Genomic DNA, 56,776 nt, shown 5'->3' on the forward strand with positions numbered 1-56,776 from the left:
CTCATATCGGTGCGCATATCAATGCCTTCGAATTTTGCCCACATCATCCCGATGGCCTAATCGCGCGATACCGCGTCCTCTGCAACTGCCGCAAGCCGCAACCTGGCATGATAAAAGCATTACTCGAGCGGTATCCGGTCGACGTTGGCGCTAGCTTCATGATCGGCGACAAGCAGAGCGATCTTGCTGCGGCGCAAGCAGCCGGCATCGCAGCTTATTTGTTTGATGGATCGAACCTCCATTCGTTCATCACTCCCCTTCTTGACGCAGGGATCTCGACATAGCCCCGCTTCGACATCAGTCGGATTCCGGTCGTCCGCGACCAAGGACTGATATCGCGGCGCTAATCTTTACTCAACTAGCCAAAGCAAGGAGGCGCATTGGCGTCAAACCGACAAATCGAAGCCAATCGGGCAAACGCAGCGAAGAGTACCGGCCCGCATACAAGTGCTGGCAAAGCTGCATCGAGCCGCAACGCTTATCGGCATGGTTTGTCTCGTAGGGACGAAACGGCTGGTTCTGGTCGCGATGAGTTCGACGAAGCCCTTGCGGCGGTACTGAATGGTGCGTCTATGGAAATGGCATTCCAAGACCTTGCCCGAGCGAGGAATAGACAGGATCGCCTCCGTGAACTTAGACTACATCTAATCATGGCTGTAATTCAGGGTGCTGAAGGGGGCCAAATAAGAGATTTGTCGGCGCTGGAGCGATACGAGAAGGCAGCCCTTTCGCGGCAGCGCCGCGGCCTCAAGCGCGTGAGGCGGTGCAACGGATGAGGACTAAGCCGGTTGGGAGGGACCGCGGTGGCTTTCAAACATTGCGCGGGCTAAATAGCTCGGTCCTGTGGCAGCATCGCTCAAATCTTCGAAGCCGTGGAGGTTACATGAACTACATCTTCCCGCTGCTGGTTTTGGCCATCAGCCGCCTGGTATTGCGTCGAATCTCGCTGGTCGTCCGTCGACAGCGTACATATTGGGCGGCACGCCCTGTTCTTGTCGGCGACAAAACATCAGACCGAGGACGAACGATCAGTGCATTGGCCACGGTTTGCCTCCGCGACGACATTTGCGTTCCGATTTTATAACCAAGCAAACCGCGACGAGATATGCTTGCCGACCCAATTTAGCAAAATTGAGCAGATAACCGGTGTCAGGCCGACCCAAAGCAAGGATCGCCCCTGCGCTGCGCTGATAGATCTCAGATACAGAAGGGCGCCGAGGAAAATGCCGTAATTTCGTCTGAAGTCGCCATTGAGCCGGGCGATCTTCGACAGCTCGCTAGTAGACGCTTGGACTTCCTCTGCCATAGGGCTGCTCCTTCAGCTTCGCAGGACCAGCACCCTATAAACTTCTGTTTTGCCCGACGGCACAAGTGGAATTTCGGCAAATCAAAAGGATCTAGGCTGACATAAGCAATTGTCGGATGTAACCTTGTTGGAAGTGGCCGTTTTCCGGTTCGAGGTAAAGATGGAACGAGCGCTTGCTATTGTGGTGATTCTACTTCTGCCGATAACGTGCCTGAATGCTGGATCAACGATCGTTGGCGCTGGCTCGCAATCTTGTACCAGCTGGTTGAATAGGAAGAAGAACCCGGTCGTAAAGGCAGCGTTTGAATCCTGGGTTGTGGGCTTCGTCAGCGGGCTGAATGTCAGTGCCGAGAGGGAAATTGTCGGCGGGGGCGATTTCACCGCGATTGTCGCGTGGATGGACCGGCGCTGCGTATCTCGTCCGACAGATCAAATTGGAATTGCGACTTTGGACCTGGCGATGGAATTAGCTGGCCAAGCTGCAAATCGCTAAGGTTGCAGGTTGCCAGTTTACGCTGTTGAGCAGCTAGCTCAAGTAGCCTGTTCTTCGGGGCACTGAAGGTTCAATCTCGCGCAAGCGAGCGCATTTTGTTTTCCTTCTTACCTGGATGATATCTGGTCGGATGCTCAAGGCAAAACGTCCGCGCCCTGCGCGGAGTTCTCTTGGGAAGACCACGACGATAATGACCCCGGCCGCGATCCACGATTCAGCCTTCGTTTGTGAACGCGGCTGAGTTTCTTCAACAGGCTGCTAGGCATAAGGCCAACGATTTAGACTAGAAATTCGCCTGTATTGTGATAGGTGTTGATGTATGCCGTCAGAAAGGCATCGTTCGTTGCGAATTTCCCAATCAAGTCTGGATGTGCTTGTTGGTAGGCCGCGACATTGAAGCCAGCGTCGCTTCGACCTTCGCGCTCTCCATACGTGATGTAGTGAACCGCACCAGCTTCATTATTTGCGCCGTACGCGTTCATGAGATCGGTGTACTGCGCGGTGTAGGCTAATCCATCGAACGTTGTTGTTCGGCCTTCCGCTGACCCAAAATTTATGAAATGAGCTGCCCCAGCCTGTTCGTTGGCTCCATAGGCCTGGATGAGATCGCTATAGCTCGCAATGTAGTCGTAGCCGTCGAACGTCGTAGTACGCCCTTCTTGATTTCCATACTCGATGAAATGAAATGCGCCGGCGTCGCTATTCGCGCCAAAAGCTTTGATCAGGTTGCGCCGTACTGAAGCCCAGCGAGCAGCAAGAGAGCCGTTGCATACGAGCGGAAATACTGGAACGCGCCCGCTAGCGGCCAAGCCGAAACTGCCTACAACAAGGCAACGGCGAACATGACGATGGGGACAACTTTGAAGGTACGCATCCGACGAGCGCCGTCTTGTCTGACGCGCTGTAATTCGCCAAGCCTGTGACCTTAAGTCTAGCTTTAAGGTCATCGGGCGATGCGAGTCGAGGTTTTGGGCGGGTTGGAGCGGCGGCGGCGCTGGTCGCAGGATGACAAGGCGCGAATTGTCGAGGAGACGCTGGCGCGGGGCGCAAAGGTGACTGCGGTCGCGCGTCGCAACGGAGTAGCAGCCAGCCTGGTGTTTACCTGGCGTCGACAAGCCCGGACATCCGAACAGGTCGTACCATCTTTTGCGCCGGTGCACATCGCCGCCACGGAAGCGGAAGAAACTTCGAAGCTTTTACCTGCGGGTGATAGCCGAGGGCGATCTGTGGTGGCCGCGCGTATTGGGTTGATCGAGATCGACCTTGGCAACCGGCGACGTATCCGAGTGGATGCGCACGTCGATCGAGAAGCGCTGGCGCGGGTCCTCGATGTGCTTGAGCGCCGATGATTGCCATACCGGGTAATGTGCGGGTGTGGCTTGCGACCGGCCACACCGATATGCGCCGCGGCTTTCCAAGCCTTGCGCGGTTGGTCCAGGAGACCTTGAAGCGTGATCCGCACGCTGGTGATCTCTACGTTTTTAGGGGTCGCCGCGGCGACCTGATCAAAATCATTTGGCAAGGGCGCGTGTCTGTTCACCAAGCGGCTGGAACGCGGCCGCTTTGTGTGGCCATCACTGGCGGACGGCGTTGTAACGGTCAGCGTTGCGCAGCTCTCCTATCTGCTGTCCGGCATCGACTGGCGGATGCCGCAGGCAACCTGGCGTCCACAGGCTTCCGGTTAAATCGAGCGAGATTTTTTGCGACGAATATGGTTGATTCGTCTTCGTGACGACGCACGCCGATCCGCTTCCCACCGACCTTGCCGCTGCGCATGCGATGATCATTGCGCAGCGCGAACAGCTGACGCTGGCGAAGAGCGAAGTGACCGTCGGCCGGCTGGAAATCGAGCGGCTGAAGCTGATGCTGGCCAAGGCACGGCGAGAACAGTTCGGGCAATCTTCTGAACGTGGCAAGCTGCTGGTCGAGCAGCTCGAACTTGCCATCGAGGATCTTGAAGAGACTCAGGCGGAGCAGGAAACCAAAGCCGAGTTCGCAGCACCAGAAGCCGCCAAACAGAAGCACGGGCAGAATCCACGGCCGTCGCGACGCTCCTTAGCGGATAACCTGCCGGTCGAACGTATCGTCGAACCCGCGCCTTGCGCGTGTGGTAAGTGCGGCAGCGAGCGGCTGCACAAGCTTGGCGAGGTGATATCAAAGACGCTGGAATGCGAGCCGCGGCGCTGGAAGATTATCGAGCACGTCCGCGAAAAGTTCTCCTGCAGGGATTGCGAGGCGATCACAGAGGCGCCGGCGCCCTCCCATCCGATCCCGCGAGGCTTTGCCGGACCGAACCTGGTGGCGATGGTGCTGGTCAACAAGTTCCTGCTGCATCAGCCGTTGAACCTGCAGAGCAAGACTTATGCTCGTGAGGGGATCGAGATCGACGTCTCGACCCTCGCGGATCGGGTCGGCACCTGCGTGGTAGCACTCGATCCCATTATTGAGGCCATCCGGATCCACGTCATGAGCGCGGAACGCATCCACGCCGACGATACGACGGTGCCGGTACTGGCCAAGCTGAAGACGGTGACCGGCCGGATCTGGACCTATGTTCGCGATGACCGGCCGTTTGGCGGCACGGATCCGCCGGCGGCCCTGTTCTACTACTCGCGCAACCGGGCTGGAGAGCACCCGCGAAGCCATCTTGCCGGCTATGTGGGCCTGATGCAGGCCGATGCCCTTGATGGATATAACCAGCTCTACAAGGCCCAAAGGAAGCCGGCTCCAATCCTTGAAGCGGCCTGCTGGAGCCATGGCCGAAGAAAGTTCTTTGATCTGGCGAAGTCTGGAGAGGCGCCGATTGCCAGCGACGCCGTGCGGCGCATCGATATCCTGTTCGAGATCGAGCGCACCATCAACGGCAAAACGCCGGAACAGCGACTTGCGGTGCGTCGTGAGAAGTCCGCGCCGATCGTTGCTGATCTCGAGATCTGGATGCGCAAGCAGCGGACCTTGCTCTCCTCAGGCAACGATACTGCAAAGGCGATCAACTACCTGCTCAACGGCTGGGCGGCGTTTACCCGCTTCCTGGACGACGGACGCGTCTGCCTCTCGAACAACGCTGCCGAACGAGCGCTACGCGGCGTGGCTATCGGAAGACGAAATTGGACCTTCGCCGGTTCAGATGCTGGCGGCAATCGTGCCGCCGCCGTCTATACCCTGATCGAAACCTGCAAGATGAACGACGTTGATCCGCAAGCCTGGCTCGCTGACGTGCTGGCCAGGCTTCCGGATTACCCCATCAACAGAGTCGCCGACCTGCTCCCGTGGATTTGGAAGGCGGACCGAAGGTCCAAAGCGGCTGCCGCCTGAGCGCTACGGCAGACCGGCGCGCCTGGCCGGGGTGCTGGCCGGATGCGTACCTTTGAAGCTAATTCGACTACGATAGATGGTTGCCACACATGCGCCTGCAAGGATTTCGTCCACGCGAAGGTGTGTCTGTACAGCGAGATATGCCCCCGCGTTAATGCGTAGCAGCGTGATCAACAGGCACGCGGGCCACACGATCCACAGACCTTTGCGTCCTGCAGCCAACACTACGAGCGCGATCGCCAAATAGAATTGTGCTTCAACGCACAGCGACCAGAAATGCTCGGTCCAGCCATTGGCCAGATTTTGCGTCAGATAATTGACCACAAAGGGATTGGTCCAAATCAATGCTTTTGGATCAAAACTGAAAAACAGGAAAACTACGAATGTGTACGCGAACGCCAGCGGCAGAATTCGCTCTAGTCGCAGGCGCCCAGCCGGCACCTGCGAGAGCAAAAATCACCAGAAACTTGGTCGGGGGCCACGGCCGAGAGCCCATTCATAAGCAGCGATCGTCTTCCGGGCCTTGGCATCCCAGCTGTAGAGCTTCATGGCGTGTTGACGTGCCGTCTCGCATGGACGCACAAATGTCTCAAACGCTTGTCCGCCAAAAATCGGTTTGCTGAGGCGACCCGGGCATTCGGAATTGATTTCAATACGTTAGCAAATTTGACTGATCTGGCCAAACAGCCAAGAAAAAGCCTTAGGTGGGCATTAACCATACTTTAGGCGGGCGAACTATGGGGGCCGCTGTTTCGGGGCCGGGGGGCCTCGGTGGGGATTTCGTGAAAAGTACGAGAAAGCGAGGTCGGTAGGCTTCGCTTGCTGTCGGACGGCCCGCGTCGCGGACGGGGGTCTCTTCACATGCGTTCGCGCGCGCGGCTTAGTGTTCTCAAGCCCGATTAAATCCGGTGGATTTAAATGCTGTAGATATGGGGCTTGCTGAACAGACACATGACTAATTCACTGTTGAAATACAGCAATGGTTGGGACCTCGGGGTGACCAAGGTCAACCCGCTCACATCGAGTGGGTTGGCCTCCGCACCAAGGATTTTACAGTGTTTCCACCAATTTTTAGCTGCTTACGGAATAACTTTTTCAAACAATGTCCCTACCGTCGGCCTCCAACTGCAGGCGCTCGCATTTGCGCCAGCAGACGGCAAATTCGAATCCAATCGATGAGGCCATCGTGCTGAAAGCTCCATTTCGCAGTTTCTTCCAGCGGCGGGCTGATCAGGCCCTTGACGACAGGACTACCGACTTCGATGCACTGGCATCGCTCGAGGAAATCGCTGGCAGCCCTTTGAATTTTCTCGATGGCGCTTCGCCGTTCGGCTCGACTCCGGCGCCTCCAGGCGCGGCTCCCAGCTTCAGCGCGACGGCCCTGTCGGGCGAAGCAGGCTTCGCATCGACGCCGTTTAGTGTTGAAACCGCGCCGGCGGTTGCGATCGCTGAAGGTGCCAGCGTCGAAATCTCCGGTGACAGCGCGCAGTCCGTGACCTTCACCGGCACGACCGGCACTCTCAAGCTCGACCACTCGCTCGCTTTCACAGGCCATGTCGCGGGATTGACGGGATCCGATGCGATCGACCTTGTCGATGTGAACTATGGAATCCAAACCCAAGTAACGTTTTTGGGCAATGCAAGCGGCGGCACGCTTACCGTCACGGATGGAATAAACACGGCCAATATCGTGCTGCAGGGCGACTACCTGTCGTCGACCTGGCATCTTTCCAGCGACGGGAACGGCGGCACTATCGTCGTCGATCCGGTCGCTGCGAACAATTGGCAAACCCTCCCAATCGGTGCCGGAGGCTACCTCTCCGGCATTGATGTCGCCCCCGATGGTACGATGGTTGTCCGTACCGACACCTATGGGGCGTATCTCTGGACTGGGACGCAGTGGCAGCAACTCGTGACTTCAACGAGTATGCCGGCTGCTTTTGTGGCTGCAAACACTGACGCCGGGATACTTAAGCAGGGCGTCTATGAGATTCAGATTGCGCCGAGCAATTCAAGCATCATGTATATGATGTATGACGGCTATGTCTTCAAAAGCATCAATAAAGGGACAAGTTGGACGCAAACGTCGTTCGCTCAGGTTTCCGAAACTCCGAACGACAGCTATCGCGGCTTCGGCCAAAAGATGGCTATCGACCCCAACAATCCCAATGTGATCTATGTTGGGACGCCGCAGAACGGTCTTTTCGTCACGACGGACGGAGGCGTCACCTGGCAAAATGTGGGCGCTATGCCGGTGCCGTTGTCGGATGGTCAGGGCGGATATCCGGGTATCACCGGCATCGAATTTGATCCGGCCCTCGGCGCGACTGGAGGAAAAACCAACACCATCTTCGCTGCAAGCTCCGGCAACGGCGTCTATGAAAGCACAAACGGGGGGACCACGTGGACGAAGCTAAGTGGCGGCCCGAGCAACGTATCGTACGCCGCGGTTTCAAGCACCGGCGCCTACTATGCAGCTAATGACGACGGCACCACTTCCTCACTCTGGAGGTATGGGAACGGCAGCTGGACTCAACTGTTGTCGACTTATAGCGGCGACATTCACTCGGTGGCGGTCAATCCCTCCAATGCGTCCGAAATAGTTGTCCAAGGCTGGGATGGCAGCATCAATATCAGTTACAACGGCGGCACTACGTGGAGCGGCTTTAATCAAAGCAGAACTCTGAATGCAACGGATATTCCGTGGCTGGCCAATTCCGGAAGCTGGATGACAATCGGCGGGACAGTCTTTAATCCGCTGATTCCGAATCAGCTGATTTCGTCCGCCGGCGTTGGCGTCTGGACCACGACCCTGCCAACGTCAAACTTTAGTACAAGCGCGCCCGTTGTTTGGAATTCCCAGAGCATCGGCATCAACCAATTGGTTGCTGTTGAAATCATTGTGCCACCAGGTGGTAAGCCGGTTGCCGCTTCCTGGGATCGTCCATTCTTCTATGTAAACAGTCTCACTCAATACACCTCAACCTATAGCCCTAATACTGGTGGCAACTTAGCTCAGGGCTGGTCGCTTGATTATGCGTCGTCGAGCCCAAACTTCGTTGTGGGGCTTGCCGATTGGTATGGCATTGAGGAGTCTGGCTTCTCGACTGACGGCGGCCAGACTTGGACTCCGTTCGCAAGCTTTCCGGCGATTGATGGCGCATATGTAAACGGTACGTTGACCGGTCAACAACAGGTTGGCGGAACGATCGCGGCAAGCACGCCGCAAAACATTGTATGGGCGCCTTCAGGCGGTGTTGCTCCCTATTACACGCTCAACGGAGGCGTAACCTGGAACACCATCACTCTCCCGGGTGTCTCTAGCTGGAGCGGGTTTGACTGGGCCTACTATCTCAACGAGAGAACGGTTACCGCCGACCGCGTACTGACGAATACGTTTTATCTCTATTACCCCGGTCAAGGTGTATTCGAAACCACGAATGGCGGGACGACGTGGACGAAGGTATTTAGCGGAGAAATTTCAGGCAATTCTTCGTTTAACAGCGAACTGATGTCTGTTCCGGGCCAAGCCGGCAATATCTTCTTTACCGGAGGACCTCAGAGCGGCTCTCAACCAAACAATGAGGGCTTTTATCGATCGACCGATGGGGGAGCCACTTGGACGGCTGTTCCCAATGTGCTTGAAGTCAATACGTTTGGTTTCGGCGCGCCGGCACCGGGACAGACCTATCCATCGATCTACGTTGTTGGATGGGTCAACAACGTCTATGGCATCTGGGAATCAGATAACAACGCCCAATCTTGGACCCAGATCGGGACCTATCCGCAAGGCAGTCTTGATCAGATCACGACCATTTCGGGCGATCCGAATACTTACGGTCAAGTGTACATCGGTTTCAGCGGCTCAGGATTCGCCTATTTGCCAGCCGCCACTGCCGGCACCAGCCCGACGGCGACGTCTATCGTGGAGTCACCCTCAAGCGGCGATCTAAACGCCGGAAACACGGTCACGCTGACGCTCAACCTGAGCTCGGCGGTGACGGTTGCGGGCGGCACCCCGACGTTAACGCTCAACGACGGCGGCACCGCGACCTACACTGGCGGCTCAGGCACCACCGCGCTGACCTTCAGCTACACGGTGGGGCCCGGACAGAGCACAGCATCACTGGCGGCGACCGCGGTCAACCTCAACGGCGCGACGATGCAGGACAGCGGCGGGCATACTGCCAGCCTGTCGCTGGCTGGCGTCAGCCAGACCGGGCCGCAGATCGATACCACGGCGCCGGTGATCAGCTCGATTACGGAGACCCCCTCGAGCGGTGACCTCAACGCCGGCAAAACCGTCGTCTACACTCTCACTATGAGCGAAGTGGTTACGGTAAACACGACCGGCGGCACCCCGACACTGACGCTCAACGACGGCGGCATCGCGACCTACACCGGCGGCTCGGGCAGCACTGCGCTGACCTTCAGCTACACGGTTGCGGCCGGGCAGAACACGTCGGACCTGACGGTGACGGCGGTCAACCTCAACTCCGCCACGGTCAAGGACGGTGCGGGCAATGCCGCCAACCTGGCCGGCGCGGTAGCGAACCCGTCCGGGACGCTGCAGATCGACACCACGGCGCCGACAGTGTCATCGGTGGCAGCCACTGGCACCGGCATCACGTCGGGCAGCGGCAATCTTGCGGCAGGCAACGTGGTGACGCTGACGCTGAACCTGAGCGAGGCGGTGACGGTTGCCGGTGGCACGCCGACGCTGACGCTGAACGACGGTGGCGTTGCGACCTATACCGGCGGCTCGGGCACCGGTGCGCTGACCTTCAGCTACACGGTGGCGGCCGGCCAGAACACGTCCGACCTGGCGGTGACGGCGGTCAACCTCAACTCCGCCACGGTCAAGGACGGTGCGGGCAATGCTGCCAACCTGATCGGTGCGGTAACGAACCCGTCCGGCACGCTGCAGATCGACACCACGGCACCGACGGTGTCGTCGGTGGCAGCCTCTGGCACCGGCATCACGTCGGGCAGTGGCAGTCTAAATGCCGGCGATGTGGTGACGCTGACGCTGAACCTGAGTTCTGTGGTGACGGTTGCGGGCGGGACGCCGACGCTGACGCTGAACGACGGTGGCGTTGCGACCTATACCGGCGGCTCTGGCACTGGTGCGCTGACCTTCAGCTACACGGTTGCGGCCGGGCAGAACACGTCCGACCTGGCGGTGACGGCGGTCAACCTCAACTCCGCTACGGTCAAGGACGGTGCGGGCAATGCCGCCAACCTGACCGGTGCGGTAACGAACCCGTCCGGCACGCTGCAGATCGACACCACGGCACCGACGGTGTCGTCAGTGGCGGCTTCGCCGAACAATGGAGTCGAATTTCCCGGCGACAACGTTATTCTGACTTTGACCTTCGGTGAGGCGGTCACAGTTACCGGTACACCGACGCTGACGCTGAACGATGGTGGCACGGCTATCTATTCTGGAGGTTCGGGTACCGGCACGCTGACTTTCAAGTATGTTGTTGCCTCGAGCGACAGCACAGTCTCAGCGCTCGCAATTACGCAGGCTAATCTTCCGAATGGTGCGGCGATCAAGGACACTGCGGGCAATGCAGCTAACTTGGCTGGTGCTCTAGTAACCTTCCCGAATCTTTCGATCGATCCGCCGGCACCTGGCCCGACGATCAGCTCAATCGCGGAGTCGCCGTCTACAGGAAATCTGAACGCTGGAAACACTGTCACGCTGACGCTCACTTTGAGCTCGGCTGTGACGGTAGCCGGCGGCACGCCGACGCTGACGCTGAACGACGGCGGTGTTGCGACATACACGAGTGGCTCGGGCACTGGAACGCTGATCTTCAGCTACACGGTGGCGGCTGGGCAGAATACCTCTTCGCTGTCGGCGACGGCCGTAAATCTTAACGGAGCGACAGTTGTAGACGGCAGCGGTAATGACGCAAACCTTTCGTTGAACGGGGCCACTCAGCTAGGTCCCCAGATCGACACGACGGCGCCGACGGTATCGTCGGTTGCGGCGTCGGGCACCGGCATCACGTCGGGCAGCGGCAATCTCAATGCTGGCAACTTGGTGACGCTGACGCTGAACCTGAGCGAGGCGGTGACGGTTGCGGGCGGGACGCCGACGCTGACGCTGAACGATGGCGGCGTTGCGACCTATACCGGTGGCTCGGGCACGGGAGCGCTGACCTTCAGCTACACGGTTGCGGCCGGCCAGAACACGTCGGACCTGACGGTGACGGCGGTCAACCTCAACTCTGCCACGGTCAAGGACAGTGCGGGCAATGCGGCGAACCTGACCGGTGCGGTGACGAATCCGTCCGGGACGCTGCAGATCGACACCACGGCACCGACAGTGTCGTCGGTCGCAGCCTCGGGGACTGGCATTACGTCTGGCAGTGGCAACCTTGCCACGGGCAGCGTGGTGACGCTGACGCTGAGCCTGAGCGAGGCGGTGACGGTTGCGGGCGGGACGCCGACGCTGACGCTGAACGACGGTGGCGTTGCGACCTATAGCGGCGGCTCTGGCACTGGTGCGCTGACCTTCAGCTACACGGTGGCGGCCGGCCAGAACACGTCCGACCTGGCGGTGACGGCGGTCAACCTCAACTCCGCCACGGTCAAGGACGGTGCGGGCAATGCTGCCAACCTGACCGGCGCGGTGACGAATCCGTCCGGCACGCTGCAGATCGACACCACGGCACCGACGGTGTCGTCGGTGGCAGCCTCTGGCACCGGCATCACGTCTGGCAGCGGCAATCTTGCGGCAGGCAACGTGGTGACGCTGACGCTGAGCCTGAGCGAAGCGGTGACGGTTGCGGGTGGCACGCCGACGCTGACGCTGAACGACGGTGGCGTTGCGACCTATACCGGCGGCTCCGGCAGCAATGCGCTGACCTTCAGCTACACGGTGGCGGCAGGGCAGAACACGTCCGACCTGACGGTGACGGCGGTCAACCTCAACTCCGCCACGGTCAAGGACGGTGCAGGCAATGCCGCCAACCTGACCGGTGTGGTGACGAATCCGTCCGGCACGCTGCAGATCGACACCACGGCGCCGACGGTGTCGTCGGTCGCAGCCTCGGGGACTGGCATTACGTCTGGCAGTGGCAACCTTGCCACGGGCAGCGTGGTGACGCTGACGCTGAGCCTGAGCGAGGCGGTGACGGTTGCCGGCGGGACGCCGACGCTGACGCTGAACGACGGTGGCGTTGCGAGCTATACCGGCGGCTCGGGTACCGGTGCGCTGACCTTCAGCTACACGGTTGCGGCCGGCCAGAACACGTCGGACCTGACGGTGACGGCGGTCAACCTCAACTCCGCCACGGTCAAGGACAGTGCGGGCAATGCGGCGAACCTGACCGGTGCGGTGACGAACCCGTCCGGCACGCTGCAGATCGACACCACGGCACCGACGGTGTCGTCGGTGGCAGCCTCTGGCACCGGCATCACGTCGGGCAGTGGCAGTCTAAATGCCGGCGATGTGGTGACGCTGACGCTGAACCTGAGTTCTGTGGTGACGGTTGCGGGCGGGACGCCGACACTGACGCTGAACGACGGTGGCGTTGCGACCTATACCGGCGGCTCGGGCACCGGTGCGCTGACCTTCAGCTACACGGTGGCGGCAGGGCAGAACACGTCCGATTTGGCGGTGACGGCGGTCAACCTCAACTCCGCGACAGTCAAGGATGGAGCGGGCAATGCGGCGAACCTGGCCGGCGCGGTGACGAACCCCTCCGGCACGCTGCAGATCGACACCACGGCCCCCGTGGTCAGCACGATTTCAGAAACGCCCTCAACGGGTGCACTCAATGCGGGCAGGATCGTCGCCTACACCATCACGATGAGCGAAGTGGTGGCGGTCAACACCACCGGCGGCACTCCGACACTGTCGTTGAACGATGGCGGCACTGCTACCTATGTTGGTGGTTCGGGCACCAACGCGCTGACGTTCAGCTATACTGTATTGGCGGGTCAGAATACCCCCGACCTTATGGTGTCGGCCTTCAACTTGAACGGTGCCGGCATCGCTGACGGCGCGGGCAATTCGGCTAATTTGTCGCTGACAGGCATCGCTCAGGGCAGCCCCTCAATCGACACCATGGCGCCAACGGTGTCGTCGGTGGCGGCCTCGGGCACGGGGATCACCTCGGGCAGCGGTACGGTCGGAGTAGGCAGCGTGGTAACGCTGACGCTGAACATGAGCGAGGCGGTGACGGTTGCGAGCGGGACGCCGAGGCTGATGCTGAACGACGGCGGCGTTGCGACCTATACCGGCGGCTCGGGCACCGGTGCGCTGACCTTCAGCTATACTGTCGGATCAAGCGATAGCACTGTCTCAGCGCTCGCAATAATCCAAATGGTCGCAAACGGCGCGACGATCAGGGACACGGCGGGAAACTCAGCCAATCTATCAGGCGCATTGACAAGTCTTCCGAACCTCGCCGTCGGTGTTCCGGTTGGAGGCACCGTGATCGAGTCCTACGGCTCGACCAGCCTGGTTCAAGTTGGTTCAAACTACTATCTCAACAGCAACAGCACGGGCACCGGCCCGATGTTGAAATTCGGCGCTTCGGCAGTGACGGTCGGCTTTTTCGGATCGTCCTGGTCGCCGATCGGGGCGGAGCAGGTCTCCGGCGGCGGCTACGACGTCGCCTGGAAGAACTCGTCGACCGGGATGTTCTCGTTCTGGAACGTGGACAGCAACGGCAACTATGTTTCGAACCTGCAACAGGATGCGACCGGCGGCAGCACGATGGTGACCTCGCTGGAGACGACCTTCCATCAGGACCTCAACGGCGACGGCGTGATCGGCACTGGTCCCGTCACCACGAGCACCATCGAGTCGGCGGGTTCGACCAGCCTGGTCCTGGCCGGTTCGAACTACTATCTCAACAGCATCAGCACCGGCACCGGCCCGATGTTGAAATTCGGCGCTTTGGCAGTGACGGTCGGCTTTTTCGGATCGTCCTGGTCGCTGATCGGGGCGGAGCAGGTCTCCGGCGGCGGCTACGACGTCGCCTGGAAGAATTCGTCGAGCGGAATGTTCTCGTTCTGGAACGTGGACAGCAACGGCAACTATGTTTCGAACCTGCAACAGGATGCGACCGGCGGCAGCACGATGGTGACCTCGCTGGAGACGACCTTCCATCAGGACCTCAACGGCGACGGCGTGATCGGCACTGGTCCCGTCACCACGAGCACCATCGAGTCGGCGGGTTCGACCAGCCTGGTCCTGGCCGGTTCGAACTACTATCTCAACAGCATCAGCACCGGCACCGGCCCGATGTTGAAATTCGGCGCTTCGGCAGTGACGGTCGGCTTCTTCGGATCGTCCTGGTCGCTGCTCGGGGCGGAGCAGGTCTCCAGCGGCGGCTACGACGTCGCCTGGAAGAATTCGTCGAGCGGAATGTTCTCGTTCTGGAACGTGGACAGCAACGGCAACTATGTTTCGAACCTGGGGCCCGATGCGACAGGCAGCAGCGCGACCGTGATGTCGCTGGAGGCGACCTTCCATCAGGACCTCAACGGCGACGGCGTGATCGGCACTGGTCCCGTCACCACGAGCACCATCGAGTCGGCGGGTTCGACCAGCCTGGTCCTGGCCGGTTCGAACTACTATCTCAACAGCATCAGCACCGGCACCGGCCCGATGTTGAAATTCGGCGCTTCGGCAGTGACGGTCGGCTTTTTCGGATCGTCCTGGTCGCTGATCGGGGCGGAGCAGGTCTCCGGCGGCGGCTACGACGTCGCCTGGAAGAATTCGTCGAGCGGAATGTTCTCGTTCTGGAACGTGGACAGCAACGGCAACTATGTTTCGAACCTGCAACAGGATGCGACCGGCGGCAGCACGATGGTGACCTCGCTGGAGACGACCTTCCATCAGGACCTCAACGGCGACGGCGTGATCGGCACTGGTCCCGTCACCACGAGCACCATCGAGTCGGCGGGTTCGACCAGCCTGGTCCTGGCCGGTTCGAACTACTATCTCAACAGCATCAGCACCGGCACCGGCCCGATGTTGAAATTCGGCGCTTCGGCAGTGACGGTCGGCTTCTTCGGATCGTCCTGGTCGCTGCTCGGGGCGGAGCAGGTCTCCAGCGGCGGCTACGACGTCGCCTGGAAGAATTCGTCGAGCGGAATGTTCTCGTTCTGGAACGTGGACAGCAACGGCAACTATGTTTCGAACCTGCAACAGGATGCGACCGGCGGCAGCACGATGGTGACCTCGCTGGAGACGACCTTCCATCAGGACCTCAACGGCGACGGCGTGATCGGCACTGGTCCCGTCACCACGAGCACCATCGAGTCGGCGGGTTCGACCAGCCTGGTCCTGGCCGGTTCGAACTACTATCTCAACAGCATCAGCACCGGCACCGGCCCGATGTTGAAATTCGGCGCTTCGGCAGTGACGGTCGGCTTCTTCGGATCGTCCTGGTCGCTGCTCGGGGCGGAGCAGGTCTCCGGCGGCGGCTACGACGTCGCCTGGAAGAATTCGTCGAGCGGAATGTTCTCGTTCTGGAACGTGGACAGCAACGGCAACTATGTTTCGAACCTGGGGCCCGATGCGACAGGCAGGAGCGCGACCGTGATGTCGCTGGAGGCGACCTTCCATCAGGATCTCAATGGTGATGGAGTGATCGCCCTATCCGGTAGTGGGACAATCATCGGAACGAAATCGTTGGCTATCGGCAATTGGGCAAGCGTGGAACTCGCCGGGGCCTATTCCGGCACCATTGGCTTCGCAGGAGCAACCGGTACGCTTGTGATCGACCAATCGACGAAATTTAGTGGCACTCTGAGCGGTCAGCTGACCACGACCGATTTCATTGATCTGCGCGACATTACTGCCGGTGCCAGCGCGACCGTCAGTTATACCGGGAACAATTCACCTGGGACGCTCAGCGTGAGCGACGGAACCAATACGGCGACTATTGCTCTTAGTGGCAACTATTCGCTGGGTAACTTCATCGTATCAAGCGATGGTAAGGGCGGCACAATGCTTGTCGATCCGCCGTTTTCCACAAATCAGGGGAGCGAAGCCCTGGCGAGTAGTTCGGATCCAGCGTCGGCTTGGCTCGACTCGATCGACGCTAAACTCGCTTTGTGGTCGCAACACAACGCATCGGCATTCCCATCTTCGCCGTTCGATGCCGGCTTGTCGGGGACGACTGGGATTTCTGAGATTGGTGGTGTCAATCCGGCCTTCCAGCTCGCGACGTCGGCAACTACGCAGCAGCATTATCAAAGCGCTTTGTCATAAAGTGCTGTACGTCATCGGAGTGACGTCCGGCGCCGAGCGGACCGCCTTAACGCTCTCAAGAGCACCAGTCCGAAAGCGACCGGCGCAACACGCGCGCCTGCAAAACTGCTACCTCCACGGCCAACACGAGTGATCGAGCCCTCAAGACCATCACTCCAACGATAAGTAGAAATTCAGATTAATACATCTATTTGTTGATGAGGCGGAGCGCCGTTGAGTTCATCGCGGCAAGCGCAGAGTCGCCAGCCAAGTCCGGCAGGTGCTGCGGCGGATCGGACTATGTTTCCAGGACTATTCTTTTCAGTGGCCGCAGGTTTCATCATTGTAGAAGCGGCTGTTGCGAGTATCCGCTGCCAGTAGTACGTTATTGCCATGATCCGATCGTGGCACAACGCCGCCAGCCGTAAGGTTTGGGTGGGCGAAACGCCCAGTCAATTTCGAGGCTTGGATTTTGCTTGGGCGCTGGATTTGTTGTCCGCGTTGAATGTCGCCAGCACCCTGCAGGACTTAAGCCCACTTAAAAGTGTCGGACTGCATAAGCTCAAGGGAGACCGAAAAGGCCAATGGGCAATGACTGTGAACGCACGTTGGCGCATTTGCTTTGTGTTCAGGAAGGGCGACGCTCACAACGTAGAGATCGTAGACTACCACAAGGGATAGCTTATGCCATTCGCAACACATCCAGGCGGCTTCTTGAAGCGTGAATTAAAAGCGCGTGAGCTCAGTGCAAATCGGCTCGCGCTCGATCTCAGCGTACCGTCCGGTCGCATCACGGACATACTCAATGGACGCCGGTCGATCACTGCTGATACAGCCGTGAGGCTCGGTCGATATTTTGGAAATCGTGCCCAATTCTGGCTTGACCTACAGAGTCAATACGACATTGCTGTCATTGAACGTGAGCGTGGTGCTGAGATCGCGAGCCGTGTGCGACCAGCGGATGTGGCGTGAGGTGCAATCCGCTGCACCCGTCAGCACGCAGCTTTCTGCGCCTCGCTAACCTCGACAACGACGCCTCCGAACGGCTTGGCCGCTATGAAGCAGCGGTCCGCCGGGCTCGGTAGGCATTTCGCTCTGTATCTGGAGCAGGCCGGTCTCGACCGGGTTGCGCGCCTTAATCGCCATGGCGCACGCTTCATCGACGAGAACGGCGGCGGCCCAGTTATACGGCTGCGAAAGTCCGGAAAACTTACTCAATAAATGACGCATTCTGCTTGACGGAAGCTGCGGGCAATGCCGCAGCTGGAAACCAGCAGGAACAAGGTAGTCGCGCGGCTCGATCGCGACGGCTCGGTCGGCCGCCATGGTGGCGACCATGATGTCTATAAACATCCCGCTAGGCCTGGACGCATCGTCGTACCGTGTCACCGTACGTTATCGCCGGGTGTGGCCCACGTCATCGCCAAGGTCGCGGGCTGGCTCGATCCGTAGGAGGTGTTCCGGCTCGGGCTGCCCTCGCTCGGGCTGATCGATCGCCAGATCAACGCCGCTCAGAAGGCAAACTGATGGCGACCGAGAAGCAGATCGCCGCCAACAGGAGGAACGCCGCCAAGAGTACTGGGCCGCGGACCGAATCGGGGAAAGCACGCGCCAGGATGAACGCGCTTCGTCACGGCCTGGCCGTAGCATTGGGAAATCAAGCTGTGATGTCCGACGTCGTTCTCGAAGAGCTGTCTGACCGGCTGGCGCGCATCGAGACAGAGCGGGGCAAGCTGACCTTCGACATCGAAACTCGATTGTGGGAGGCAGGTGGCGGAGGCGTCGATGACCTTCTACACCAGCTGGTCTACCTAGAGCGCTATGCGCGGCGCTGTTCGTCGGCGCTGCGAAAAAGGTAGGCGGCGGGAGGGTCAGTTTTGGCAGAACGAACCCAATTGTTGGGAAGCAGAGAAGGCCCTGGACCGCCTTGGCAACCGGCGTATGCGACAGGTGTTCGACATGCAAAGCCTGCAAGCGGGTCCAGGTTGTTGGCCACGCAGAGATGGCTGGGGAGATCTAAAGCATGATCCGGAAGAGTGTGCAGCGGTTTTCCGAAAAGACGAGCTTTGTCACGGCGCGCAAAGTGCCTACTATCTCCTCGCGGAGTGCCTCGCTGGCCGCTGTAGTTTCCACCTTGAGTGTCACCACATCGGTCTCGCCCTGGCGGTTGACGACGAGGCGGAGACGGCCCAGCCCGGGGTGGCGCCTGGCAATATCTGCGACTTGTTCGGGCCGCACGAACATGCCCTTAACCTTGGTGGTCTGGTCGGCGCGGTCCATCCAGCCCTGATGCGCCTATTGTTGCGCCCGTACGGGCTCTTGGGGGAAATGGTTGGATCGGCTCGTCTTAGTGCGACCCCAGCGCTTGCCGCACAAAGGTCTCGAGGTTTCCTTCGCGAAACAACAGGCCGCGGATGCCTGCGGCCCGGGCCGCTTCGAGGTCGCGCGGCTGATCGCCGATCAGGATGCTCCTGTCGGCTGCGACGGGAAAGCGCGTCATCAGGTCGGTGATCATGCCTGGCGCGGGCTTGCGCCGGTGGCTGTCGCGACGATAGCGCTCGATGGGGGCCTCGGGATGGTCGGGACAATATTCGAACGCATCGATATGGGCGCCGACCGCGGCCAGCTCGTCCGCCATCCAGCAATGCAGCGTGAGCACGTCGCTTTCTTCATAGAGCCCGCGGGCGACGCCGGACTGGTTGGTGACGATGAAGGCGAAATAGCCGGACTGGTTCACGAGCCTGACCGCCTCGCGCGCGCCGTCTATCCACTTGAACTTGGCGGACTCGAAGAGGTAGCTCGTGTCGTGATTAAGGACACCGTCACGGTCGAAGAAGACGGCCGGGCGCGTCGATCTCGTTGTCATGGGGTGTCGCGACATGTGTTTGCGATCCTTGTTCACCGTTCCGGTGGCCGCTTGTCAAGGATGTCGCAAAGGCGCTGCGGAGGACGCTGCCTACCGCTCGTCCGCGATCACCTTGCCGTCATTCGGCAGCGCGCCGGGGCTCACCAGTTCGACCGTCCCGCCGAGCTTCGTCACCGTGCGCAAGGTGCCGGCGATCTCCTCGCGCAAGGCGTCGCTTGCGGTTGCCGTTTCCGCTCTCAGCGTCATCGCGTCGGTCTCGCGCTCGCGCGTGACGACCAGGCGCAATCTCCCGAGTGCGGGATGGCGCTTGCCGATCTCGGCGATCTGCTCGGGGCGGACGAACATGCCCTTGACCTTGGTGGTCTGGTCTGCGCGGCCCATCCAGCCCTTGATGCGCATGTTGGTGCGGCCGCATTTGCTCGGCCCCGGCAGCGCCGCGGTGAGGTCGCCCAGCGCGAGCCGGATGCAGGGGTGGTGCGGATCGAGCGAGGTCACCACGATCTCGCCGACATCGCCCGGCGCCACCGGATCGCCGGTGCCGGGTTTGACGATCTCAATGATCAGGTCCTCGTTCACGACCATGCCGTCGCGCGCCTCGGTCTCGAAGGCGATGAGGCCGAGATCGGCGGTGCCGAAGGCCTGGTAGGCGTCGACGCCGCGCGTCTTGATCTCGGCCTGGAGCGAGGGCGGGAAAGCGGCACCGGAGACCAGTGCGCGCTTGATCGACGAGACGTCGCGGCCTGCGGCCACCGCTGCATCGAGCAGGATCTTCAGGAAATCGGGTGAACCGCTGTAGCCGACGGGGCGGTAGGCCTCGATCAGTTCGAATTGCTGCTCGGTGTTGCCGGGCCCGGCCGGGATCACGGCGCAGCCGAGCGCGCGTGCGGAGGAGTCGAAAATAAAGCCGCCGGGGGTGAGGTGGTAACTAAAGGTGTTGAGCACGACGTCCTGGGGACGGAACCCGGCCGCGTACAGCGCCCGCGCACCGCGCCATGGGTCGGCCTGCCGTCCCTCCGGCTCGAAGATCGGGCCCGGGGAGGTGAAGAGGCGGGCGAACGACCCCGGGGCCGCCGCCACGAAGCCGCCGAAGGGCGTGGAGGCCTTGTGCAGGGCCGGCAGCTCCGACTTGCGTAGCACCGGCAGGGCCGCCAGCGCCGCTCTGGAGGTCACCGCGGCCGGATCGATGCCCCTGAGCCGCTCGGCATAGGCCGGCGCGGCCATGGCGCTGCGCAGCACGTCCGGCAGGCGTGCGAACAGATCGGCCTCGCGCGCCGCTTGCTCGCGCGTCTCAAGGGCGTCGTAATGGGCGGTCATGGCAGGTCTTTCCGGGTTGGCATCTGTTGCGCGCCGCCGCTCGCATGGGTATCAGACGGCCATTGGCGGGGCGTGGAGAGGGCGCGATGGCGGACGAAGGCATCATTCCAGTAGACGAGACGGCTGAAATCGTCGCGCGCCTGAAGCGCAACATGATCGACGATGCGTTGCCCCTGTGGTCGACCGTGGGCTGGGACCACGCCGCGGGCGGCTTTGTCGAGCGATTGCACCGTGACGGCACGGCGGATACAGCCGCGCCAAGACGCGTGCTCGTGCAGGCCCGGCAGATCTATTGCTACGCCAAGGCGGCGCAGATGGGCTGGTATCCCGAGGGCCGCGCCATCGCGCTGAAGGGGCTCGAGCACCTGCTGGCCAAGGCCAAGGCGCCCGACGGCCGGCCCGGCTACGTGCACCGGCTGACGCCGGAGGGCGCCGTGCTGGACGCACGGCGGGATGCCTACGACCACGCCTTCATCCTGTTCGCGCTGGCAACCGTCTATGCGCTCGACAAGGACGAGCAGATTCGCGCCGAGATCGACGCGCTGCTTGCCTTTCTCGACGTCCATCTGCGCTCGCCGCATGGCGGCGTCCACGAAAGCCTGCCGGTCTCGCTGCCGCGTCGGCAGAACCCGCATATGCATCTGTTCGAGGCGATGATCGCGTGTTTCGACGCGACCCACGATCTGGCGTTCCAGAATCGCGCCGGTGAGATATTCGCGCTGTTCCTCTCCAACTTCTACGACAAGCAGAAGCGCGTGCTCGGTGAGTATTTCGAGGAGGACTGGTCGAAGATCGCGCCGGTCAGCGTCGAGCCCGGCCATCAGGCGGAATGGGTCTGGCTGCTGAAGGGGTTCGAACGCATCACGGGTTGCCCGACCGGGCCGCGGCGTGCGGAGTTGCTGGCGACCGCGCTGCGCTATCGCGACGAGGCGACGGGCTGTCTGATCGACGAGGGCGATGATACCGGCAACATCCGCCGCAGTACGCGCCGGCTGTGGCCGCAGACCGAAATGGCGAAGGCCTGGATCGCGCAGGCCGAGTCCGGCGAGGCGGGGGCGGCGGAAGAAGCGCGCGCGGCGCTGGTGCGGCTCGAACGGCATTATCTCAGCCATCCCGTACGGGGCGGCTGGTACGACCAATTCGACAGCGACGGCAAATCGCTGATCGACACCATTCCTGCGTCGTCGTTCTATCATGTTCTCTGTGCAGTCGCCGAAGCGGAGCAAGTGCTTGAAAGTTAGAGGCTGTATTTTTGGGCACGTTTTCTTCACGCGAACCGGTTTCCACTTCGCTTGAAAACGCTATAGCCAGCGCTTGCGGCGCTTGAAGCTCTTGAGGTTCTTGAAGCTCTTGCGCTGGTCGCCGGCGCCGCCGAGGTAGAATTCCTTGACGTCCTCGTTGTCGCGCAATTCGTCCGCAGTGCCGTCGAGCACGACCTTGCCCTGCTCCATGATGTAGCCGTGGCTTGCCACCGACAGCGCAGCGCGCGCGTTCTGCTCCACCAGCAGGATGGTGACGCCGAGGTCGCGGTTGATCTTCTGGATGATCGAGAACACCTCCTTCACCAGCAGCGGCGACAGGCCCATCGACGGCTCGTCCATCAGGATCATCTTCGGGCGGGCCATCAGCGCGCGGCCGATCGCCAGCATCTGCTGCTCGCCGCCGGAGAGATAGCCGGCTAGTCCCGTGCGCTCCTTCAGGCGCGGGAAATAGTTGAAGACCATGTCGAGATCGGCGTCGACCTCGCGGTCCCTGCGGGTGAAGGCGCCGAGCTTGAGGTTTTCCAGCGACGTCATGTCGGCGACGATGCGCCGGCCTTCCATGACCTGGAAGATGCCGCGGCGCACGATCTTGTCGGGATCGATCCCGGCAATGGGCTCGCCCTCGAACAGGATTTCGCCGCGCGTGACCTCGCCGTCCTCGGTCTTGAGCAGCCCGGAGATCGCCTTCAGCGTCGTCGACTTGCCGGCGCCGTTGGCCCCCAACAGCGCCACGATCGCGCCCTTGGGCACGTCGAGGCTGAGGCCGCGCAGCACCAGGATGACGTCGTCATAGACGACCTCGATGTTGCGCACCGCGAGGAGGGGCGCGGGCGCAACGGCGGTTGGCGTGGGGCGAGATGATTCGAGTGTGTCGGTCATGGGGTACGCCACCAATTTGTGCCGTCATGCCCGGGCTTGTCCCAGGCATGACGGCGGGGATGCAATCACCAGCCCAGCAGCTCCGGCTTGCGCGGCAGCTCGACGGTCTTGACCTTCTCGAGCTTGATCGTGCCCTTGGTCATGAGGTCGTTGAGATCGCCGTCGGTCGCGCCCGTGATCTTGGTGCGATAGAGGTCGACCTTCAGCGTGCCGCGATGGTCCTTGTCGGTCCAGGTCGAGGGATTGCAGACGCCTTCCATTCCGGCCGGCACCCAATCCTTCTTCTGGTAAAAACCCTTCACGACGTTGTCGCCGATCGCGCCGCCGTTCTTGGCGGCCCAGTCGAGCGCTTCCTTCATGTAGAGCGCCGAGCAGACGCCGGCGATGTAGTGCACGGGGCGATAGACCTTGCCGGTGGGGTCGGACATCTTCGAGATCTCCATCACCGTCTTCATGCCGGGCGCATCGCCGCCCCAGCTCACCGCGGTGCGCAGCGGGAAGATCACGCCGTCGGCAGCGTCGCCCGCGGTCTTGGCGGCGTTCTCGTCCATGCCCCAGACGTTGCCGAGGAACTGCACCTCGGCGCCGGCGGTCTTGCAGGCTTTCATCACTGAGATGTTGGAAGCCGCCGTGTTACCGAGATAAGCGTAGTTGGCGCCCGAGGATTTCAGGCTCAGGCACTGCGCGCTGTAGTCACCCGGCGCCAGCGCGAACACCAGCGGCGGCAGCACCTCGAAGCCGAGCTCCTGAGCCATGGCTTCGCCGGCCGCCTTCGGCGCGTTCGGATACGGATGGTTGGCGCCCATGTGCACAAATTTCGGCTTGCCGGGCTTGCCCTTGGCCTTCCAGTCTTCGGCTGCCCAGATCAGCATCGCGCGGAGCGAGTCCGAATAGCTCGGGCCGTAGAAGAAATTGTAGGGCGCAGGCTTCGCCTTGCCACTGACGCCTTCGGGATCGGTGAGGGCTGCGGCATAGGAGCCGGAGAGGTCAGGGATCTTGTCCTGGGCGAGGAAGCCGGTCAGTGCTTCGGTATCCGCGGTGCCCCAGCCCATGATGGCCGCAACCTTGCTGTCCGATGCCGACCACTTCTTGTAGAGCGCGATCGCCTTCGGCACCTGGTAGCTATAGTCGTTGGTGTCGACGTTGAGCTGCTTGCCGCCGATGCCGCCATTCTTGTTCACCCAGGCAAAGGTGTCGGCGACGGCCTGGCCATAGGGCGTGCCGACGTCGGAGGTGCCGCCGGAATAATCGGCGAGGTGCCCGATCGCGATCTGCGCCTGCGCACTCGCCGAGAACGCTGCGATCACAAGCGCAAGCGATGCGGTGCTCAAAAGGGATTTTGTCTTCATGGGGTGCCTCCTCCTGTTTATTCGTTGGTTAGAGAGTTGCCGTGCTCAATGCGAGAACGGATAGAGTTTCCAGTACGCCTTGATCTGCCGCCAGCGATGCGCGAGGCCGTCCGGCTCGAACATCAGGAACGCGATGATGATCACCCCGATCGCGATCTCGCGCAGGAAGGTGATGTTGTTGTTGAGCGAGAGTGCCTTGTCGATCGCGCCGCCCTTTAAGGACAGGCTGATGAACTCCATCGTCTCCGGCAGCAGCACCACGAAGGCGGTGCCCATCAGCGTGCCCATGATCGAGCCGGTGCCGCCGATGATGATCATGGCGAGGAACAGGATCGAGCGCTCGATGCCAAAGCCTTCCTGCGAGACCACGAGCTGGTAGTGCGCATAGAGCGCGCCCGCGATGCCGGCGAAGAAGGCGGCCAGCCCAAACGACAGCGTGCGGTATTTGGTGAGGTTGATGCCCATGATCTCCGCAGAGAGATAATGGTCGCGGATCGCCACCAGCGCGCGGCCGTCGCGCGTGCGCATCAGATTGGTGACGAGGACGTAGCTTGCGATCACGTAGGCCAGCACGACGTAGAAATATTGGCGGTCGCCGCGCAAGCTGTAGCCGAAGATCGAGAACGGGTTGGCGCTGGCCGGCACCGAGCCGCCGGTGAGCCACTCCGCGCGGGAGAAGAAGTCGAGCAGGATGTATTGCGCGGCCAGCGTCGCGATGACGAGGTACAGTCCCTTGAGCCGCGCCGCAGGGATGCCGAAGACCAGCCCGACCAGCGCCGTGACGACGCCCGCGAGCGGGATCGCGAAGAACACCGGGATCGGCGCATTGTTGGAGATGTAAGCCGAGCTGAACGCGCCCAGCAGGAAGAAGGCGGCGTGCCCGATCGAGATCTGGCCGGTGAAGCCGACCAGGATGTTCAGCCCCAGCGCCGCGATCGAGAAGATGCCGATCTGGATCAGGATGCTGAGCCAATAGCCGCCGAGGAATTGCGGCACGAGGCAGAGCAGCAGCACGCCCACGATCGCGAAGTTGCGGCTGGTGGTGGTTGGGAAGATCGTGGTGTCGGCCGCATAGGAAGTGCGGAAATCACCAGCAGGGATGAGGGCAGGGCCGGCCATGGATCAGATCCGCTCGATGTCGTGGGTGCCGAACAGGCCGTAGGGCTTGATCATCAGCACGATGATGAGGACGTAGAACGGCGCGATCTCGTAGAGATTGCCCCAGTGCAGATACTCGCTGTCGACATATTGCGCGATGTTTTCGAGCAAGCCGATGATGATGCCGCCGAGCACGGCACCGCCGACGGAGTCGAGCCCGCCGAGGATCGCCGCCGGAAACACCTTGATGCCGTAGGCCGCGAGCCCTGACGATACGCCGTTCACGACGGCGACGACGACGCCCGCGACCGCAGACACGGTTGCCGAGATCGCCCAGGCCATCGCAAACACGCTCTTCACGGAAATGCCGAGCGACTGCGCCACCTGCTGGTTGAACGCGGTGGCGCGCATCGCAAGGCCGTATTTCGAGGCGCGGAAGAACCAGGCCATGCCGATCATCATCGCGACCGACACGACCAGGCTCATGACATAGACGGTCTGGATCTGGAGCCCGAACAGGCCGACCGACTGGCTCTCGAACACCCGCGGGAACGGCTGCGGGTTGACGCCGAATATCCATTTCAGCGTGGCTTGGAGCACGGTGGAGAGGCCGATCGTCACCATGATGACCGAGATGATGGGTTCGCCGATCATCGGCCGCAGGATCAGTACCTGGATCGCGATGCCGAACACGAACATGAACACCAGCGTCATCGGCATGCCGATCCAGAACGGCACCTGGTATTTCGCCAGCAGCGTCCAGCACACCCAGGCGCCGACCAGCAGCAACTCACCTTGCGCGAAATTGACGACCTGTGTCGCCTTGTAGATCAGCACGAACGACATCGCGACCACGCCATAGAGCGTGCCGACCACGAGGCCGTTGACCAGGAGCTGGATGAGGAAGGCGGTGTTCATGTAGATATCCGCGCAAAATGCAGAGGCGATGACGGTGCACCCTCTCCCCTTGTGGGAGAGGGTGGCTTCGCGAAGCGAAGCCGGGTGAGGGGTTCTCTCCGCAGTGACGGTGCGGAGAGAGGACCCCTCACCCGAGTGAGGTGGTGGTTGATGGCGGAGGTGCCCTCTCCCACAGGGGGAGAGGGCGCATCAATTGGCATCGCGATCTCGGCTGAAAGCGACTTCACTCCGCAGCCTCCGCCAGATGCCCATGTCCGCCGAGATCCACCACGCGCAGCGTCGTGCGCACGCGCTGGGTGGTGCCGTCCTGGAAGCGGATCATGGTGTCGACGGGGATGTCGGCCTCGCCGCGGTAGATGGCGTCGATGATGCCTGCGTATTTCTCGTTGATGACGCTACGGCGCACTTTTCGGGTGCGCGTGAGCTCGCCGTCGTCGGCGTCGAGCTCCTTGTAGAGCAGCAGGAAGCGCGAGATGCGCTGGGCTGGCGGCAGCGTCGCGTTGACGGTCTCGACTTCCTTGCGGAGCAGTGCATAGACCTCCGGCCGCGAGGCGAGGTCGCTGTAGGTCGTGAACGAGAGCCGGCTCTTCTCCGCCCATTTGGAAATGATGGAGTAGCGGATGCAGATCATCGCCGCGAGCGTGTCGCGCCCCGAGCCCAGCACCACGGCCTCGGCGATATAGGGCGAGAATTTCAGCTTGTTCTCGATGAACTGCGGCGAGAAGCGTTCTCCGCGCGAGGTCTCGGCGAGATCCTTGATGCGATCAATGACGACGAGCTGCTTGTTGTCGTTGAAGTAGCCCGCATCGCCCGACAGCATCCAGCCATCCCTGATATCGGCGACACTGGCCTCCGGGTTCCTGTAGTAGCCGAGGAACATGTTGGGATGCCGCACCACGATCTCGCCGACGCCGTGGACGTCGGCATTGTCGATACGGATCTCGACGCTGTCCGCCATTGGCACGCCGGTGGTGTCAGGGTCGACCTTGCCGTCGGGATGCAGCGTGTAGGCTCCCAGGAGCTCGGTCTGGCCGTACAGCGTACGCAGCGGCACACCCATCGCCTGAAAGAACTTGAAGGTGTCGGGTCCGAGCGCCGCGCCGCCGGTGGCGGCCGAGCGCAGGCGGGTGAAGCCGAGGCGGTCGCGCAGCGCACGGAACAGGATGGCGTCAGCAAAGCCGGAACGCTTGCCCTGTTCGAGTGCGGCGAGACCCGATTTCATGCCCACATCGAACAGACTCTGCTTGAAGGGCGTGGCGTCCATCACCTTGGCACGTACGTCAGCGGCGATCGATTCCCAGACGCGTGGGGCAAACAGCACGAAGGTCGGCGCGATCTCGCGCAGATCGTTCATCATCGTGTCCGGCTCTTCGACGAAGTTGATCTTCATCCGGCACAGCAGGCCTTTGCCGAGCACATAGACCTGTTCCATGATCCAGGGCAGCGGCAGCACCGAGACATACTCGTCGTCCGGGCCCTTCGGGTCGAACGCCAGATAGGTCGCGCAATGGCGGAGCACGCGGCCGGCGGCGAGCATTGCGAGTTTCGGATGCGAGGTGGTGCCTGACGTGGTGCAGAGGATCGCGACGTCCTCGCCCTTGGTCGCATCCACCAGGCGATCGTAAAGCTCCGGCTCGCGCGCAGCGCGGGCACGGCCGAGCTCGGCAAACGCCTCCGCCGACATCAGTCGCGGATCGTCATATTTCCGCATCCCACGCGGGTCGGAATAGATGATGTGCTTCAGCCTCGGCACGCGGTCGGCCAGCGCCAGCAGCTTGTCGACCTGCTCCTCGTCCTCGGCGAAGACGAGCTGTGCCTCGCCGTAGTTGAGGAGGTAGGAAGCTTCTTCATCCAGCACGTCGCGGTAGAGCCCGAGGCTCAATCCGCCGATCGCATGCGTCGCCACTTCCGCCGCGACCCAGTCCGGCCGGTTGTCGCCGATGATGCCGACGACATCCTCGCGCCCCAGGCCCAATTCGATAAGGCCGAGTGCAAAGTCGCGTACGCGGGTGTTGTAATCATTCCAGGTGAAGGGACGCCACAGCCCAAGATCCTTCTCGCGCAGCGCGATCTCGATGCCGTGCTCCTTCGCGTTGAGCCGAAGCATCTTCGGATAGGTGTCGGCCTGCGCGACGCGGCCCGCATAATCCATCATGCCGCGCTCTCCTGCGCCGGCGGCGCATCGTCTGGATCGACCAGCACCTCGTCCTCTTCGCCAAGATAGGCGCGCCTGACGTGCGGATCGGCGAGCACGGCGGCCGGATCGCCCTCGGCGATCTTGCGGCCGAAATCCAGCACCATGACGCGGTGGGAGATGTCCATCACCACGCCCATGTCGTGCTCGATCATCACCACCGTCATCCCGAACTCCTCGTTGAGATCGACGATGTAGCGGGCCATGTCCTCCTTCTCCTCGAAATTCATGCCGGCCATCGGCTCGTCGAGGAGAATGAGGCGCGGCTCCAGCGCCATCGCGCGGGCGAGTTCCACGCGCTTGCGCAGGCCATAGGAGAGGGTGCCGGCTTGCGCTTTCCGGACCGACTGGAGATCGAGGAAGTCGATGATTTCCTCCACCTTGCGGCGGTGTGCGAGCTCTTCCTTGCGCGCACCGGTGAACCAGTACAGCGAGCCCGTGAAAAAATTATTCTTCAGGAGGTGATGGCGGCCGACCATGATGTTGTCGAGCACGCTCATGTGGTGGAATAGCGCGAGATTCTGGAAGGTGCGGCCGATGCCGAGCGAGGCGCGCGCGTTTGGCGTCAGTCCCGTGATATCGCGGCCGTGGTAAAATAGCTGGCCTTCGGTCGGCTTGTAACGGCCGGAAATACAGTTCACGATTGAGGTCTTGCCGGCGCCGTTGGGGCCGATGATCGAGAACAGCTCGCCTTCCTTGATGGCGAAGCCGACATCGGTCAGCGCACGGACACCGCCGAATCGCAAGGAGACGCCGCGCACTTCAAGACTGGTAGCCACCAAACAAATCCCTCCCCGGTGATGGCGCTTGATTGACGCTCTTCGTCCGTTCGTGTCGGGCGATCCTAGTACGGTCGTGCCGGTGAGGCCATGCAGCAGATGGTCTCGACCGGACCGCGCGGCCTTCGTTCCCGTTTCGGATCAAAAGCCGCATTGCCCGAGGTGGTCCTCAATAGGGGAAAGCGCTATCTTGAAATGTCTTCGGCCTGACAATTCTGCGACAAAGTTTTTCGGGCAGCCGCGGTCTCCATCTTTCGTCGGATGGCGGCGGAAACGGTCTTGTTGCAGTGCAATAGACGGATGGAGTGACGAAACGGTGCGGCTGGCCTCTAGACCATGATTTCAGAGGATCAACTGAAGCGCGTCGCCGCCTGGTCGCGCGAGCTCACGCAAGCGGAGATCGAGGTCGCCCGCGCCGGAATCACGGAACGGTCCTACGGCGCCGGCGAGACGGTGTTCATGCGCGGCGACAAATTCGACTATTGGGCCGGCATGGTCGGCGGCCTTGCCCGCATGGGTGGGGTCTCGCGCGATGGCAAGGAGACGAGCCTTGCGGGGCTCACGGCCGGTGCCTGGTTCGGCGAGGGCAGCGTGCTCAAGAACGAGCCGCGCCGCTACGACGTGGTCGCACTGCGCGACAGCCGGGTTGCGTTGATGGAACGCGCCGCTTTCATGTGGCTGTTCGAGAACAGCGTCGGCTTCAACCGCTTCCTGGTGCGCCAGCTCAACGAGCGGCTCGGCCAGTTCATCGGCATGCTCGAGGTCAACCGTACGCTCGATGCCACCTCGCGCCTCGCCCGCAGCATCGCCTCGCTGTTCAACCCGATCCTCTACCCGGAATCGACCGCGCATCTGGAGATCACCCAGGAGGAGATCGGCGCGCTCTCCGGCATGTCCCGCCAGAACGCCAACCGCGCCCTGAACCAGCTGGAGAAGGAAGGCCTGCTGCGGCTCGAATACGGCGGGGTGACCATCCTCAATGTCGAGAAGCTGCGCGGCTACGGAGACTAGCGCGCGTTGGCGGGGGCGTGCACCGGCCAGAGGTCGGCCCGCCAGCGGATCGCGATCGCCAGCATCGCGACGAAGCCCGCGGCAGCATAGAGCGAACCCGTCGCGGAATAGCCGATGATATCGATCAGGCTGCCGGCCGCGAGCAATCCGATCGGCAGGCCGTAGATCACCATCATGCGCACGCCCATCACGCGGCCGCGCAGATGTGCGCTGGCCGTCCGCATCAGGATCACGGCCGCCGAGATCATCGACATGCTCTGGGCGATGCCGGCGAGCGCAAGGCAGGCCATTGCCACCGGCATGGTCCTGATCTCGACGAACACCAGCAGCAAGGCGTACCAGGCTAGCGTCGCGCCGATCAGAAGCCGGGCAATGCGCAGCCCGCTGACGAGGCTGAGCGTGATAGAGCCGATCAGCGAGCCGACGGCGAAGCTCGCCGAGAGATAACCGAGACCGGTCTGGTCGGTGTGAAAGATGTCCCGCGCAATATAGGGCAGCAATCCGCCGGTGAGGGGAAACGCGGTGAGATTGGCCAGGAAGGCGACGCTCAGCGCCGCGCGCATTCCCGGGCCATTCCAGGCGTAGACGATCCCTTCCTTGAGGTCGCCCAGCAATCTTGAGACCGCGTGGCTGTTCGGCGGTAGATCGCTCGTGATGACGGACCTTTTCGGCCGGGTCAGGCAGAGCATGAGAATCGCAGCCGCGAGATAGAGGCAGGCGACTGCCGCATAGACGAGTCCAATGCCAAGCACCGCGAAGAGTGCGGCTCCCGTCAGCGCTCCGGCAATGCGCGCGCTGTCCTGGGTCGTGCGTGACAGGCTGATGGCGCCTACCAGCTGCTCGGCCGGCATGATGTCGGCGAGCAGCGCGCTGCGAATGCCGAGATCCGAGGAGCGGATCAGGCCCATGATTGCCACGATGATCATGACGTTGAGCGGCGCCAAGTGGCCGGTCAGTGCCAGCACCATGATGGTGGAGGAGAGGACCGTATAGGTGAGGCGCAGCACGACAAGAAGATCGCGGTGACCCACGCGGTCGCCGACCATTCCGAGCACCGGCGCGATCAAAGTCCCGAAATACTGCAGCGACGCGAGAATGGTCAGCAGCAGCACCGAACCGGTCTCGACCAGGATGTACCAGCCGAGCACCAGCGTCTCAACCTCGAACGCCCAGGAGGTCAGCAGATCGGAAGGCCACTGGAAGCGATAGTTACGGATGCGGAATGGCGCGAGCGCCGAACGCCGTGCGGCGCTCACAGCGCGATGACGCGTATCACGGCGATTCCTTGCCCTTGTTGTCTCTTCTTCTGTTCGCCAAACTAGCGCCGACGATGCGCGTGTCAATCGCAGCTGCCGCAGGCCGCCCCCGCGCTCGGCTCTTATCTCGCCGCGGTGCTCGGCTTCCGCTCGGCCAGCGCCGCAGCCATCGCCGAGATCAGCGGACGCATGAAATAGGCTTCGTCCGCCGGCGAGATGTCCGTGCGCAAGCCGTGCGCCGCAAGTTCGCCGGAAACTGCCGGCCCCACCGACGCGATCAGCGTCCGCTCGAAACCTTTGCGCAACGTCGCCTCGCTGCCGTGCGCCTTCGCAGCTTCGATCAGGCGGCGGACTTGGCCGAGATTGGTAAGCGCGATGGAATCGATTCGCCCCTGCGCCATGTCGTCGATGGCGGTGACGATGTTGGCATCCGCTGCCTTGGAATCGTAGGCATAAGGCAGCACGGTATCGACATCGGCGCCTTGCGCGGCCAGCGCATCGGTCAGCGCGCTGTGATCCTTGTCCGGATAGAGCTGGAGGCCGAGGCGTCGGCCCTTCAGATCGAGCTTGCCCAGCATCTCGATCACGCCCTCGGTGGTCGGCTTTTCCGTGGTCTGCTGCGCCTCGAGGGAGATTTCGCGCAGCGCCTTGCCGGGCTTCGGCCCGCGGGTGAATTTTCGCGATTTGGCGAGGGCCGCGACAAGAGCCTGGTCGAGGGCGCGCGCACGGGCGAGCTTCATGATCCGCCGCAGGCCTTCGCCGGTCATGAGCACGAGGTCGTCAAGAGGCTTGTCGATGGCGCGGCGGATCCAGGCTTCGACCGGGGCCGGGTCCGGCGCGTCGTGGATGGTGAACATCGGACATTGCACGACCTCGGCGCCTTGCTCGGCCAGAAGCTTTGAAAACTGCGCCTCCTCGCGCGTTTCCAGGATCAGGATGCGGTAGCCGTTCAAGCGGTCGGCCATGGGCGTGCTCCGGTGAGTCAAAATCGCAATCGTCGATTCATCCTGACTCCGTCGCCGGGATTGGCGCAAGGGTCGCGTCGGTGCTAGAGCAGGGCGCAAATCGCGGGGTGTTCCGCGGCCTTTGCACAAACCTTCATCAAGAGCCATGCCCGATCATCAATATGTGCTGACGCTGTCCTGTCCAGATCGTCCCGGCATCGTCTCGGCGGTGTCGACCTTCCTGGCCCACAATGGACAGAACATTCTCGACGCCCAGCAATTCGACGACATCGAGACCAAGAAGTTCTTCATGCGGGTGGTGTTCACCGCGGCCGATCTCGCCGTGGAGCTCCCGGCGCTCCAGACCGGTTTTGCCGCGATCGCGGAACGCTTCGGCATGGAGTGGCAGATGCGTGACCGCGCCGCGCATCGCAAGGTGATGCTGCTGGTGTCGAAGTCCGACCACTGCCTGGTCGACATCCTCTACCGCTGGCGCACCGGCGAGCTGCCGATGACGCTGGCCGCGATCGTCTCCAACCATCCGCGCGAGGTCTATGACGGGCTCGATTTCGGCGGGATCCCATTCCACTATCTGCCGGTCACCAGAGAGACCAAGCGCGAGCAGGAGAGGCAGATCCTCGATCTCGTCGCCAAGACCGGAACCGATCTCGTGGTGCTCGCCCGCTACATGCAGATCCTGTCCGACGATCTCTCGGCAAAATTGTCGGGGCGCTGCATCAACATCCATCACTCGTTCCTGCCGGGCTTCAAGGGCGCAAAACCCTATCACCAGGCCCATGAGCGCGGCGTCAAGCTGATCGGCGCCACCGCGCATTACGTCACGCGCGACCTCGACGAGGGTCCGATCATCGATCAGGACGTCGAGCGCATCAGCCATCGCGACACGCCGGAAGATCTCGTTCGCAAGGGCCGCGACATCGAGCGTCGCGTGCTGGCGCGGGCGATCCGCTACCACCTCGATGACCGCGTCATCCCAAATGGCCGCAAGACCGTAGTGTTTATGGATTGAAGCCGTTGCACGGGGCGAGGGGGCGCAACGACCTAGCGCACCGCGCCGCCCGACGTGGCGCCCGTGGCACCCTTCTGCGCCTGCTCTTCCTTCTCGCGATCCGCCGCCGGCATCAGTCGCTTACGCTCGCGCTCCTTCAGATAGGCGTCGTATTGCGGCGTGCCTGGTCGCGGCGGTGCATCGGCCGGCAGGCCGCCGGCCCATTGCGGGACGTAGTCGCCCATGCCGAACGAAAGCTTCTCGTTGACCGTGCCGCAGCCGGACAGCCCCGCGGCGAGCGCGAGGAGGATCAGGAGAGAACGGGAACGCGTGGACATCTTCGGGCGCCTGAATCGGAGTGGTCGGACGCCGGATAACCAGCGATCAGGAACGGTAGTCTTCAACAAGGTAAAATTGGCTTATTCGAGGTAGGTACGAAAATACCAAATGCCGCGAGCCGCCTCGCTCGCCGATGTCTGAATTCTGCAAATGAAAGGCGAAATCCTCCATCCACGCAGGCAGACGCATTCCTAGACTGGGCCATCGGCTCGCGACAATCTGGCTTGGCCGGCGCGGGGGCTTTTTCGTTGACAGGTCCATTTTATTTGTACAATCGTACAAATGATGGCGGCGAGCCATCGGGCCGTCGGGTTACTCCGGCGTAACCGAGACCCGTTCTCCGCCGTCGGTCATCGGAATGCTCGGCTTGCGCCGAATCGTCGCCAAACGTCCGATTGACAATGGAGGCGCGAAAGACACCTTGTGGCGCGCGACATCACTCGCGCGTGAGTTAAGGTGAGGCAAGGACCGGGCACTCGGTCCGCCGCACAACAGGTCAGGAATGAAGGGGAGGGACACTCTGATGTTCGAACGTAAACAGTTTCTAGCGATCGCTTCCGTTGGGGCCATCGCAGGTCTTGCGGCCGCCGTGCCGGCCAAGGCCGAGGACACCGTCAAGGTCGGCCTGATCCTGCCGATGACCGGCGGCCAGGCCTCGACCGGCAAGCAGATCGAGAACGCGATCAAGCTCTATATGCAGCAGAAGGGCGACACCGTCGCCGGCAAGAAGGTCGAGATCATCCTCAAGGACGATGCTGCGATCCCGGACAAGACCAAGACCGCTGCGCAGGAACTCATCGTCAACGACAAGGTCAATTTCATCGCCGGCTTCGGCGTGACGCCGGCCGCGCTTGCTGCCGCGCCGCTGGCCACCCAAGCCAAGATTCCGGAAGTCGTGATGGCGGCTGGCACCTCCATCATCACCGAGCGTTCGCCCTATATCGTGCGCACCAGCTTCACGCTGGCGCAGTCCTCCACCATCATCGGCGACTGGGCGGTGAAAAACGGCATCAAGAAGGTGGCGACGCTGACCTCGGACTACGCGCCGGGCAATGATGCGCTCAACTTCTTCAAGGAGCACTTCATCGCGGGTGGCGGCGAGGTGGTCGAAGAGGTCAAGACGCCGCTCGCCAATCCGGACTTCGCCCCGTTCCTCCAGCGCATGAAGGACGCCAAGCCCGACGCGATCTTCGTGTTCGTGCCGGCCGGCCAGGGCGGCAACTTCATGAAGCAATATGCCGAGCGCGGCCTCGACAAGGCCGGCATCAAGGTGATCGGGCCGGGCGACGTCACCGACGACGACCTGCTCAACAACATGGGCGACGCCGTGGTCGGCACGGTGACCGCGCACCTCTATTCCGCGGCACATCCCTCGCAGATGAACAAGGATTTCGTCGCCGCCTACAAGAAGGCTTACGGCACCCGTCCGGGCTTCATGGCGGTGAGCGGCTATGACGGCATCCACCTGATCTACGAGGCGCTGAAGAAGACGGGTGGCGACACCGACGGCACCAAGCTGATCGAGGCCATGAAGGGCCAGAAATGGGAGAGCCCGCGCGGCCCGATCTCGATCGACCCCGAGACCCGCGACATCGTGCAGAACATCTACATCCGCAAGGTCGAGAAGGTCGACGGCGAGCTCTACAATGTCGAGTTCGCCACCTTCGAAGCCGTCAAGGATCTCGGCAAGACCAAGAAGTGACGCGCGAAAGCGCGTCATCCCCGGGCGCGCATCCCGCCCTCTCCGTCATGCCCGGGCTTGTCCCGGGCATCCACGCGAGAGCCGAAACAAGAACGTGGATGGCCGGGACTTTTGTTTGAGGACGCACTTCGTGCTTTTGCCCGGCCATGACGGATAACCCCAAGCTGAAACGATGACCTCTATCCTCACCAACCTGTTCGATGGCGTTGCCTACGGCATGCTGCTGTTCGTGCTGGCCTGCGGGCTCGCGGTCACGCTCGGCCTGATGAACTTCGTCAATCTCGCCCATGGCGCCTTCGCCATGGCCGGCGGGTATGTCTGCATGGTGCTGGTCAACCGGATGGGCTGGCCGTTCTTCGCGGCGCTGCCGCTGGCCTTCGTCTCCGCGGCGGCGATCGGCATCGTGCTCGAGCGTCTGCTCTACCGCCACCTCTACGCGCGCAGCCATCTCGACCAGGTGCTGTTCACGATCGGCCTGACGTTCATGTCGGTCGCAGCCGTCGACTACATCCAGGGCTCGTCGCGGGTCTTCATCAATCTGCCGTCCGCGCTTCAGGGCCAGTTCGACCTGTTCGGTGTTGGCATCGGCCGCTACCGCCTGATGATCATCGTGATCTGCGGCCTGCTCACCATCGCGCTCCAGATGGTGCTGGCCAAGACCCGTTTCGGCAGCCGTCTGCGCGCCGCTGTCGATGACCCACGCGCCGCGAGCGGGCTCGGCATCAACGTGCCGCAGGTGTTCGCCTTCACGTTTGCATTTGGATGCGGGCTCGCCGGGCTCGGCGGCGCGCTGAGCGCGGAGATCCTCGGCCTCGATCCGTATTTCCCGCTGAAATTCATGATCTACTTTTTGATCGTGGTCACCGTCGGCGGCTCGTCCTCGATTACCGGCCCGTTCCTGGCCTCGCTCCTGCTCGGCATCGGCGATGTCGCCGGCAAATATTACGTGCCGAAGATGGGCCCCTTCGTGATCTACACCATGATGATCGTGATCCTGATCTGGCGCCCGAACGGCCTGTTCGGCCGCACCGCCACGCGTTGAGTTAGGCCGATGAATGCTTCTTCCGACGTCGGTTATCACGCCCAGCGGCACGCGCGCTGGCACTATGGCAAGGCCGCCTTTTGGCTGGTCGTGCTGGCCTGCGGCTTTCTGTTTCCCACGCGCTATCTGATCATGACCGACATCCTGCGGCTGGCGCTGTTTGCGATGTCGCTCGATCTCATCCTCGGCTACGCCGGCATCGTTTCGCTTGGTCACGCCGCCTTCTTCGGCGTCGGCGCCTATGCTGCGGGCCTTCTTGCCTTGCACGGGATCGTCAACGAGCCCGTGCTCGCGCTGATCGTTGCAGGCCTTGCCGCAATGGTGCTGGGCTTTGCCACCAGCTTCCTGGTGATCCGCGGCGTCGACCTGACCCGGCTGATGGTGACGCTCGGCATCGCGCTGCTGCTTGAGGCGCTTGCGGAACGCTTCTCCAACATCACCGGCGGCACCGACGGCCTGCAAGGTATCGAGATGCAGCCGATCTTCGGCGAGTTCCCATTCGACATGTTCGGCAAGACCGGCTTCTTCTATTCGCTGGCCGTGCTGTTCATCCTGTTTCTGCTCGCCCGCCGCGTCGTGCATTCGCCGTTCGGCCTGTCGCTGCGCGCGATCAAGAACAATCCACTGCGCGCGGCCGCGATCGGCATCCCCGTTAACCGCCGCCTGATCGCGATCTACACGCTCGCCGCGTTCTATGCCGGCATTGGGGGGGCGCTGTTCACCCAGACCACCGCGATCGCCTCGCTCGACGTGTTCGCCTTCGACCGCTCCGCAGACCTGATGCTGGTGCTTGTGATCGGCGGCACCGGCTATCTCTATGGCGGATTGATCGGCGCGGTGCTGTTCCGCCTGCTCCAGGAATTCTTCTCCACCATCACCCCGCAATACTGGCAGTTCTGGATCGGCCTGGTGCTGGTCGTGATCGTGCTGGTCGGCCGCCAGCGCCTGCATCGCTGGGTGCTGTATGTACCGAATCTCCTGATCAAGCAGATTGCCGGACGCAAGGCCGTCGTCGCCGTGCCGGAGAGCGACGCATGACCATCGCGCTCGAAACCCAGAACCTCGAAAAGCAGTTCGGCGGACTGCGTGTCACCCGCGATCTGTCCCTGAAGATCGAGCAGGGCGCCCGCCATGCGCTGATCGGTCCGAACGGCGCCGGAAAGACCACGGTGATCAACCAGCTCACCGGCGTGCTCAAGCCGAATTCTGGCCGCATCCTGCTCGAAGGCCAGGACATCACGGATCTGCCCGTGCACAAGCGCGTGCTGCGCGGCCTGTCGCGCACCTTCCAGATCAACCAGCTCTATCCCGACCTGACCCCGTTAGAGACCATTGGCCTCGCGGTCTCCGAACGTCTCGGTCATGGCGGCGACTGGTGGCGGCGGATGGGGACGCGCAACGACGTCAACGACGAGATCGCCGATCTGCTCACGCGCTTCCATTTGCTCGACGTCATGAACGAGGAGACGGTGACGCTGCCTTACGGCAAGCAGCGCCTGCTCGAGATCGCGGTTGCGATCGCCGCCAAGCCACGCGTGCTGCTGCTCGACGAGCCCGCAGCCGGCGTCCCCGAGAGCGAGCGCCACGACATTCTCGCCGTCGTCGGTTCGCTGCCGCGCGAGGTTACGGTGTTGCTGATCGAGCACGACATGGACCTCGTGTTCTCCTTTGCCGATCGCATCTCGGTGCTTGTTTCCGGTGGGCTGCTCACTGAAGGTCCGCCCGACCAGGTCGCGCGCGATCCGCAGGTCAAGGCCGTCTATCTCGGCGAGGAGGCGGTCAATGTCTGACCTGCTCGCGATTGACGCCCTGCGCGCCGGCTATGGCGAGGCGGTGGTGCTGCCGAACATGTCCTTGTGCCTCGCGGAGGGGCAGGTGCTGGCGCTGCTGGGACGCAACGGCACCGGCAAGACCACGCTGATCAATTCCATCGTCGGCGTTACCCGCCGCTTCTCCGGCACCGTCACGCTCGCCGGCACCGACGTCACGACCTTGCGGCCCGACCAGCGGGCGCGTGCCGGCATCGGCTGGGTGCCGCAGGAGCGCAACATCTTTCGTTCGCTGACGGTCGAGGAGAACATGACTGCGGTGGCCCAGCCCGGCCCGTGGACGGTCGAGAGGGTCTACGAGATGTTTCCGCGACTGAAGGAGCGGCGGAGCAATTTTGGCAACCAGCTCTCCGGTGGCGAGCAGCAGATGCTGGCGATCGGCCGTGCGCTGACCCTCAACCCGAAAGTCCTGCTGCTGGACGAGCCGACCGAGGGCCTTGCCCCCATCATCGTCGAGGAGCTGCTGAAGGCGATCGGCGCCATCACCCGGGCGGGCGGCATCTGCTCGATCATCGTCGAGCAAAACGCGCAAAAGATTCTGGGGCTCGCCGACCGTGTTGTGATATTGGAGCGCGGAACGATCGTCCACGACGCCCCGAGCGCCGCGCTGAAGGCCGACCCCTCGGTTCTGGAGCGCCACCTCGGCGTCGCAGGGGCGGCGGCCCACTAAGAATATCACGGGAGTTAGACATGCAGCGAACAAAAGCCCCCTTCCGCGCCGACGAGGTCGGCAGCCTCCTGCGCCCCGCCAAGATCAAGGAAGCCCGGGGCCGGCTGGAGAAGGGTGAGATCTCGGCCGACGATCTGTGCAAGATCGAGGACATGGAGATCGAGAAGGTCGTGCACAAGCAGGCTTCGGTCGGGCTGAAGCTCGCGACCGACGGCGAATTCCGCCGCTCCTGGTGGCATTTCGACTTTCTGGCGAAGCTCACCGGCTGCGAGCTGTTTCATCCCGACGCCGGCATCCAGTTCGCAGGCGTGCAGACGCGCCACGACGCGGTGCGGGTGATCGGCAAGCTCGACTTCCCCGATGACCATCCGATGCTGGATCACTTCCGCTTCCTGAAGAAGTCCACCGACCAGGCCCACGTCACCGCCAAGATGACGATCCCCTCGCCAGCGGTGCTGCACTTCCGCGGCGGCCGCAAGGCGATCTCCAAGGACGTCTATCCCGATCTCGACGCCTTCTACGAGGATCTCGGCAAAACCTACCGCAAGGCCGTCAAGGCGTTCTACGACGCCGGCTGCCGCTATCTCCAGTTCGACGACACCGTCTGGGCCTATCTCTGCTCGCCGGACGAATTGCAGAAGGCGCGCGAGCGGGGCGACAATCCGGAAGGCCTCCAGCAGATCTATGCGCGCGTCATCAACTACGCGCTGGCCGAAAAGCCGGCCGACATGGTGGTGACCACGCATGTCTGCCGCGGCAATTTCCGCTCGACCTGGATTTCTTCGGGCGGCTACGAGCCGGTGGCGGAGACCATGCTGGCCGGCACCAATTACGACGGCTATTTCCTCGAATATGACAGCGACCGCGCCGGCGGCTTCGAGCCGCTGCGCTTCCTGCCCAAGGGCAACAAGGTCGTCGTGGTCGGCGTCATCACCTCGAAGTTCGGCGAGCTCGAGAAGAGGGACGATATCAAGCGCCGCTTGGAAGAAGCCGCCAAGTTCGTGCCGCTGGAGCAGCTCGCACTCTCCCCGCAATGCGGCTTCGCTTCGACGGAAGAGGGCAACATCCTCTCCGAGGAAGAGCAGTGGGCCAAGCTCAGCCTCGCGGTGGAGATCGCGAAGGAAGTGTGGGGCAACTAGGCTTCACGCAGTCCGTCGTGCGATTGACGGGTAACGGCACCACACTTTCAGTGTCGTCCCGGCCCCCCTGCGCAATTGCGCACTGGGCCGGGACGACACGGAGTTTGACGTGCGGTCTTCGCCTCGCCGCACAACCCGCCTCTCACTTCTCCGCCAGATAAACCTCGCCCAGCAGCGACGAGTTCGACCACGGCACCTGCTTGCTCTTCGTGGTCGAGACCACTTCGGCCCGCACCCGCGTCAGCATCTGCTGCACTTCCAGCCCCGGCGTGCCGAGGTGACGGGAGAGCGCGGCCGAGAACGGTGAGTTGGCGCCTTCGCCGTCGAGCGCGACCTGGCCCGGTGCTGTCGCGAATGCGATCAGCGTGCCGGCCCCTAACGTTGCGCCAGCACCCAGGCTGGTCGGGGCGGCGAGGCCTGATGCGCCTTCGATGCCCCGACTGCTACTGGCGGCTGCGACTGCTGCGCCATTGGATTGTTGCGGCAGGCATCGAAGATCAAAATGTTGGTGCGGACCTGGTCGTCGAGGCCGGCCATGATCGTATCCATGTCGATCATGGACTCGGTCATGCTCGCGCCCGGCTTGAGCTCGACGTCGACGGGAATGAGATAGTTGCGGCCGTCGACCTGGACGCCGTGTCCGGCATAGTAGACGACTGCGACCTGCGCCCGCGCCGCATCCCGCAAAAAGTCGCGCGTCATCCTCTGCATCGCCGTGCGGTCGAGATCGACGCCTTCGGACACGGTGAAGCCGATGTCGCGCAGGCTTCTTGCAACGGCGTGCGCATCGTTGGGTGGATTGGGCAGGGCCTTGACATGCGCATAGGCGCCGTTGCCGATGATCAGCGCCACGCGCGTGCCGCGAATAGCCGGAGCAGGCGAGGGTGCCGGTGCAGCGCCCGTCTGCTGCGGAGCAGGCGCCGCCGTCGGCTGCGTCATTGACGAAGGTGCATCGCGCGGGATTGGCTCGGCTGCATCCGTGACCAGCGACAGCCGCACTTTTGCTGTCGCCTGGTTGGCCTTGCTGCCGGCATCCGAGGCCACGATTGCCAGCGTTGCCTTGTAATCCTCACGCGCGTGGGCGTAATCGCCCTTGGCCTCGTACGCCATTGCGCGATGGGTGTAGCCCGAGATCATCACGCTGTTCGGCGGCGTCATGATATTGACCGGCGGCTTCTCCTTTGCGAGCCGGATCGCCTCGCTGCCGTCGGCAATCGCGCGATCGAGATCGCCTTTGGCGCGCCAGATCGCGGTGCGATTGATCAGCGGCTGCGGCAGCGTCGGGTCGAGCCGGATCGCCTGGTTGATGTCGGCGAGCGCGCCGTCGAGATCGCCGAGCGCCTCCTTCGCGATGCCGCGGTTCTGGAACGAAAAAGCCGATCTCGGATCGGCCTTGATCGACATGTCGTAATCGGCGATCGCCTTGGTGTAGTCGCCCTTGCCGCGCCAGGCATTGCCGCGATTGTGGAAGATGATGCCGCTGGGCGAGCCGAGCTTCAGCGCATCGTCGAAATCGGCGATCGCGATGTCGTAGTCACCTTTGTCGTAATAGGCCGATCCCCGGAGGTTGTAGACCGCCTGGCTCGGCTGGAGCCGGATCGCCTCTGTGGCATCAGCGATGACCTTGGCGTAGTCGCCCTTCTTGTTCCAGCCCACCGCGCGCCAGAAATAGACGGTCGCAAGCTGCTCGCCCTTGAACACTTTGAGCGCGATGATCTTGCTGCAGGCGTCGACCATCTGATCCGCCGGCGTGGTGTCGGTGGTGCACAGCGGCCCGAGCTGGCTGCGCGCCTGGGCGGAGCAGGGGGCGCACCACAGGGTCGCCAAGAGCAGGGAGAGCGCGACGATCGGGCGGCGCATGGGGCCTCGGATGCTGGCGATACGACAGAAAAGGGGACGTGCCTCTTTTGTCGGTCCCAGGGGATCGTCGGTTCAGATCCTGCGGTGGCGGGGGCAGGCTTACTTCTTCGGTTGGCGGGTACGAACCTCGATGAAGCCGCCGGCCATTTGAACTTCGAACCGTGACAGGAAGCTCATGCCGAGCAGGCCATCGACGCCGGCGCCGTAGCTCTTGTCATCCGTGGTCTGGATCGCCACGGGCACGTTGATTGCTTCCAGCTTGCCGAGCGCAACTTTGTCGGCCCTGGATAGCTTCGCCTTGCTCTGGCCGTTGGCCGTCATGAGCGTGATCTCACTGGCGCCGGCGTCGGAGATTTTGGCGCGGCTGGCAAAAGCGGACTTCACGGACACATAGCTCGCGCCAGTATCGAGGATGAACAGTCCGGAGACGCCATTGATCGCAGCCTTCACCGTGATCACGTTCTTCTGCCCGCGTAGGGGGAAGCTTTCTTTGCGGAATCCTGTCGTTTCGACGCAATGGCCCTGGCTTTCGTAGTCGGCGATGATCTTCCGCGTCTGGCTGGTATCGCGGGTGGCCGGATCGAGCGCAACCCACAGATTGATCGGCGCTGTGGCCTCGCAGAACTGTTTGAGCGCGGCATAGGCGCCTGCCATGCGCAGGAAGACACGGCTCGAGATCGATTTCTTGTCCGCGCCATAGAGCTCTATGGCGTCGGAATAATCGGCCAGCGCACGGTGGTAGTCTTCCAGGCCTTCAAGCGCGACGCCCCGCAAGTAATGTGCGTCGTGATTGGTCGGAGCGCGCCGCATGAACTCGTCGGCGACCTCCACGGCTCTGGGATAGTCCGTGAGCTTGAGATAGATGTCGATCGAGCGGTGCAGCGCCGTGATCGGCGCGCCGCAATTCATGACGAACTTGTAGAGCCCGTCAGCGGCTTGTCGCCGGTAGCCGAGCTTGTCGAGTAACAACGCAAGATCGTTGATGCTCTTCTGGTCGCAGGGTTCGCGCTTGAGTTCTTCGAGCTTGACCCAGACGGAAGGGTCGCGCGCGGCTGTAAGGGGGAGCGCCCCAATGCGCGCATAGACGGCTTCAAACACCTCGTCGGGATTGTCGGTCAGATAGCCTGCGCGGGAGATGTCGGAAGACGCAACGAACAACAGCGCGGCAAGGCAATACAGCCTGAGCATATGCACCCCAAAGTATCGCTTTTTTGCCATGTATACCGATAAGTGTGATCGGTGCAAACCGGTCCAGCCGGTGTTTCCTTGTTGGGCAGAGGGTGTTAAGGTGCCTCACCCTACCTCTGCTGCCCACAACCTGCCCACTTGATGAAAAACGACGAAATCCTCAGCCAAATCACCGAGTTCTGCCGCCATGCCGACATGGCGGAATCGACCTTTGGCCGGCGTGCGGTGAACGATGGGAAGCTGGTCCACCGCCTGCGCGAGGGCAAGCGCATCACCATCGACACGTTGGATCGGATCCAGGCCTACATCGCCGCATCGACGACCGGCGGCTTGCCGCCGCCGCGGGGGCTTCAGGTGCCGCCGGAAAAGCGCGATCCGCGCAGCAATTTCCGCTTCTTCGAGAACCGGCAGAAATACCTGTTGTTCGTCCACACCTGCAGCGAAAAGCGGGTGGTTGCCGAACGGGTCGCGCTTGAACTTGCCAGCATCCATCCCCGGCCGCCGGCGCTGCGCGTGTTTGACGCCGGCGTCGGCGACGGCTCGGTGCTCGCGCGCGTGCTGCGCTCGATGCATCAACGCTTTCCGCACATGCCGTTCTATGTTGCCGGCAAGGAGCTGAGCCTCGAGGACGTGCGCCTGACCCTGGACAAGGTGCCGGACCGGCTGTTCGAGCACCCGGCCTCGGTGTTCGTTTTCACCAACATGCATTACGCGGAGGCGCCTTGGCTTACACCGGGCTCACCTGCGGCCGCCGCCGCCACCGTCTGGCACGAGGTGCCGCTGCGGGGAGCCTCATCCGGCGACTTCGAGACGCAGATTGCGGAGCTGAAGCCGTTTCTGGAGCAGAACTGGCGCGCGGCCATCAGCCCGCGTACCGGCATGCCGTTGTATGAACGGCCGGTCGTGCTGGTGCTCTACCGCGAGGACCAGAGGTTCCTGCTGGATTCGACCATTCCTCGGCCGGGCCAGACCGAAGCCAATTTCGACCTCGTCATTGCATCCCAGCCATACCGGGCCCTGTCCTCGGTCAATTTCAGGGCCAAGCGGATCATCGCACCTCTGGCGCGGGCGCTGCGGCCAGGGGGACGGCTGATCGGAATTCACTCCCATGGCCAGGATCCGGGCATGGAAATGATCCAGGCGATCTGGCCTGGAGAAAATCCTTTCGCGGTCAGCCGCCATGAGCTATTGCGCGCCGTGAAGTATGAGCTCGGATCGTTGGGACGGGACCTAAATTTTAATGTTTATGCGGATAACCGCTCGATCTTCAGGTATGATATGGAAGCGCTGCCCAACGAGGTGACGGGTACCATCGGAACCTCGACGGCCTTTGCAGCGTGGAATGCGGCGGTGTATGTCGCTCAGATTGAGGACGACCGGTTGGCGGATATGACTCAAAACGGCCGCGCTCTGGATGCCGCCAGGGACGTGCTGCGAAAGTACAACGGGCTCTGGTTTCTTGACGAATCCTACGTCATCTCGCGCCGGCGTGATTGACATCATCCAAGAGTAAACATCGCAAACGCCCGCCCTGATGTGGCGGAACAAGGGGTTACTTGATGCGCGCGTCCTATCTCTTCACCAGCGAGTCCGTGTCCGAAGGCCATCCGGACAAGGTCTGCGACCGGATCTCCGATGAGATCGTCGATCTGTTCTACCGCGAGGGGCCCAAGGCCGGCATCGACCCGTGGCAGATTCGCGCTGCCTGCGAGACGCTCGCGACCACCAACAAGGTGGTGATCGCGGGTGAGACCCGCGGCCCCGCATCCGTCACCAACGATCAGATCGAAAGCGTTGTCCGCAACGCGATCAAGGACATCGGCTACGAGCAGGAAGGCTTCCACTGGAAGACCGCTGATATCGAGATCCTGCTGCATCCGCAGTCGGCCGACATCGCCCAGGGCGTCGATGCGCTTCAGCCGGGTGAGGTCAAGGAAGAAGGCGCGGGCGACCAGGGCATCATGTTCGGTTACGCCACCAACGAGACGCCTGATCTGATGCCGGCGCCGATTTTCTACGCCCACAAGATTCTCCGTCTCATTTCCGAAGCCCGCCACTCCGGCAAGGAGAAGGTGCTGGGCCCGGACTCCAAGAGCCAGGTCACCGTGCAGTACGAGAACGGCAAGCCGGTCGGCGTGCGCGAGATCGTGGTGTCGCACCAGCATCTGGTCGAGGACCTCACCTCCAACCAGGTTCGCGACATCGTCGAGCCCTATGTGCGCGAGGCGCTGCCGAAGGACTGGATCAACGCCAAGACCATCTGGCACATCAACCCGACCGGCAAGTTCTACATCGGCGGTCCCGATGGTGACTCCGGCCTGACTGGCCGCAAGATCATCGTCGACACCTATGGTGGCGCGGCTCCGCATGGCGGCGGCGCGTTCTCCGGCAAGGATCCGACCAAGGTCGATCGTTCGGCCGCTTACGCCGCGCGCTACGTCGCCAAGAACATCGTCGCGGCCGGTCTTGCCGATCGCTGCACATTGCAGCTCGCCTACGCCATCGGCGTGGCGCGCCCGCTGTCGATCTACATCGACACCCACGGCACCGGTAAAGTGTCTGAGGATCAGCTCGAGAAGGCCGCCGCCAAGGCAATGGACCTTACACCGCGCGGCATCCGCAGCCATCTCGACCTTAACCGTCCGATCTACGCGCGCACCTCGGCTTACGGCCATTTCGGCCGCACGCCCGACAACGAGGGCGGCTTCTCCTGGGAGAAGACCGACCTGGTCGAGCAGCTCAAGCGCGCGCTCTAATTTTTGTGCGTCATTCCGGGTTCGTGCGAACCCGGAATCCTTAAATCCACACGTCGCGATTCCGGGGCGCCTCTTTGAGGCGTCCCGGAATGACCGTTCAACAACAGGACACTCGCAATGAACGCGAAGCCCGGCTTCACCGATTACATCGTCAAGGACATTTCGCTCGCCGATTTCGGCCGCAAGGAACTCTCGCTGGCCGAGACCGAGATGCCCGGCCTGATGGCCACGCGCGAGGAGTACGGCCCGAAGCAACCGCTGAAGGGCGCACGCATCGCCGGCTCGCTGCACATGACGATCCAGACCGGCGTGCTGATCGAGACGCTGGCAGCGCTCGGCGCCGATATCCGCTGGGTCTCCTGCAACATCTATTCGACGCAGGATCACGCCGCCGCCGCGATCGCCGCGGCCGGCATTCCGGTGTTCGCGGTCAAGGGCGAGAGCCTTACCGAATACTGGGACTACACCGCCAAGCTGTTCGACTGGCACGGCGGCGGTCACCCGAACATGATCCTCGACGACGGCGGCGACGCCACCATGTACGTCCATCTCGGTCTGCGTGCCGAGAACGGCGACACCAAGTTCCTGGACAAGCCGGCTTCGGAAGAAGAGGAAGTCTTCTTCGCGCTTTTGAAGAAGCAGCTCAAGGAAAAGCCGAAGGGCTACTTCGCCGAGATCGCCAAGAGCATCAAGGGCGTTTCCGAAGAGACCACCACGGGCGTGCATCGTCTCTATGACATGCAGAAGGCAGGCACGCTGCTGTGGCCGGCTATCAACGTCAACGACAGCGTCACCAAGTCGAAATTCGACAACCTCTATGGCTGCCGTGAATCGCTGGTCGACGGCATCCGCCGCGGCACCGACGTGATGATGTCGGGCAAGGTCGCGATGGTCGCGGGCTTCGGCGACGTCGGCAAGGGTTCGGCGGCGTCGCTGCGCCAGGCCGGCTGCCGCGTGTTGGTGTCGGAAGTAGATCCGATCTGCGCGCTGCAGGCCGCCATGGAAGGCTACGAGGTCGTGACCATGGAAGACGCCGCCCCGCGCGCCGACATCTTCGTCACCGCGACCGGCAACAAGGACATCATCACCATCGAGCACATGCGCGCGATGAAGGATCGCGCCATCGTTTGCAACATCGGCCACTTCGACAACGAGATCCAGATCGCGGGTCTGCGTAACCTGAAGTGGACCAATATCAAGCCGCAGGTCGACGAGATCGAATTCCCCGACAAGCACCGCATCATCATGCTGTCGGAAGGGCGCCTCGTGAACCTCGGCAACGCCATGGGCCATCCGTCGTTCGTGATGTCGGCCTCCTTCACCAACCAGACGCTGGCGCAGATCGAGCTTTTCGCCAACAACAAGGACGGCAAGTTCAAGAAGGAAGTCTACGTGCTGCCGAAGTCGCTGGACGAGAAGGTCGCCCGGCTCCATCTCGCCAAGATCGGCGTCAAGCTGACCGAGCTGCGCAAGGACCAGGCCGACTACATCGGCGTCAAGCAGGAAGGTCCGTACAAGTCGGATCACTACCGGTACTGATCCACGACCTCCACAGATCATCGACGCAAAGCCCCGGAGCGATCCGGGGCTTTGTTGTTTCAACGCATGGAATTCAACTCGCTTTGCGGTTGCGGCACGGCTGATTGCCAATTGACGGCCAGCAGCGGCGGGCCGACAATCGCCTTGGCGGAGGAAATCATGTCCCAAGAACATTTCGACGTGCTGATCGTCGGGGCCGGCCTGTCCGGCATCGGCGCGGGTTATCATCTGCAAACCAAGTGCCCGGGCAAGAGCTACGTCATCCTCGAGGGCCGCGACTGTATCGGCGGCACCTGGGATCTGTTCCGTTATCCCGGCATCCGCTCCGACAGCGACATGTTCACGCTCGGCTATTCCTTCAAGCCGTGGACCGATCCGAAGGCGATCGCTGACGGGTCGCAGATCCTGAACTATGTGCGCGAGACAGCTAGCGAGAACGGCATCGAGAAACACATCCGCTACCGCCATCGCGTCAAGCGTGCGGCGTGGTCGACGAGCGATGCGCGATGGACCATCGAGTCCGAGCGCATGACGGGCGAGGGCGCAACCGAGCTCGTGCGTTTCACCTGCAATTTTCTGTTCATGTGCCCGGGCTATTACAAATACGAGGCGGGCTACACGCCGGAGTTCAAGGGCGCCGCGGATTTCGCCGGCCGCATCGTGCACCCGCAGACATGGACCGAGGACATCGACTACGCCGGCAAGCGCGTCGTCGTGATCGGCTCGGGCGCGACCGCAGTGACGCTGGTGCCGGAACTGGCCAAGAAGGCGGCACAAGTCACCATGCTCCAGCGCTCGCCGACTTATGTGGTGTCGCGTCCGGCGCAGGATCCGGTCGCCAACAAGCTGCGCCGCAATCTGCCGACGCGGCTGGCCTATCATGTCATCCGCTGGCGCAACGTGATGTGGGGGATGTTCTTCTTCCAGCTCAGCCGGCGCAAGCCCGCCAAGGTGAAGGATCTGATCCTCAAGGGCGTGCAAATGGCGCTCGGGCCCGACTACGACGTCGCGACCCATTTTACACCTCGCTACAATCCCTGGGACCAGCGGCTCTGCCTCGTGCCCGACGGCGATCTGTTCAAGGCGATTCGCGAGCAGCGCGCCGCCGTCGTCACCAGCGAGATCGACAATTTTACGCGCGACGGCATCCGCTTGAAGGACGGCCGCGAGCTTGCGGCCGACATCATCGTCACGGCGACGGGTCTCGTGCTCCAGGTCGTCGGCGGACTAGAGGTGAGCGTCGATGGCCGCGCCGTCGATTTCGCGAGCACGCTGACCTACAAGGGCATGATGTATGCCGACGTGCCGAACATGGCGTCTGCCTTCGGCTACACCAACGCGTCCTGGACGCTGAAATGCGATCTCACCTGCGAATATGTCTGCCGGCTCATCAACTACATGGACCGGCACAATTTCCGTCAGTGCATGCCGCACAATAACGATCCGACGGTGACGCTCCAGCCCTCGCTCGATTTCAGCTCGGGCTACGTTCAGCGCTCGGTCGCAAAGATGCCGAAGCAGGGTTCGAAGCAGCCGTGGCGGCTCTACCAGAACTACGCCTTCGACATCGTCTCCCTGCGCTTCGGCCGGATCGACGACGGCGTAATGCAGTATTCCTGATCGCGCCGCCGCCCGCTTCTATGCCTTGCGTGTGGTGAGCGCGAGGACGAGATCGATCGCGAGCGCCAGCACGGCGGCGCCGCCGCCAAGTCCGAACAGGACGAGATAGTCGCCGCCGGTCTGCGCATAGATCCAGGAAAAGCCATAAGCGGCGGTCGCCTGGAATAGCGCGAAGCTGGTGGTGGCGTGGCTCCATGTCGCGCGCTGCTGCTCGGCCGAGTGCGGGACGAGCTCGTGGATGCGTCCCAGCACCAGCGGCACGATACCCGGCGTAAAGCCGCCGACCACGATGCTCGACACGATCAGCGAAGCGGGGGCGGTGCTGACGGTCGGCAGCAGCACGGCAGCAGCCTCGATCAGGAACGCTGCGCGCAAGGCTGGCCCGAAGCCGGAGCGGTCGCCGAGATGGCCGGTGACGAGCGGACCGACGATCGCGCCGAGGCCGTACAGCACCCAGTAACGCGATCCCGCGGCGATACCCTGGCCGAGGCCGCGCGCGACAAAGTCGACGATGAAGACCATGTGCGGCACCAGTGCCACCGCATTGAGACCGTATTGGACCAACAGGGCACGGGTGGCGGCCGAGGCATGATGGTGCTTGGCGAGTTGCACAGGCGTTGCGTCGGCCTTCACCTCCGCCGGCCAGTTCCACCAGCTTGCGAGCGTGAGCAGGGCCGAGAGCGCGCCGAGTCCGTACCAGCTCTGCTGCAAACCCTGTTGCAGCAACAACTGTACCAGCGTGCCCGATGCAGCGACGCCGAGGCCGACGCCGGCAAAGATCACCCCGCCGACGATGCCCCGTCTGGCGGGCGAGGTGTGCGGGAGAATGACGGACGCCGCCAGCACCATGATGATGCCGCCGGTGAGCCCCGACAGGAAACGCCAGGCGAAGAACCAAATGAACGACACCGGGGCGGAGCTCGCGAAGAAGGAGAGCGTGGCGAGCAGCATCATCGCGCGCAGCGCGTTGACCGCGCCGATGCGTGTCGCCACAGCTCGCGCTGCAAGTGCGCCGGCAAGATAGCCGGCAAGGTTCGCAGCGCCGAGATAGACAACGTCGGACGGGCTGAACCACTTTGCTGCGATCAGCGCCGGAATCAGCGGTGTGTAGGAGAAGCGCGCGAGGCCAAGTCCGACAAGGGATGCGGACAAGCCGGCCATGGCATATCGCCACATCTGCTGAGAGGTCGATCCCGGCCGCTGGTGCGGCCGGGCGTGGTGCTTGGTCTCTGCATTGAGTTCGGTCATGTCGTCCCCCTGCGCGGGCTCAATGGCCCGCGCTCTGGCCGCCGTCGACGTGCAGGATCTCGCCGGTGATGAAGGAGGCGCCCTCGAGATAGAGCACGGCCTCGACGATGTCGGACGTCTCGCCCATGTGGCCGAGGGGATGCATCGCGCCCAGCTGCGCGTGCGTCTCGGCCGCATGCATCGGCGTCTTGATGATGCCGGGTGCGACCGCGTTCACGCGGATGCCGCGCCTGGCATATTCGATGGCGAGCGACTTGGTCGCGGCGTTCAAGCCGCCCTTGCTCAGCGACGCCAGCACCGAGGGCACGTTCGAATTGGCCTGGTCGGCCAGGGTGGTCGTGATCTGCACGACGTGACCGGATCCCTGCTTCTCCATCTCGGCGATCGCAAGCTGAGTCAGGCGAAAGAAGCCCGCGACGTTGATGCCCATCACGGCCGCGTAGTCCTCGGCAGTGTACTGGGTGAACGGCTTGGCGACGAAGACGCCCGCATTGTTGACCAGCGTGTCGACACGCCCGAAACGGGCGACGGCTTGCGAGACCACCCGCTCGGCTGTGGTCCAGTCGGCGATGTCGCCGGGCACAGCAAGCACGCCGTCGTCGCTCGACGGCTTGATGGAGCGTGCGGTGGCGACGACGCGATAATCGCGATCGCGAAAACCCTGGACCAGGGCGGCGCCGATGCCCTGCGATGCACCGGTGATGATGGCGACCTTCTGCTCGATACCCATGATGAACTCCTGTTATTGGAAGCACGTGCCGGTCGGCTGCGAGGCAGTGAGCGGCGTGGTCTTGAGCTACGCCGTGGGCCCGCCCGCGCGAAGACACGTTGTCCGGCAGACATTGTTACGCGGCGTGATCGAATGCCGGTCAGTCGGCCGGATCGGTTGTCGCGGCGCGGGTGAGGCCCTAGTTTGCCGACCAGGAGTTCAAGGGGGTTGGCGAGGGCATGGATCGTCTGGACGCAATGAAGGTCTTCGTCGTCGCGGTGGATGAGGGCAGCCTTGCCGCCGCGGGGCGAAAGCTCGGGCGCTCGCCGGCGGCGGTGAGCCGCGCCATCGCCTTCCTGGAGGGGCAGGTCGGCGCCGAGCTGCTGCACCGGACCACGCGCTCGATCAAGCTGAGCGAGGAGGGCGAGCGCTACGTCGCGATCTGCCGGCGCGTACTCACCGAGCTGGAAGAGGCCGACGCTATCGCTGCCGGCCCGCGCGCGGCGCCACGTGGCCTGCTCACGATCACCGCTCCCGTGGTGTCAGGCGAGATGGTGCTGCGTCCGATCCTGGATGCGTTCCTGGACGCCTATCCGACGGTTTCGGCAAAGCTGCTGCTGTTCGACCGCGCGGTCAATCTGATCGAGGAGGGGTTCGACGTCGCGCTTCGCATCGGCCCGCTAGCGGATTCGGCGATGGTGGCGATGCGCCTCGGCGAGGTCCGCCGCGTCGTGGTCGCGGCGCCGCGTTATCTGAAGCAGCATCCGCGCATCGCGGAGCCCGGCGATCTCGCAAAACACCAGATCGTGGCGATGGCGCATCTGCCGAATTCGTGGACTTTCTCGCCGCCGAGGAACTCATCGGTGCCGCGGACGGTCCAGTTCACGCCGCGCCTGATGGTCAACAGCACCTATGCGGCGGTCGCCTCCGCAGTGGCTGGACGCGGCATCGCGCGGATGTATTCCTATCAAGTTGCCGAGCAGGTCGCGCGCGGCGAACTCGAGGTCTTGCTTGCCAGCGACGAGGACCCGGAGATGCCGGTACACCTGATCTGTCCGCAGGGCCGGCTTTCGGTGCCGAAGGCGCGCGCCTTTACCGATTTTGCCGTGCCCCGTCTGAAGAAGCATTTTGCACAGTTCAAGAAGAGCATCGGCGCGCGCTGACGACCGGGCCGAATTCCGCGCCGTAACAACAAATGCGTTGTTTTGCGTATTCGGCCACCCGGCTGAATCGGCCATCCTGTCCAAACGGTTAACGCCGGATTAACTGATGAGTCCTAGCCTGTCTCGGCCGGGGTTACTCGCAAGGCCGAGGTGAGCCCAATGGAAGCCCAGAAGATCGCGGTCGACGCCGTCGTCGCGCTGACCGATTGCGACCGCGACGCCGTGATCGCCTTTATCCGTCGGCTCTATCTCGCCGGCGTCACCGACCCCAAGCGCCTGACTTTCAAGGGTCTCCAGGCGCTGTCCCGGGCGTGAGTCGGCTGGTTTCGGTCCGTTTCGGCCCAATCTCTGTTGCAGTGCTCTCTCCAAGGTGGCCGCAACCCAGCGGTGAATATCTTGCCGCTCGGGCCGGCTCGCGTTAGATCACGTCCCCAGCTGGATCACTGGGGAACTGGGGATATGCTGAAACAGCTTTTTGCTCCGCAACTCGTCATTCTCTATCTGCTGGCGGCCTCGACCATTTACGTCCACTTCCGCGGCAAGCAGCGGCTGCGGTTCGCGCGCCAGCTCGGCGATCACTCGACCTATCTCGCACCTTACAACGTTCTGATGTATGCAGGCTCGGCCGTGCCGAACAAGCCGGTCATCTCGGTCGAGCAGTTTCCCGAGCTCAAGCCGCTCAGCGAAAACTGGGAGACGATCCGCGACGAGGCGGTTCGCCTGTTCGACGAAGGCTTCATTCGCGCCGCCGCCAAAAACAACGACTGGGGCTTCTACTCGTTCTTCAAGAGCGGCTGGAAGCGGTTTTACCTCAAGTGGTACGACGACTTCCTGCCCTCGGCGCGCACGCTTTGCCCGAAGACAGTGGAGCTGCTCAACTCCATCCCAAGCGTACACGGTGCGATGTTCGCGATGCTGCCGCCGGGCGGAAAGCTGGGCGCGCACCGCGACCCCTTCGCGGGCTCGCTGCGCTATCACCTCGGGCTCGTGACGCCGAACTCGAACAAGTGCCGCATCCTGGTCGACGGCGTCGAATGCGTTTGGCGCGACGGCGAGGCCTTCATGTTCGATGAGACCTTTATTCACAGCGCGGAGAATGCGACCGACGTCAACCGCATCATCCTGTTCTGCGACGTCGAGCGCCCGATGAAGTACGGCTTCATGACCGCGATCAACCGCTGGGTCAGCCATCACATCGTCAAGGCGTCGGCGACCCAGAACGTCGACGGCGAGAGCGTCGGCGTGCTCAACAAGGTGTTTGGCAAGCTCTACGAGATCCATCTTGCGAGCCGCAAGGTCAAGGCATGGAACCGTAACGTCTACTACGCGCTGAAATATTCGCTGACGGCGCTGATCCTCGGCCTCATCGTGATGTCGGCGTTGAGCTGATTTACGCCGGCTTGGCGCCGGTATGAATGATCGACCCGACATGCTGGCCGCGCAGCGCCGCCGTGATCCGGCCGGGGACGAGGCCGTTCACGACCTGCACGCGCGCGATGTGCCGTGCATTGGCCATGACCTCGAGCAACGCCCGATCGACCGGCAGCGTGCCCTTCTGCTTCGCAAGCTCGGCAAAATTCACGTCTTTCAGCAGCTGTGCCTTCTTGCCGTCGGCGCCATTGGGATCGGTGGTGTAGACGCCGTCGACGTCCTCCACGATCGTGAGGCTCGCGGCGCCCAGCGCGTCGGCGAGCAGGAAGGCGCCGGTATCGGCCCGATGCAGCGGGACGCGCGTGGTCGGGAATTCATGATGATGGTAGGGCGGGAACGCACTGCCGACGACAGCGCGCGCCGCGCTGAGATGGATCGCGAGCTGGCTCGCGATGGTCGGATGCTCGATGTACGACACGCCCTCCGACGCGAGCAGGCTCGCAAGGATATGGCCGTTCTGGCCGGCTTCGCTTGCCGCGAGCGGCGCCAGCGAGCCGACGGGAAGTCCGAGGTCGAGCCCGACGCTGTAGAGGTGGCGGGCACGAATGCCGGCGCCGGTCAGGATCAGCAGGCGGTGTTCTGATAGCAGCGAGCGCAGTTCGTCAACGAGCGGGAGGATCGCTTCGTGACCGCGATCCATGATGCGGCCCCCGATCTTGATGACCTGGACCCAGGGCAGCAGCTTGATCGGGCGGTTGCCGGCAACGGGGCGGGTGAGGTCGCCGTCGAGGAGAGTCTGGCGCGCGAGCGGCGAAGCGACGTGCTTGATCTGGTTGGTGTCAGCCATGACGGTGCACTCTTCAGCTCGCAGTGATGATGGTGCCGACATGCTCGCCCGCGAGCGCGCGGGTGAGATTGCCGGGGACGAGGCCGTTGACGATCTGCACCTCGCGCACGTAGCGCGCCGCGGCGAGGAGATCGAGCACCGGGAATTCCAGGATCGAATCCTGGAGGCCCTTGGCCTTCATCTCGGCCACCGAAATCTTCGGGATGAAGGTGGCGTTCTTCGCCGTCTTCGGGTTCGCGGTATATAGGCCGTTCTCGTCCTTCACATAGATCATTCCCTTGCAGCCGAACTGCTCGGCCACCAGGAAGCATCCGGCGTCGGTGCGATAGGGCGGAATCACACCCTCGGGCGCGGGACGCATCCACAGGCTGTAGGGCGGCATGCCGGCGAAGATGACGGCGTTCACCTCGGCGAGGAAAAGCGGCACAGAGGAGAGGGCGGCGCCGCCTACGGCGGAGATGCCGTGCTTGGCCAGCAACTGCCCCAGCATCGCGGCGTTCTGATCGGCGACGGACGCGCCGAGCTGCGACAGCACGCCGGCCGGCAGGCGAAGCCCAGCGGCGATCGAGTAGAGATGCCGCGCGCGCGTGCCGGCGCCGGTGCCGATCAGGAGCTTGTGCGCCTTGCGCGCCGAGACGATCTCGTCGACCAGCGGATAGACCGCGGCGCGGCCGCGGTCGATGACGCTCTGGCCGCCGATCTTGATGACGGTGGCATCCGGAAGAATGCGGAAGTCCGTCGCCGCTTCCGCTGCCGCCAGTAGCTGTGGGTCCGTGAGCGAGCGCTGCATGAGCAGCCCCTCGAGCTCCGTAATAGTGTTCGACATCCGAGACATCCTCTCGTTCTTGAAGCAGTCGTGACGGGGGACCCTCCGGTCCCGACCTTGGCGCGAGTCTTGCTGGATAGTTCAGCCCATGGCAACAAGATTGCCGCGATTTGGTCGCGAATATGGAGCTGGCAATGGCCCCCTTGCCGACGGCCAACACCGAGATCACGCAGTTCTTCCGCCAGTGGCTGGAAACCTTCTCGGGCTATGTCCGCGAGGTCGATTATGCCTCGGCGCGGCCGCTGTTCCATCCGGATGTGCTGGCCTTCGGCACGCATAACGACGTCATTCCCGGCCTGGACCAATGGGTCACGACGCAATGGAATAACGTCTGGCCAAAGACGACCGACTTCAGATTCGTGCTCGATCAGACCTCGATTCTGGCGTCGCCCGATGGTGCGATGGTGAACCTGATCGCGCCGTTCACGAGCACGGGCTACCATCCGGACGGCAGCGCGTTCCCGCGACCCGGCCGCGCGACGATGGTGTTTTCCAGAGATGCCGATGGTTGGCTGTGCGTGCACTCGCACATGTCACTCAATCGCGGCGTGCCGCAGGTGAGCCACGCCAATCGACCGGTGAAGGCCTGGTAGATGCGATCGGAATGAAAAAGGCCCCGGACATGTCCGGGGCCTTTCGATTTCGAGATGTTGTGTCGCCTATTCCGGCTGGCCGATCGAGACCTTCAGCGTGCCGACGCCGTCGACGCCGCATTCGAGCTTGTCGCCGGGCTGGAGCTGCGACACGCCGGCCGGCGTGCCCGTCATGATGATGTCGCCGGCGGCGAGCTTCACCTGCTGCGAGAGCTGCCAGATGATCTCAGGCACGTTCCAGATCAGCTCGGTGAGGTCGCCCTTCTGGGCTTCTTTGCCGTTGACCGTGAGCCAGATCTTGCCCTTGGAGGGATGTCCGATCTTCGAGGCCGGCTGAACCGCCGAGGCGGGCGCGGAACCGTCGAACGACTTGCCGATCTCCCAGGGACGCTCCTTCTTGCGCGAGGCGATCTGAAGGTCGCGGCGGGTCAGGTCGATGCCGACGGCGTAGCCATAGACATGGTCGAGCGCCTTGTCGGCGGGAATGTTCAGCCCGCCGCTCTTCATCGCGACGATCAGCTCGACCTCATGATGCAGATCCTTGGTCAGCGGCGGATAGGGAATGGTGGCGTCATCGGGCACCAGCATGTCGGCGTGCTTGGCGAAGAAGAACGGCGGTGCGCGCTCGTCATTGCCCATCTCGCGGATGTGCTCGAGATAGTTGCGGCCGACGCACCAGATGCGGCGCACCGGATAACGGCCGCTCTCGCCGACGACGGGAAGCGAAGCCTGGGGCGGAAGCGGAATGACGTAGGAGGCGGCGTTCATGAGGCGGTCTCGCTGCTCTTGAGGTGGAACGAATTCTATGCGGTTGCACTGATCGGCGCCAGCGCCAAGCCAATGTCGTGGTGTTGCAGTCGGAAGAACGAGGCGTAGCGGCCCGAGCGCCGTAACAGCTCGTCGTGCCGGCCCTGCTCGACGATCTCACCGCCCTCGACCACCAGGATCGCGTCGGCGTGCATGATGGTGTGCAGGCGATGCGCGATCACGATGGTGGTGCGGTTCTGGCAGAGGTGCTCAATCGCCTCCTGCACCTGTTTCTCGGACTCGGAATCGAGCGCGGCGGTGGCCTCATCCAGCAGGATGATCGGCGCATTCTTGATCAGCGCGCGCGCCAC

The 56,776-nt window shown here is 62.6% G+C and carries 49 protein-coding genes and 3 pseudogenes (2 of these 52 only partly in view); 28 read left to right on the top strand and 24 right to left on the bottom strand.

Annotated elements, in window-relative coordinates:
- Positions 1–284, top strand: partial view of a D-glycero-alpha-D-manno-heptose-1,7-bisphosphate 7-phosphatase gene (locus ACPPVR_RS13950; RefSeq protein WP_426614770.1) — the 3' portion only. The gene continues 229 nt to the left of window position 1, outside the view; the window shows 284 of its 513 coding nt (coding positions 230–513); its start codon lies off the left edge, out of view; the stop codon is at positions 282–284.
- A gap of 599 nt (positions 285–883) precedes the next feature.
- Positions 884–1,084, top strand: coding sequence for a hypothetical protein (locus ACPPVR_RS13955; RefSeq protein ID WP_426614771.1), 201 nt, complete (start codon positions 884–886; stop codon positions 1,082–1,084).
- Here ACPPVR_RS13955 and ACPPVR_RS13960 read toward each other — a convergent pair.
- On the bottom strand, positions 1,079–1,306 hold the full coding sequence (locus ACPPVR_RS13960) for a hypothetical protein (protein ID WP_426614772.1): 228 nt from the start codon (positions 1,304–1,306) through the stop codon (positions 1,079–1,081). The two genes, ACPPVR_RS13955 and ACPPVR_RS13960, sit on opposite strands and share 6 nt — an antisense overlap.
- Positions 1,307–1,439: 133 nt before the next feature.
- Here ACPPVR_RS13960 and ACPPVR_RS13965 point away from each other — a divergent pair, with 133 nt between their 5' ends.
- Entirely contained in the window at positions 1,440–1,799 is a 360-nt protein-coding gene (locus tag ACPPVR_RS13965) for a hypothetical protein (RefSeq protein ID WP_426616104.1), read from the top strand.
- Between the two features lie 278 nt (positions 1,800–2,077).
- Here the strand turns inward: ACPPVR_RS13965 and ACPPVR_RS13970 are convergent, their stop codons facing one another.
- On the bottom strand, positions 2,078–2,608 hold the full coding sequence (locus tag ACPPVR_RS13970; protein WP_426614773.1) for a hypothetical protein: 531 nt from the start codon (positions 2,606–2,608) through the stop codon (positions 2,078–2,080).
- Between the two features lie 144 nt (positions 2,609–2,752).
- Between ACPPVR_RS13970 and tnpA the strand changes: the two genes are divergently transcribed.
- The 3 genes and pseudogenes from tnpA to tnpC all read left to right on the top strand — a co-directional run bounded on the left by tnpA (position 2,753) and on the right by tnpC (position 5,114).
- Positions 2,753–3,148, top strand: a complete 396-nt coding sequence (gene tnpA, locus ACPPVR_RS13975) for an IS66-like element accessory protein TnpA (RefSeq protein ID WP_426614774.1) — start codon at positions 2,753–2,755, stop codon at positions 3,146–3,148.
- Between the two features lie 50 nt (positions 3,149–3,198).
- Positions 3,199–3,484: pseudogene (tnpB, locus tag ACPPVR_RS13980) on the top strand (IS66 family insertion sequence element accessory protein TnpB).
- A gap of 94 nt (positions 3,485–3,578) precedes the next feature.
- Positions 3,579–5,114 (top strand): IS66 family transposase, encoded by a 1,536-nt coding sequence (tnpC, locus tag ACPPVR_RS13985; protein WP_426616105.1) that lies wholly within the window; start codon positions 3,579–3,581, stop codon positions 5,112–5,114.
- Between the two features lie 3 nt (positions 5,115–5,117).
- Here the strand turns inward: tnpC and ACPPVR_RS13990 are convergent, their stop codons facing one another.
- Positions 5,118–5,567, bottom strand: a complete 450-nt coding sequence (locus tag ACPPVR_RS13990; RefSeq protein WP_426614775.1) for a hypothetical protein — start codon at positions 5,565–5,567, stop codon at positions 5,118–5,120.
- Between the two features lie 688 nt (positions 5,568–6,255).
- Here ACPPVR_RS13990 and ACPPVR_RS13995 point away from each other — a divergent pair.
- The 3 genes from ACPPVR_RS13995 (at position 6,256) to ACPPVR_RS14005 (ending at position 17,310) form a co-directional block, all read left to right on the top strand.
- Complete coding sequence (locus tag ACPPVR_RS13995) at positions 6,256–16,359, top strand: beta strand repeat-containing protein (protein WP_426614776.1); 10,104 nt, start codon at positions 6,256–6,258, stop codon at positions 16,357–16,359.
- 372 nt (positions 16,360–16,731) lie between these two features.
- Positions 16,732–17,019 (top strand): type II toxin-antitoxin system RelE/ParE family toxin, encoded by a 288-nt coding sequence (locus ACPPVR_RS14000; RefSeq protein WP_426614777.1) that lies wholly within the window; start codon positions 16,732–16,734, stop codon positions 17,017–17,019.
- Between the two features lie 3 nt (positions 17,020–17,022).
- Positions 17,023–17,310 carry a HigA family addiction module antitoxin gene (locus ACPPVR_RS14005; protein ID WP_426614778.1) on the top strand — a complete coding sequence of 96 codons (288 nt, stop codon included), beginning with the start codon at positions 17,023–17,025 and terminating at the stop codon, positions 17,308–17,310.
- Between the two features lie 45 nt (positions 17,311–17,355).
- On the opposite strand, the gene ACPPVR_RS14010 is transcribed toward ACPPVR_RS14005, so the two are convergent.
- Entirely contained in the window at positions 17,356–17,691 is a 336-nt protein-coding gene (locus tag ACPPVR_RS14010) for a hypothetical protein (RefSeq protein WP_426616349.1), read from the bottom strand.
- Between ACPPVR_RS14010 and ACPPVR_RS14015 the strand changes: the two genes are divergently transcribed.
- Both ACPPVR_RS14015 and ACPPVR_RS14020 read left to right on the top strand, forming a co-directional pair.
- The gene (locus ACPPVR_RS14015) at positions 17,602–17,790 is read left to right on the top strand and encodes a type II toxin-antitoxin system HicA family toxin (protein ID WP_426616106.1); all 189 of its coding nucleotides are present in this window, start codon (positions 17,602–17,604) and stop codon (positions 17,788–17,790) included. The genes ACPPVR_RS14010 and ACPPVR_RS14015 overlap by 90 nt on opposite strands.
- Positions 17,791–17,864: 74 nt before the next feature.
- Positions 17,865–18,197 carry a hypothetical protein gene (locus ACPPVR_RS14020; protein WP_426614779.1) on the top strand — a complete coding sequence of 111 codons (333 nt, stop codon included), beginning with the start codon at positions 17,865–17,867 and terminating at the stop codon, positions 18,195–18,197.
- A 202-nt stretch (positions 18,198–18,399) separates the two neighbouring features.
- Here the strand turns inward: ACPPVR_RS14020 and ACPPVR_RS14025 are convergent.
- The 3 genes and pseudogenes from ACPPVR_RS14025 to ACPPVR_RS14035 form a co-directional block, all read right to left on the bottom strand.
- Positions 18,400–18,656: pseudogene (locus tag ACPPVR_RS14025) on the bottom strand (phenylacetate--CoA ligase family protein); the annotation flags it as partial.
- Positions 18,657–18,685: 29 nt separating this feature from the next.
- Positions 18,686–19,204, bottom strand: coding sequence for a D-glycero-alpha-D-manno-heptose-1,7-bisphosphate 7-phosphatase (locus ACPPVR_RS14030; protein ID WP_426614780.1), 519 nt, complete (start codon positions 19,202–19,204; stop codon positions 18,686–18,688).
- A 90-nt stretch (positions 19,205–19,294) separates the two neighbouring features.
- Positions 19,295–20,518, bottom strand: coding sequence for a phenylacetate--CoA ligase family protein (locus ACPPVR_RS14035; protein ID WP_426614781.1), 1,224 nt, complete (start codon positions 20,516–20,518; stop codon positions 19,295–19,297).
- Between the two features lie 86 nt (positions 20,519–20,604).
- Here ACPPVR_RS14035 and ACPPVR_RS14040 point away from each other — a divergent pair, with 86 nt between their 5' ends.
- Entirely contained in the window at positions 20,605–21,759 is a 1,155-nt protein-coding gene (locus tag ACPPVR_RS14040; RefSeq protein ID WP_426614782.1) for an AGE family epimerase/isomerase, read from the top strand.
- 60 nt (positions 21,760–21,819) lie between these two features.
- Here ACPPVR_RS14040 and ACPPVR_RS14045 read toward each other — a convergent pair whose 3' ends face one another.
- The 6 genes from ACPPVR_RS14045 to ACPPVR_RS14070 form a co-directional block, all read right to left on the bottom strand.
- On the bottom strand, positions 21,820–22,659 hold the full coding sequence (locus ACPPVR_RS14045; protein WP_426614783.1) for an ABC transporter ATP-binding protein: 840 nt from the start codon (positions 22,657–22,659) through the stop codon (positions 21,820–21,822).
- A gap of 65 nt (positions 22,660–22,724) precedes the next feature.
- Complete coding sequence (locus ACPPVR_RS14050; protein ID WP_426614784.1) at positions 22,725–24,008, bottom strand: ABC transporter substrate-binding protein; 1,284 nt, start codon at positions 24,006–24,008, stop codon at positions 22,725–22,727.
- 45 nt (positions 24,009–24,053) lie between these two features.
- Positions 24,054–25,127 carry a branched-chain amino acid ABC transporter permease gene (locus ACPPVR_RS14055; protein ID WP_426614785.1) on the bottom strand — a complete coding sequence of 358 codons (1,074 nt, stop codon included), beginning with the start codon at positions 25,125–25,127 and terminating at the stop codon, positions 24,054–24,056.
- Between the two features lie 3 nt (positions 25,128–25,130).
- Positions 25,131–26,024, bottom strand: a complete 894-nt coding sequence (locus ACPPVR_RS14060) for a branched-chain amino acid ABC transporter permease (protein WP_426614786.1) — start codon at positions 26,022–26,024, stop codon at positions 25,131–25,133.
- Positions 26,025–26,247: 223 nt separating this feature from the next.
- Complete coding sequence (locus tag ACPPVR_RS14065; protein WP_426614787.1) at positions 26,248–28,179, bottom strand: long-chain fatty acid--CoA ligase; 1,932 nt, start codon at positions 28,177–28,179, stop codon at positions 26,248–26,250.
- Complete coding sequence (locus tag ACPPVR_RS14070; protein ID WP_426614788.1) at positions 28,176–28,997, bottom strand: ABC transporter ATP-binding protein; 822 nt, start codon at positions 28,995–28,997, stop codon at positions 28,176–28,178. The genes ACPPVR_RS14065 and ACPPVR_RS14070 overlap by 4 nt, the downstream gene beginning before the upstream one ends.
- A 336-nt stretch (positions 28,998–29,333) precedes the next feature.
- Between ACPPVR_RS14070 and ACPPVR_RS14075 the strand changes: the two genes are divergently transcribed.
- Complete coding sequence (locus ACPPVR_RS14075) at positions 29,334–30,008, top strand: Crp/Fnr family transcriptional regulator (RefSeq protein ID WP_426614789.1); 675 nt, start codon at positions 29,334–29,336, stop codon at positions 30,006–30,008.
- Here the strand turns inward: ACPPVR_RS14075 and ACPPVR_RS14080 are convergent.
- Both ACPPVR_RS14080 and ACPPVR_RS14085 read right to left on the bottom strand, forming a co-directional pair.
- Entirely contained in the window at positions 30,005–31,264 is a 1,260-nt protein-coding gene (locus tag ACPPVR_RS14080; RefSeq protein WP_426614790.1) for an MFS transporter, read from the bottom strand. The genes ACPPVR_RS14075 and ACPPVR_RS14080 overlap by 4 nt on opposite strands.
- Before the next feature lie 122 nt (positions 31,265–31,386).
- Positions 31,387–32,229: a uroporphyrinogen-III synthase gene (locus tag ACPPVR_RS14085; protein ID WP_426614791.1), complete on the bottom strand. Its 843-nt coding sequence runs from the start codon at positions 32,227–32,229 to the stop codon at positions 31,387–31,389.
- A 145-nt stretch (positions 32,230–32,374) separates the two neighbouring features.
- Here ACPPVR_RS14085 and purU point away from each other — a divergent pair, with 145 nt between their 5' ends.
- A complete protein-coding gene (purU, locus tag ACPPVR_RS14090) occupies positions 32,375–33,238 on the top strand; it encodes a formyltetrahydrofolate deformylase (protein WP_426614792.1) in 864 nt (287 codons plus the stop codon).
- Between the two features lie 32 nt (positions 33,239–33,270).
- On the opposite strand, the gene ACPPVR_RS14095 is transcribed toward purU, so the two are convergent.
- Entirely contained in the window at positions 33,271–33,555 is a 285-nt protein-coding gene (locus ACPPVR_RS14095) for a hypothetical protein (protein WP_426614793.1), read from the bottom strand.
- 524 nt (positions 33,556–34,079) lie between these two features.
- Between ACPPVR_RS14095 and ACPPVR_RS14100 the strand changes: the two genes are divergently transcribed.
- From ACPPVR_RS14100 to ACPPVR_RS14125, 6 genes are all read left to right on the top strand, one after another.
- Entirely contained in the window at positions 34,080–35,258 is a 1,179-nt protein-coding gene (locus ACPPVR_RS14100; RefSeq protein WP_426614794.1) for an ABC transporter substrate-binding protein, read from the top strand.
- A gap of 172 nt (positions 35,259–35,430) precedes the next feature.
- Entirely contained in the window at positions 35,431–36,300 is an 870-nt protein-coding gene (locus ACPPVR_RS14105) for a branched-chain amino acid ABC transporter permease (RefSeq protein WP_426614795.1), read from the top strand.
- Between the two features lie 9 nt (positions 36,301–36,309).
- Positions 36,310–37,338, top strand: a complete 1,029-nt coding sequence (locus ACPPVR_RS14110; RefSeq protein ID WP_426614796.1) for a branched-chain amino acid ABC transporter permease — start codon at positions 36,310–36,312, stop codon at positions 37,336–37,338.
- The gene (locus ACPPVR_RS14115) at positions 37,335–38,090 is read left to right on the top strand and encodes an ABC transporter ATP-binding protein (protein WP_426614797.1); all 756 of its coding nucleotides are present in this window, start codon (positions 37,335–37,337) and stop codon (positions 38,088–38,090) included. Before ACPPVR_RS14110 ends, ACPPVR_RS14115 begins: the two co-directional genes overlap by 4 nt.
- Entirely contained in the window at positions 38,083–38,799 is a 717-nt protein-coding gene (locus ACPPVR_RS14120; protein ID WP_426614798.1) for an ABC transporter ATP-binding protein, read from the top strand. Before ACPPVR_RS14115 ends, ACPPVR_RS14120 begins: the two co-directional genes overlap by 8 nt.
- 20 nt (positions 38,800–38,819) lie before the next feature.
- A complete protein-coding gene (locus ACPPVR_RS14125) occupies positions 38,820–39,938 on the top strand; it encodes a cobalamin-independent methionine synthase II family protein (protein ID WP_426614799.1) in 1,119 nt (372 codons plus the stop codon).
- A gap of 142 nt (positions 39,939–40,080) precedes the next feature.
- Here ACPPVR_RS14125 and ACPPVR_RS14130 read toward each other — a convergent pair.
- Positions 40,081–41,798: pseudogene (locus ACPPVR_RS14130) on the bottom strand (caspase family protein).
- A 99-nt stretch (positions 41,799–41,897) separates the two neighbouring features.
- Complete coding sequence (locus ACPPVR_RS14135) at positions 41,898–42,986, bottom strand: aspartyl protease family protein (protein ID WP_426614800.1); 1,089 nt, start codon at positions 42,984–42,986, stop codon at positions 41,898–41,900.
- Between the two features lie 141 nt (positions 42,987–43,127).
- On the opposite strand from ACPPVR_RS14135, the gene ACPPVR_RS14140 reads away from it, so the two are divergent.
- The 4 genes from ACPPVR_RS14140 (at position 43,128) to ACPPVR_RS14155 (ending at position 48,901) form a co-directional block, all read left to right on the top strand.
- The gene (locus ACPPVR_RS14140) at positions 43,128–44,483 is read left to right on the top strand and encodes a hypothetical protein (protein ID WP_426614801.1); all 1,356 of its coding nucleotides are present in this window, start codon (positions 43,128–43,130) and stop codon (positions 44,481–44,483) included.
- A 62-nt stretch (positions 44,484–44,545) separates the two neighbouring features.
- On the top strand, positions 44,546–45,742 hold the full coding sequence (metK, locus tag ACPPVR_RS14145) for a methionine adenosyltransferase (RefSeq protein WP_426614802.1): 1,197 nt from the start codon (positions 44,546–44,548) through the stop codon (positions 45,740–45,742).
- Positions 45,743–45,859: 117 nt separating this feature from the next.
- The gene (gene ahcY / locus ACPPVR_RS14150) at positions 45,860–47,281 is read left to right on the top strand and encodes an adenosylhomocysteinase (RefSeq protein ID WP_426614803.1); all 1,422 of its coding nucleotides are present in this window, start codon (positions 45,860–45,862) and stop codon (positions 47,279–47,281) included.
- 159 nt (positions 47,282–47,440) lie between these two features.
- Positions 47,441–48,901 carry a flavin-containing monooxygenase gene (locus ACPPVR_RS14155; RefSeq protein WP_426614804.1) on the top strand — a complete coding sequence of 487 codons (1,461 nt, stop codon included), beginning with the start codon at positions 47,441–47,443 and terminating at the stop codon, positions 48,899–48,901.
- A gap of 18 nt (positions 48,902–48,919) precedes the next feature.
- Here ACPPVR_RS14155 and ACPPVR_RS14160 read toward each other — a convergent pair whose 3' ends face one another.
- Together ACPPVR_RS14160 and ACPPVR_RS14165 are read right to left on the bottom strand one after the other, a co-directional pair.
- The gene (locus ACPPVR_RS14160) at positions 48,920–50,149 is read right to left on the bottom strand and encodes a YbfB/YjiJ family MFS transporter (protein WP_426614805.1); all 1,230 of its coding nucleotides are present in this window, start codon (positions 50,147–50,149) and stop codon (positions 48,920–48,922) included.
- Between the two features lie 19 nt (positions 50,150–50,168).
- Positions 50,169–50,879, bottom strand: coding sequence for an SDR family NAD(P)-dependent oxidoreductase (locus tag ACPPVR_RS14165; RefSeq protein ID WP_426614806.1), 711 nt, complete (start codon positions 50,877–50,879; stop codon positions 50,169–50,171).
- A 218-nt stretch (positions 50,880–51,097) separates the two neighbouring features.
- On the opposite strand from ACPPVR_RS14165, the gene ACPPVR_RS14170 reads away from it, so the two are divergent.
- The 3 genes from ACPPVR_RS14170 to ACPPVR_RS14180 all read left to right on the top strand — a co-directional run bounded on the left by ACPPVR_RS14170 (position 51,098) and on the right by ACPPVR_RS14180 (position 53,410).
- The gene (locus tag ACPPVR_RS14170) at positions 51,098–52,021 is read left to right on the top strand and encodes a LysR family transcriptional regulator (protein ID WP_426614807.1); all 924 of its coding nucleotides are present in this window, start codon (positions 51,098–51,100) and stop codon (positions 52,019–52,021) included.
- Positions 52,022–52,180: 159 nt separating this feature from the next.
- Complete coding sequence (locus ACPPVR_RS14175) at positions 52,181–52,336, top strand: hypothetical protein (RefSeq protein ID WP_014493894.1); 156 nt, start codon at positions 52,181–52,183, stop codon at positions 52,334–52,336.
- Positions 52,337–52,480: 144 nt separating this feature from the next.
- Complete coding sequence (locus tag ACPPVR_RS14180; RefSeq protein WP_426614808.1) at positions 52,481–53,410, top strand: aspartyl/asparaginyl beta-hydroxylase domain-containing protein; 930 nt, start codon at positions 52,481–52,483, stop codon at positions 53,408–53,410.
- A gap of 1 nt (position 53,411) precedes the next feature.
- On the opposite strand, the gene ACPPVR_RS14185 is transcribed toward ACPPVR_RS14180, so the two are convergent.
- Both ACPPVR_RS14185 and ACPPVR_RS14190 read right to left on the bottom strand, forming a co-directional pair.
- On the bottom strand, positions 53,412–54,239 hold the full coding sequence (locus tag ACPPVR_RS14185) for a molybdenum storage protein subunit alpha (protein ID WP_426614809.1): 828 nt from the start codon (positions 54,237–54,239) through the stop codon (positions 53,412–53,414).
- A 13-nt stretch (positions 54,240–54,252) separates the two neighbouring features.
- The gene (locus tag ACPPVR_RS14190; protein WP_426614810.1) at positions 54,253–55,065 is read right to left on the bottom strand and encodes a uridine kinase; all 813 of its coding nucleotides are present in this window, start codon (positions 55,063–55,065) and stop codon (positions 54,253–54,255) included.
- A gap of 134 nt (positions 55,066–55,199) precedes the next feature.
- On the opposite strand from ACPPVR_RS14190, the gene ACPPVR_RS14195 reads away from it, so the two are divergent.
- Positions 55,200–55,658, top strand: a complete 459-nt coding sequence (locus tag ACPPVR_RS14195) for a YybH family protein (RefSeq protein WP_426614811.1) — start codon at positions 55,200–55,202, stop codon at positions 55,656–55,658.
- 66 nt (positions 55,659–55,724) lie between these two features.
- On the opposite strand, the gene ACPPVR_RS14200 is transcribed toward ACPPVR_RS14195, so the two are convergent.
- Both ACPPVR_RS14200 and ACPPVR_RS14205 read right to left on the bottom strand, forming a co-directional pair.
- Positions 55,725–56,426, bottom strand: a complete 702-nt coding sequence (locus ACPPVR_RS14200; RefSeq protein WP_426614812.1) for a fumarylacetoacetate hydrolase family protein — start codon at positions 56,424–56,426, stop codon at positions 55,725–55,727.
- A gap of 35 nt (positions 56,427–56,461) precedes the next feature.
- Positions 56,462–56,776, bottom strand: partial view of an ABC transporter ATP-binding protein gene (locus tag ACPPVR_RS14205; protein ID WP_426614813.1) — the 3' portion only. Its footprint extends 1,491 nt past the window's final position; the window shows 315 of its 1,806 coding nt (coding positions 1,492–1,806); its start codon lies off the right edge, out of view; the stop codon is at positions 56,462–56,464.

This window comes from Bradyrhizobium sp. McL0616, from assembly GCF_049993385.1.
In the GTDB taxonomy this organism is placed as follows: Bacteria; Pseudomonadota; Alphaproteobacteria; order Rhizobiales; family Xanthobacteraceae; genus Bradyrhizobium.

Coding starts and splice junctions, on each gene's coding strand:
- ACPPVR_RS13955 (WP_426614771.1), top strand. CDS start 884: ATGAACTACATCTTCCCGCTGCTGGTTTTGGCCATCAGCCGCCTGGTA.
- ACPPVR_RS13960 (WP_426614772.1), bottom strand. CDS start 1,306: ATGGCAGAGGAAGTCCAAGCGTCTACTAGCGAGCTGTCGAAGATCGCC.
- tnpA (WP_426614774.1), top strand. CDS start 2,753: ATGCGAGTCGAGGTTTTGGGCGGGTTGGAGCGGCGGCGGCGCTGGTCG.
- tnpC (WP_426616105.1), top strand. CDS start 3,579: ATGATCATTGCGCAGCGCGAACAGCTGACGCTGGCGAAGAGCGAAGTG.
- ACPPVR_RS14000 (WP_426614777.1), top strand. CDS start 16,732: ATGATCCGATCGTGGCACAACGCCGCCAGCCGTAAGGTTTGGGTGGGC.
- ACPPVR_RS14005 (WP_426614778.1), top strand. CDS start 17,023: ATGCCATTCGCAACACATCCAGGCGGCTTCTTGAAGCGTGAATTAAAA.
- ACPPVR_RS14010 (WP_426616349.1), bottom strand. CDS start 17,691: ATGTTTATAGACATCATGGTCGCCACCATGGCGGCCGACCGAGCCGTC.
- ACPPVR_RS14020 (WP_426614779.1), top strand. CDS start 17,865: ATGGCGACCGAGAAGCAGATCGCCGCCAACAGGAGGAACGCCGCCAAG.
- ACPPVR_RS14030 (WP_426614780.1), bottom strand. CDS start 19,204: ATGACAACGAGATCGACGCGCCCGGCCGTCTTCTTCGACCGTGACGGT.
- ACPPVR_RS14035 (WP_426614781.1), bottom strand. CDS start 20,518: ATGACCGCCCATTACGACGCCCTTGAGACGCGCGAGCAAGCGGCGCGC.
- ACPPVR_RS14040 (WP_426614782.1), top strand. CDS start 20,605: ATGGCGGACGAAGGCATCATTCCAGTAGACGAGACGGCTGAAATCGTC.
- ACPPVR_RS14045 (WP_426614783.1), bottom strand. CDS start 22,659: ATGACCGACACACTCGAATCATCTCGCCCCACGCCAACCGCCGTTGCG.
- ACPPVR_RS14050 (WP_426614784.1), bottom strand. CDS start 24,008: ATGAAGACAAAATCCCTTTTGAGCACCGCATCGCTTGCGCTTGTGATC.
- ACPPVR_RS14055 (WP_426614785.1), bottom strand. CDS start 25,127: ATGGCCGGCCCTGCCCTCATCCCTGCTGGTGATTTCCGCACTTCCTAT.
- ACPPVR_RS14060 (WP_426614786.1), bottom strand. CDS start 26,024: ATGAACACCGCCTTCCTCATCCAGCTCCTGGTCAACGGCCTCGTGGTC.
- ACPPVR_RS14065 (WP_426614787.1), bottom strand. CDS start 28,179: ATGATGGATTATGCGGGCCGCGTCGCGCAGGCCGACACCTATCCGAAG.
- ACPPVR_RS14075 (WP_426614789.1), top strand. CDS start 29,334: ATGATTTCAGAGGATCAACTGAAGCGCGTCGCCGCCTGGTCGCGCGAG.
- ACPPVR_RS14085 (WP_426614791.1), bottom strand. CDS start 32,229: ATGGCCGACCGCTTGAACGGCTACCGCATCCTGATCCTGGAAACGCGC.
- purU (WP_426614792.1), top strand. CDS start 32,375: ATGCCCGATCATCAATATGTGCTGACGCTGTCCTGTCCAGATCGTCCC.
- ACPPVR_RS14095 (WP_426614793.1), bottom strand. CDS start 33,555: ATGTCCACGCGTTCCCGTTCTCTCCTGATCCTCCTCGCGCTCGCCGCG.
- ACPPVR_RS14100 (WP_426614794.1), top strand. CDS start 34,080: ATGTTCGAACGTAAACAGTTTCTAGCGATCGCTTCCGTTGGGGCCATC.
- ACPPVR_RS14105 (WP_426614795.1), top strand. CDS start 35,431: ATGACCTCTATCCTCACCAACCTGTTCGATGGCGTTGCCTACGGCATG.
- ACPPVR_RS14110 (WP_426614796.1), top strand. CDS start 36,310: ATGAATGCTTCTTCCGACGTCGGTTATCACGCCCAGCGGCACGCGCGC.
- ACPPVR_RS14115 (WP_426614797.1), top strand. CDS start 37,335: ATGACCATCGCGCTCGAAACCCAGAACCTCGAAAAGCAGTTCGGCGGA.
- ACPPVR_RS14120 (WP_426614798.1), top strand. CDS start 38,083: ATGTCTGACCTGCTCGCGATTGACGCCCTGCGCGCCGGCTATGGCGAG.
- ACPPVR_RS14125 (WP_426614799.1), top strand. CDS start 38,820: ATGCAGCGAACAAAAGCCCCCTTCCGCGCCGACGAGGTCGGCAGCCTC.
- ACPPVR_RS14135 (WP_426614800.1), bottom strand. CDS start 42,986: ATGCTCAGGCTGTATTGCCTTGCCGCGCTGTTGTTCGTTGCGTCTTCC.
- ACPPVR_RS14140 (WP_426614801.1), top strand. CDS start 43,128: ATGAAAAACGACGAAATCCTCAGCCAAATCACCGAGTTCTGCCGCCAT.
- metK (WP_426614802.1), top strand. CDS start 44,546: ATGCGCGCGTCCTATCTCTTCACCAGCGAGTCCGTGTCCGAAGGCCAT.
- ahcY (WP_426614803.1), top strand. CDS start 45,860: ATGAACGCGAAGCCCGGCTTCACCGATTACATCGTCAAGGACATTTCG.
- ACPPVR_RS14155 (WP_426614804.1), top strand. CDS start 47,441: ATGTCCCAAGAACATTTCGACGTGCTGATCGTCGGGGCCGGCCTGTCC.
- ACPPVR_RS14160 (WP_426614805.1), bottom strand. CDS start 50,149: ATGACCGAACTCAATGCAGAGACCAAGCACCACGCCCGGCCGCACCAG.
- ACPPVR_RS14165 (WP_426614806.1), bottom strand. CDS start 50,879: ATGGGTATCGAGCAGAAGGTCGCCATCATCACCGGTGCATCGCAGGGC.
- ACPPVR_RS14170 (WP_426614807.1), top strand. CDS start 51,098: ATGGATCGTCTGGACGCAATGAAGGTCTTCGTCGTCGCGGTGGATGAG.
- ACPPVR_RS14175 (WP_014493894.1), top strand. CDS start 52,181: ATGGAAGCCCAGAAGATCGCGGTCGACGCCGTCGTCGCGCTGACCGAT.
- ACPPVR_RS14180 (WP_426614808.1), top strand. CDS start 52,481: ATGCTGAAACAGCTTTTTGCTCCGCAACTCGTCATTCTCTATCTGCTG.
- ACPPVR_RS14185 (WP_426614809.1), bottom strand. CDS start 54,239: ATGGCTGACACCAACCAGATCAAGCACGTCGCTTCGCCGCTCGCGCGC.
- ACPPVR_RS14190 (WP_426614810.1), bottom strand. CDS start 55,065: ATGTCGAACACTATTACGGAGCTCGAGGGGCTGCTCATGCAGCGCTCG.
- ACPPVR_RS14195 (WP_426614811.1), top strand. CDS start 55,200: ATGGCCCCCTTGCCGACGGCCAACACCGAGATCACGCAGTTCTTCCGC.
- ACPPVR_RS14200 (WP_426614812.1), bottom strand. CDS start 56,426: ATGAACGCCGCCTCCTACGTCATTCCGCTTCCGCCCCAGGCTTCGCTT.